This window comes from Armatimonadota bacterium, from assembly GCA_031081675.1.
GTDB classification, from domain to species: Bacteria; Sysuimicrobiota; Sysuimicrobiia; order Sysuimicrobiales; family Kaftiobacteriaceae; genus Calidihabitans; species Calidihabitans tengchongensis.
Genome location: JAVHLZ010000006.1, coordinates 69087 through 110257, shown reverse-complemented (window position 1 = coordinate 110257; position 41171 = coordinate 69087). Strand labels below are relative to the sequence as shown.

38 protein-coding genes and 2 tRNA genes are annotated in these 41171 nt (G+C 72.0%); 32 read left to right on the top strand and 8 right to left on the bottom strand.

The annotated features are described in order from the left end of the window. Positions 1 to 154 precede the first annotated feature (154 nt). From RB150_03865 to RB150_03810, 12 genes are all read left to right on the top strand, one after another. Positions 155 to 784 (top strand): ArsR family transcriptional regulator, encoded by a 630-nt coding sequence (locus RB150_03865; protein MDQ7819677.1) that lies wholly within the window; start codon positions 155 to 157, stop codon positions 782 to 784. 5 nt (positions 785 to 789) lie between these two features. Continuing rightward, positions 790 to 1515: a cytochrome c oxidase subunit II gene (locus RB150_03860; protein MDQ7819676.1), complete on the top strand. Its 726-nt coding sequence runs from the start codon at positions 790 to 792 to the stop codon at positions 1513 to 1515. 46 nt (positions 1516 to 1561) lie between these two features. Further along, positions 1562 to 3391 carry a cbb3-type cytochrome c oxidase subunit I gene (locus tag RB150_03855; protein ID MDQ7819675.1) on the top strand — a complete coding sequence of 610 codons (1830 nt, stop codon included), beginning with the start codon at positions 1562 to 1564 and terminating at the stop codon, positions 3389 to 3391. Continuing rightward, positions 3381 to 3584 carry a cytochrome C oxidase subunit IV family protein gene (locus RB150_03850; protein MDQ7819674.1) on the top strand — a complete coding sequence of 68 codons (204 nt, stop codon included), beginning with the start codon at positions 3381 to 3383 and terminating at the stop codon, positions 3582 to 3584. Before RB150_03855 ends, RB150_03850 begins: the two co-directional genes overlap by 11 nt. A gap of 2 nt (positions 3585 to 3586) precedes the next feature. Continuing rightward, positions 3587 to 4153 (top strand): cytochrome c oxidase subunit 3, encoded by a 567-nt coding sequence (locus RB150_03845; GenBank protein MDQ7819673.1) that lies wholly within the window; start codon positions 3587 to 3589, stop codon positions 4151 to 4153. Between the two features lie 173 nt (positions 4154 to 4326). After that, positions 4327 to 4782, top strand: a complete 456-nt coding sequence (locus RB150_03840) for a hypothetical protein (protein MDQ7819672.1) — start codon at positions 4327 to 4329, stop codon at positions 4780 to 4782. Between the two features lie 5 nt (positions 4783 to 4787). Beyond that, positions 4788 to 5246, top strand: a complete 459-nt coding sequence (locus tag RB150_03835; protein ID MDQ7819671.1) for a hypothetical protein — start codon at positions 4788 to 4790, stop codon at positions 5244 to 5246. A 48-nt stretch (positions 5247 to 5294) separates the two neighbouring features. Then, entirely contained in the window at positions 5295 to 5753 is a 459-nt protein-coding gene (locus RB150_03830) for a cupredoxin domain-containing protein (GenBank protein MDQ7819670.1), read from the top strand. Positions 5754 to 5763: 10 nt separating this feature from the next. Next, positions 5764 to 6207 carry a hypothetical protein gene (locus RB150_03825; GenBank protein ID MDQ7819669.1) on the top strand — a complete coding sequence of 148 codons (444 nt, stop codon included), beginning with the start codon at positions 5764 to 5766 and terminating at the stop codon, positions 6205 to 6207. After that, positions 6208 to 7140, top strand: a complete 933-nt coding sequence (locus RB150_03820) for a 4Fe-4S dicluster domain-containing protein (protein MDQ7819668.1) — start codon at positions 6208 to 6210, stop codon at positions 7138 to 7140. Then, positions 7137 to 8687 carry an NrfD/PsrC family molybdoenzyme membrane anchor subunit gene (gene nrfD / locus RB150_03815; GenBank protein ID MDQ7819667.1) on the top strand — a complete coding sequence of 517 codons (1551 nt, stop codon included), beginning with the start codon at positions 7137 to 7139 and terminating at the stop codon, positions 8685 to 8687. Before RB150_03820 ends, nrfD begins: the two co-directional genes overlap by 4 nt. Then, positions 8671 to 9186 carry a hypothetical protein gene (locus RB150_03810; protein ID MDQ7819666.1) on the top strand — a complete coding sequence of 172 codons (516 nt, stop codon included), beginning with the start codon at positions 8671 to 8673 and terminating at the stop codon, positions 9184 to 9186. Before nrfD ends, RB150_03810 begins: the two co-directional genes overlap by 17 nt. Before the next feature lie 53 nt (positions 9187 to 9239). Here the strand turns inward: RB150_03810 and RB150_03805 are convergent, their stop codons facing one another. From RB150_03805 to RB150_03795, 3 genes are all read right to left on the bottom strand, one after another. Continuing rightward, complete coding sequence (locus RB150_03805) at positions 9240 to 9890, bottom strand: response regulator transcription factor (protein MDQ7819665.1); 651 nt, start codon at positions 9888 to 9890, stop codon at positions 9240 to 9242. Further along, positions 9880 to 11613, bottom strand: a complete 1734-nt coding sequence (locus RB150_03800; protein MDQ7819664.1) for a GAF domain-containing sensor histidine kinase — start codon at positions 11611 to 11613, stop codon at positions 9880 to 9882. Before RB150_03800 ends, RB150_03805 begins: the two co-directional genes overlap by 11 nt. Before the next feature lie 75 nt (positions 11614 to 11688). Continuing rightward, positions 11689 to 11892, bottom strand: a complete 204-nt coding sequence (locus tag RB150_03795; protein ID MDQ7819663.1) for a hypothetical protein — start codon at positions 11890 to 11892, stop codon at positions 11689 to 11691. 184 nt (positions 11893 to 12076) lie between these two features. Here RB150_03795 and RB150_03790 point away from each other — a divergent pair, with 184 nt between their 5' ends. The 8 genes from RB150_03790 to RB150_03755 all read left to right on the top strand — a co-directional run bounded on the left by RB150_03790 (position 12077) and on the right by RB150_03755 (position 19916). Then, complete coding sequence (locus RB150_03790) at positions 12077 to 12751, top strand: response regulator transcription factor (GenBank protein ID MDQ7819662.1); 675 nt, start codon at positions 12077 to 12079, stop codon at positions 12749 to 12751. Positions 12752 to 12856: 105 nt separating this feature from the next. After that, on the top strand, positions 12857 to 13828 hold the full coding sequence (gene pfkA, locus RB150_03785; protein MDQ7819661.1) for a 6-phosphofructokinase: 972 nt from the start codon (positions 12857 to 12859) through the stop codon (positions 13826 to 13828). Between the two features lie 8 nt (positions 13829 to 13836). Next, entirely contained in the window at positions 13837 to 14841 is a 1005-nt protein-coding gene (locus tag RB150_03780; protein MDQ7819660.1) for a tagatose 1,6-diphosphate aldolase, read from the top strand. After that, on the top strand, positions 14838 to 14981 hold the full coding sequence (locus RB150_03775; GenBank protein MDQ7819659.1) for a hypothetical protein: 144 nt from the start codon (positions 14838 to 14840) through the stop codon (positions 14979 to 14981). The genes RB150_03780 and RB150_03775 overlap by 4 nt, the downstream gene beginning before the upstream one ends. A 68-nt stretch (positions 14982 to 15049) precedes the next feature. Then, positions 15050 to 16213: an FAD-binding oxidoreductase gene (locus RB150_03770; GenBank protein MDQ7819658.1), complete on the top strand. Its 1164-nt coding sequence runs from the start codon at positions 15050 to 15052 to the stop codon at positions 16211 to 16213. A gap of 133 nt (positions 16214 to 16346) precedes the next feature. After that, positions 16347 to 17528 (top strand): putative sulfate/molybdate transporter, encoded by a 1182-nt coding sequence (locus RB150_03765; GenBank protein MDQ7819657.1) that lies wholly within the window; start codon positions 16347 to 16349, stop codon positions 17526 to 17528. A 7-nt stretch (positions 17529 to 17535) separates the two neighbouring features. Beyond that, positions 17536 to 18618 (top strand): class II aldolase/adducin family protein, encoded by a 1083-nt coding sequence (locus RB150_03760; GenBank protein MDQ7819656.1) that lies wholly within the window; start codon positions 17536 to 17538, stop codon positions 18616 to 18618. Between the two features lie 74 nt (positions 18619 to 18692). Then, complete coding sequence (locus RB150_03755; protein MDQ7819655.1) at positions 18693 to 19916, top strand: alcohol dehydrogenase catalytic domain-containing protein; 1224 nt, start codon at positions 18693 to 18695, stop codon at positions 19914 to 19916. A gap of 49 nt (positions 19917 to 19965) precedes the next feature. On the opposite strand, the gene RB150_03750 is transcribed toward RB150_03755, so the two are convergent. From RB150_03750 to RB150_03740, 3 genes are read right to left on the bottom strand one after another with little or no spacing between them, the layout of a single operon-like run. Continuing rightward, entirely contained in the window at positions 19966 to 21249 is a 1284-nt protein-coding gene (locus RB150_03750; protein ID MDQ7819654.1) for a Glu/Leu/Phe/Val dehydrogenase, read from the bottom strand. 2 nt (positions 21250 to 21251) lie between these two features. Beyond that, positions 21252 to 22208 (bottom strand): GNAT family N-acetyltransferase, encoded by a 957-nt coding sequence (locus tag RB150_03745; protein ID MDQ7819653.1) that lies wholly within the window; start codon positions 22206 to 22208, stop codon positions 21252 to 21254. A 44-nt stretch (positions 22209 to 22252) separates the two neighbouring features. After that, the gene (locus RB150_03740; GenBank protein ID MDQ7819652.1) at positions 22253 to 23386 is read right to left on the bottom strand and encodes a VIT1/CCC1 transporter family protein; all 1134 of its coding nucleotides are present in this window, start codon (positions 23384 to 23386) and stop codon (positions 22253 to 22255) included. Positions 23387 to 23469: 83 nt separating this feature from the next. Between RB150_03740 and RB150_03735 the strand changes: the two genes are divergently transcribed. The 12 genes from RB150_03735 to RB150_03680 all read left to right on the top strand — a co-directional run bounded on the left by RB150_03735 (position 23470) and on the right by RB150_03680 (position 37186). Beyond that, positions 23470 to 23556 (top strand) — tRNA-Tyr (locus RB150_03735). 129 nt (positions 23557 to 23685) lie between these two features. Then, a tRNA-Gly gene (locus RB150_03730) sits at positions 23686 to 23759 on the top strand. Between the two features lie 77 nt (positions 23760 to 23836). After that, a complete protein-coding gene (locus RB150_03725) occupies positions 23837 to 24391 on the top strand; it encodes a hypothetical protein (GenBank protein MDQ7819651.1) in 555 nt (184 codons plus the stop codon). 107 nt (positions 24392 to 24498) lie between these two features. Beyond that, positions 24499 to 25365, top strand: coding sequence for a bifunctional methylenetetrahydrofolate dehydrogenase/methenyltetrahydrofolate cyclohydrolase FolD (gene folD / locus RB150_03720; protein ID MDQ7819650.1), 867 nt, complete (start codon positions 24499 to 24501; stop codon positions 25363 to 25365). Positions 25366 to 25613: 248 nt separating this feature from the next. Further along, positions 25614 to 26957: a folylpolyglutamate synthase/dihydrofolate synthase family protein gene (locus RB150_03715; protein ID MDQ7819649.1), complete on the top strand. Its 1344-nt coding sequence runs from the start codon at positions 25614 to 25616 to the stop codon at positions 26955 to 26957. A 59-nt stretch (positions 26958 to 27016) separates the two neighbouring features. Then, positions 27017 to 28657: a lysine--tRNA ligase gene (lysS, locus tag RB150_03710; GenBank protein ID MDQ7819648.1), complete on the top strand. Its 1641-nt coding sequence runs from the start codon at positions 27017 to 27019 to the stop codon at positions 28655 to 28657. Further along, a complete protein-coding gene (locus tag RB150_03705; protein ID MDQ7819647.1) occupies positions 28654 to 29610 on the top strand; it encodes a D-2-hydroxyacid dehydrogenase in 957 nt (318 codons plus the stop codon). The genes lysS and RB150_03705 overlap by 4 nt, the downstream gene beginning before the upstream one ends. Before the next feature lie 96 nt (positions 29611 to 29706). Continuing rightward, entirely contained in the window at positions 29707 to 31788 is a 2082-nt protein-coding gene (gene fusA / locus RB150_03700; protein MDQ7819646.1) for an elongation factor G, read from the top strand. A gap of 213 nt (positions 31789 to 32001) precedes the next feature. Next, a complete protein-coding gene (gene dnaG, locus RB150_03695) occupies positions 32002 to 33810 on the top strand; it encodes a DNA primase (GenBank protein ID MDQ7819645.1) in 1809 nt (602 codons plus the stop codon). A gap of 5 nt (positions 33811 to 33815) precedes the next feature. Beyond that, on the top strand, positions 33816 to 34922 hold the full coding sequence (gene rpoD / locus RB150_03690) for an RNA polymerase sigma factor RpoD (protein MDQ7819644.1): 1107 nt from the start codon (positions 33816 to 33818) through the stop codon (positions 34920 to 34922). Positions 34923 to 35109: 187 nt separating this feature from the next. Next, on the top strand, positions 35110 to 36363 hold the full coding sequence (locus RB150_03685) for an adenosylhomocysteinase (protein ID MDQ7819643.1): 1254 nt from the start codon (positions 35110 to 35112) through the stop codon (positions 36361 to 36363). Between the two features lie 115 nt (positions 36364 to 36478). After that, entirely contained in the window at positions 36479 to 37186 is a 708-nt protein-coding gene (locus RB150_03680) for a ComF family protein (protein ID MDQ7819642.1), read from the top strand. Between the two features lie 111 nt (positions 37187 to 37297). Here the strand turns inward: RB150_03680 and RB150_03675 are convergent, their stop codons facing one another. Together RB150_03675 and RB150_03670 are read right to left on the bottom strand one after the other, a co-directional pair. Then, entirely contained in the window at positions 37298 to 39580 is a 2283-nt protein-coding gene (locus tag RB150_03675) for a S8 family serine peptidase (GenBank protein MDQ7819641.1), read from the bottom strand. A 187-nt stretch (positions 39581 to 39767) separates the two neighbouring features. Next, a complete protein-coding gene (locus RB150_03670) occupies positions 39768 to 40730 on the bottom strand; it encodes a dihydrodipicolinate reductase (protein ID MDQ7819640.1) in 963 nt (320 codons plus the stop codon). Positions 40731 to 41171: the final 441 nt, after the last annotated feature.

Here is a 41171-nt window from a genome sequence, read left to right as displayed (position 1 = left end):
TCTCAACAACTGAAAAATACAGCCTTCGCCCGATTGGCCCCGGGCCTGACAGCCGGCTAACGTCTTTGGCAGTATTCGTTGAAACCGTTGAAACGATATGACGGCTGTCCCGTCCGCCAACCGCCCGCGACCCCGCGCCCGTGTTCTCCGGGCGGTGGCTGCCAAAGACGACATCCTCCGGCGCCTGCCGTCCGCCGGCGGCCGTACCGTCCGCGAACTGGCCACGGCGGTCGGGCTGTCGCCGTCCGCCCTGCGCCAGCACCTGGCGTCCCTGGAACGGGAGGGCCTGGTCGAGAAGATGGCCGTCCGGGGCCGCCCCGGACGGCCGGCGTTCGCCTACCGCCGCGCCGAACCCTCCGCGGGCCCGGCCGATCCGTCCAGATTTCTGGGCGTGCTGTTGCGCGTGGTGGAGTCCCTGGGGCCGGACCGCGCCGCGGAGGTCGTGGACGGCGTGGTGGGGGCGCTGGAGAGCGAGTACCGGGCCATCGAGCAGATCCCCGACCCCGGCGCCCGCATCCGCGCGGCCGTTTCCGTGCTCTTCGACGGCGAGGGGCGCTCGCAGGTCCGCATCGCCCCCGACGGCTACGAGGTGAGCCTGCGGCGCTGTCCGTTGCTGCCGGCGGCCCGGGAGTCCCCGGCGTGCTGTGAGATCGCCCGGCGCCTGCTGGCCCGGCTGTCCCGCGCCGAGGTGGAACAGCGGGAGTCCCTGCTGCGGGGCGATCCCCGCTGCCTGTTCCTCCTGCGGGTGCCGGCCGCGGGCGGCCGGATGGCGAAGGCGGGGTGAGGCCGGTGGCGCGGCACGCGGGCGCGGTGGCCGTGCTGTGGGGCGTCCTGACCGTCCTGGGCCTGCTGGCGGCGGGACGCGCCCACCTGCTGCCGGTGGCGGCCGCCCGGGAGGCCCGCATCATCGACGACGCCTTCCGCTTTCTCCTCCTGCTGGCGGTCCCGGTGTTCACGTTCGTGCTGGCCGCCCTCGCGTACTCGGTGGTGGCGTTCCGCGGCCGCGGGGAACCTCCCGACGACGGCCCCCCGCTGCGGGGGCGCTCGGCGGTGCCGTGGATCTGGCTGGCGGTCACGGGCGGCCTGGCCGTCTACGTCATCTTCAACCCCGGCCTGCGGGGTCTGGCCGAGCTGCGCGCCGATCGCCATGCGGACCTGGTGGTGCGGGTGGAGGGTTCCCGGTGGGTGTGGCGGTTCGTCTATCCCGACGCGGGCGTCACCAGCCGGGAGCTGGTCCTGCCGGTGGGCCGGCGAGTGCGGTTCGAGGTGACTGCCGCCGACGTGGTCCACTCGTTCTGGATCCCGGCGTTCCGGGTGAAGGTGGACGCGGTGCCCGGCATGGTGACGACGGTGTACGTGACGCCCACCCGGGTCGGCGACCGGGCCGCCGACGTGAACTTCCGGGTCCAGTGCGCCGAGCTGTGCGGCCTGGGCCACCACCTGATGGCCTCGCCGGTCCGGGTGGTGGACCCGGAGGCGTTTCGCGAGTGGGCGGAGAGCGCCCGGTCCCCGTAGGCGGCGGAGGCGGGGGCAGGGGGCACGAGGTGAGCGGGCTGTGCGCATGATCGCGCGCGGGATCGGGTGGGGGCTGGTCGGTTTCGCGCTGGGCGCCGGGGCGACGCTGGCGGCCGGGTGGGCCGTGGGGCGCCCCCCGCGGGCCGAGGTCTGGGTGACCGTCGGCTACGTGATCGGGCTGGCCGGCTGGCTGCTGGGCGTCGGTCTGTGGGAGGCCTGGGCCCGGGGGTGGGTGGGGCTGCCGGTGCGCCACGAGCCCGACCACACGTGGCGGCGCTACGTCCGGTTCACCACCGACCACAAGGTGATCGGGGTGCAGTACCTGGTCACCTTCGTGGCGCTGTTCGTGGTGGCGGGCGCGATGGCGCTGGTGATGCGGGTGGAGCTGGCCGCCCCCGGGCCGACGGTGATGGGAGCCGCCGCCTACACCCACCTGATGAGCCTGCACGGCATCATCATGATCGCCGTGGCGGTGGCCACCCTCCTGGGCGGCTTCGGCAACTACCTGGTGCCGCTGATGATCGGCGCCGAGGACATGGCCTTCCCCCGGCTCAACGCCCTCAGTTACTGGCTGGTGCCGCCGGTGGCGGTGCTGCTGGTGGCCACGCCCTTGGCCGGCGGATTCGACACCGGGTGGACGGCCTACCCGCCCCTCAGCGTGGTCAACGCCAGCGGCCAGGTCCTGTTCAACCTGGCGGTGATCACCTTCGGGCTGTCCTCCATCCTGGGCGGGATCAATTTCCTGGCCACCATCGTGGGGCTGCGGGCTCCCGGCATGTCCTGGCGGCGGCTGCCGATCTTCGTGTGGTCGGTGTTCGCCGCGTCGCTGATCAGCGTCACCGCCACCCAGTACCTGGCGGCGGCGCTGCTGATGGTCCTGCTGGACCGGGAGGCGGGGATGGCGTTCTTCGCCCCGGCCCGGGGAGGCATGCCCCTCCTGTACCAGCACATCTTCTGGTTCTACTCCCACCCGGCGGTCTACATCATGATCCTGCCCGCCTTCGGCGTCGCCCTGGAGGTGCTGACCCACTTCTCCCGCAAGCCCCTGTACGCCTACCCCTGGGTGGTGGGAGGGTTCCTGGGCATCGTGGGGCTGAGCTTCGTGGTGTGGGCGCACCACCTCTACACCAGCGGCATGCGGGAGTCGCTGCTGGGCCCCTTCATGGCCACCACCGAGCTCATCTCCATCCCCACGGGGCTCGTGTTCCTGGCCGCCCTGGGGACCCTGTGGATGGGCCGGCTGTGGCTGCGCACCCCGATGCTCTTCGCCCTGGGGTTCCTGTTCAACTTCCTGATCGGGGGCGTGACCGGCATCTTCAACGCCGACGTCCCCACCGATCTGCACCTGCAGGACACCTACTTCGTGGTCGGCCACTTCCACTACACCATCGTGGGCGGGATGATCTTCGCCCTCTTCAGCGGCCTGTACTACTGGTTCCCCAAGGTGACCGGGCGGATGTATGACGAGCGGCTGGGCCGGGTGCACTTCGGGTGGATGTTCCTGGCCTACAACGCCACGTTCCTGCCCATGTTCTGGGCGGGCGTGCACGGGATGAACCGGCGCATCGCCGACTACCCGGCGTCCCTGGCCGGGGTGAACCTGTGGATTTCGGTCATGGCGGGCCTGCTGGGGGCCAGCATCCTGGTGTTCCTGTTCAACGTGGTGCGCAGCTGGCTTCGCGGGCCTCGGGCCGCGGCCAACCCCTGGGGGGCGCGGACGCTGGAGTGGCAGGTGCCGTCGCCTCCCCCCGAAGGCAACTTCCCCCACCCGCCCCAGGTGGTGGGGGATCCCTACGGCTACGGGGTGCCGGGGGCCGTGCACGCTGTGATGGCCGCCGCCGGCGGATCCGGGGAGGGGAGGGCCCATGGACTCTGAACTGGCCGCGCGCCTGCGGGTGGGCACGCGGGTGCTGGGCGCCCTGCTGGCGCTCACCGTCCTGGAGGTGCCCGTGGCGTTCCGGGTGCCGCATCCGCTGCCGTGGCTGGTGCTGCTGAACCTGGCCGACGCCGCGCTCATCGTGTGGTACTTCATGCACGTCGCCGATCTGTGGCGCCCCGGGGAGGAGTGACCGTGGCCACCCGCGTCGCCGCCCGCCCCCGCTACAGCCGGCTGTATCTCCGGCGGCTGGGCCTGTGGCTGTTCCTGCTGTCCGAGGGGTTCCTGTTTTCCGCCCTGCTGGCCGCCCGCTACTACCTGCTGGGCCTGGAGCGGCCCGAGGGCCTCAACCAGCCCCTGGGGCTGGCCATCACCGCCGTGCTGCTGGCCAGCAGCCTCACCGCCTACCGCGCCGAAGCGGCCATCGCCCGGGGGCACCGGTCCCTGTTCGCGCGCAACACCCTGGCCACGGTCGGCCTGGGCCTGCTGTTCCTGGCAGGGGTGGGGGTGGAGTGGGCGCAGGCCTTTGCCCACTTTCCCCCCGGCCGGCGGGTGGGGACCATCTTCTTCACCCTGACGGGCATGCACGCCCTGCACGTCGCCAGCGGGGTCGCGTTGCTGGCTGGCGTGTACCTGCACGGGCGCCGGGGTCGGTACGGCCCCCACGACTACTGGCCGGTGGAGGGGGCCGTCAAGTACTGGCACTTCGTGGACGTGGTGTGGGTGTTCATCTACCCCACTTTGTACCTGGTCACCGGCTGAGCTCCCCCCGCCCGCGCGCGCGCGTCCCGGCCACCCCGTCCGCCGTCCCGCCGCCCCTTCCGCCCGAGCGTGACCTGCCCGAACGGGTAGGGGTGCTGACTACCCGGACGGGCGTTGTGCCGTCCTCCGCCGCGAGCGTACCCTGACGGTGGGTTGGGGTGCGGAGGTGGCATATGGCGGGTCGCACCGACGGGATCGCCTACTTCGCCCTCGTGGTGGCAGTCGTCGCCCTGGCCACCAGCCTGCTGGCCTACGGCCGGAGTCCCCGGCTGGAGGGGGCTGCGGCGCCGCGTCCGGCCGCCACCCTGCCGCTGTCCATGGTGGTGGCCACGTTCACCGGCCAGGGCATGGTGGCCCACCGCTGGTACCCCACCATGCTGGTGGCGCGGGTGGGAGACACCGTCGACCTGGCCGTGGCGAACCCCGACGCCTTTGCCCACCAGCTGGAGATCACCGGCTACGGTCTGCGGACCCGGCGGCTGGCTCCCGGCGCCAGCGACGACCTGCGGTTCGTGGCCGACCGGCCCGGGGTGTTCGTGTACCGGTGCGCCCTGCCCCACAATCCCGCGACCCGGGACTGCACGCCCGACCACGAGCAGATGCGCGGCTACCTGATCGTCACCGAGTGACGGATATGGAGGGGGCGCGGTCGGTGGTGGCGGGGGTCTCCCTGGCGATCTCCCTGGTCGCCCTGGGAATCAGCGCCCTGACCCTGCTGGCGTCCCCGCCGGCGGGCGGCTCCCCGCCGGCGCGCGTGGACCTGGAGCTGCTGATCACCGGGCGGGGGGCCATCGGCGGGCCGGCCGAAAGCCACCTGTTCGATCCCCAGCTGCTGGTCGTGCGGCGGGGCGACACGGTGCGGCTGCGGGTCCTCAACCTGTCCCACTTCCGCCACGGCCTGGAGTTTGCCGGGCTGGGCGTGCGCACCGGCGCCCTGCACGGGGGGGCGGCCGAGGTCGTGGAGTTCGCGGCCGACCGGCCCGGCATCTTCGAGTATCGCTGTTACCTGCCCCACGATCCGGCCACCGGGACCTGCGCCCCGGATCACGACCGGATGGTGGGGCACCTGGTGGTGGTGGAAGGGCGACGCTGACGCGATCGCAGTCCACGACGAGACCGATGGAGGTGAGGAGGGATGCGGATGAGGACGGTCGTGATCCTGGGGATCGCTCTGGCCCTGGCGGCCATCGGCCCCGCGGCGGGAGCCCCCAAGGCCCAGAAGGTCACCGTCGTGCTCAACGAGATGAGCTTCACGCCCTCTCGGGTGACGGTGACCGCGGGCACGCCGGTGGAGCTGGTCCTGGTGAACCGCGGCAAGCAGAAGCACGAGTTCATGGTGTACAGCCTGCCCCGGGCGGGGCTGGCCGGTGAAGAGCTGGAGGAGTGGGCCAAGGAGAACACCTACTTCAAGGGCGTCGAGGTGACCGTGGAGACTGCAGGGGTGGAAATTGAGGCGGAGGCCCTGATGGAGGTGGAGCTGGCGCCGGGGCGGTCGGTGACGCTGGAGTTCACCCCGCAGCGCAAGGGGACGTTCGAGATCGGGTGCCACGTGGAAGGCCACTACGAGGCCGGCATGAAGGGCACCTTTGTCGTCCGATAGGAGGCGCGCCGTGAACGGCCGGGGGCTGGCGCTGTCGGCGGTGATCGTCGCGGCCGTCGTGGCCGGGGCGTCCGGGTACGTGGTGCTGCGGTCCGCGCGCCCTCCTGTCTCGGCGGCACCCCCGGTCGTGCCCGAAGTGCGCCAGTTCGACCTGTGGCTGCACGTCCTGGAGGCGGGGGAGACCGCCGTGCGGCACTGGGTCCCGCCGGTTGTGGTGGTGAATGCGGGGGACACGGTCATCCTGCGGCTCCACAACGGGGATCCGGAGGCCGCCCACGGCTTTGTGGTGGCGGCCCTGAACGTGGTGGTCCCCCCGATCCCTCCGGGGGAGACGGCGACGGTGCGGTTTGTGGCGCAGCGGCCCGGCATCTACCACTACGGCTGCGCCGCCGCCGGGTGCGCGCCGGACCACGCCGGCCAGATCGGTCAGCTGGTGGTGCTGGGAGGCCGGTAGGTGCGCCTGACGCGACGCTCGTTCCTCACGTCCCTCGCGGCGGTGGCGGCCGCCCTGTCGGGCTCCCGGGCGGTGGCCCCGCTGGCCCGGTGGCGCCGCGGCGTGAAGGGCGCGGTGCCCGCGCTGGTGGCCCGGCCGGAGGGGGTCCACAGCCTGGCACACCTGGAGGCTGTGCCCGCAGGCGGAGGCGTGGCCCTGGCCTTCGCCGCGAAGCCACCGCGGGCGGAGCCGGCGGCGGCCTCGGGACGCCGGTGGGTGATGGTGATCGACCTGGCGCGCTGCGACGGGTGCCGGGAGTGCACCCGCGCCTGCCAGGCGATGCACTTCCTCCCCGGCGGCCAGGAGTGGATCCGGGTGTACGAGATGCGCGATCACGAGCTGGGCGCGCCCTACTGGCTGCCCCGCCCGTGCATGCAGTGCGACAATCCGCCGTGCGTGAAGGTGTGCCCCGTGTCGGCCACCTGGAAGCGGGAGGACGGGATCGTCATGCAGGACACCTCCCGCTGCATCGGCTGCCGGTTCTGCATGGCCGCCTGCCCGTACCAGGCCCGCAGCTTCAACTGGGTGGACCCGGAGGTCCCCGGCATGCCCGACGAGCCCTACGCGATGGAGTGGAACCGGGTGCACCGCCGCGGGACCACGGAAAAGTGCATCTTCTGCCCGGCCCTGCTCGCCGAGGGCCGGCTGCCGGCGTGCGCGGCCGCGTGCCCCATGGGCGCCATCTACTTCGGCGACCAGGGAGAGGACGCCGTCACCAACTCCCAGGGGGAGACCGTGCGCCTGTCGGAGCTGGTGGCCGCCAACGCCGGCTACCGCCTGCTGGAGGAGCTGGGGACCGAGCCCCGGGTCTACTACCTGCCGCCCCGGCGCCCCCTGTATCCGCCTCCGCCCCCCGCCACCGAGCCGGCCTCGGCCGGGGAGGCCCGACGATGATGCGCCGCCGGGATCTCTTCTCGCCCCGGGAGCTCCGCGTGCTGGCCTCCCTGCACGGGGGCGGGCCGGGCTTTTACGCCCTCATGGGCGTTCTGGTCGGGGTGGCGCTCTGGGGGCTCATCGCCTACGGCGTCCAGCTGCGCTACGGCCTGGGCGTGACCGGGCTGCGGGACAACGTCATGTGGGGCGTCTACATCACCAACTTCGTGTTCTTCATCGGGGTCAGCCACGTCGGCGCGCTGATGTCGGCCATCCTGCGCCTCACCGGAGCCGAGTGGCGGCGGCCGATCACCCGCATGGCCGAGGCCATCACCTTCGCGTCGCTGCTCATGGGGGGCCTGATGCCCCTGGTGGATATGGGCCGGCCGGACCGGCTCCTCAACCTGGTGCTGCACGGGCGGCTGCAGTCGCCCATCCTGTGGGACATCCTGTCCATCACCACCTACCTCACCGGCAGCACGCTGTTCCTGTACGTGCCCATGATCCCCGACATCGCCCTGCTCCGGGACCGGTTCGCGGCGGGGCCGGCGTGGCGGCGGAGGCTGTACACCGCCCTGGCCCTGGGGTGGCGCGGCACCGAGGTCCAGCGCCGCCACCTGGAGGCGGCCATGGGCATCCTGGCCGTCCTCATCATCCCCATCGCGGTGTCGGTCCACACGGTGGTGTCCTGGATCATGGCCATGACCCTGCGGGCGGGGTGGAACAGCACCATCTTCGGTCCGTACTTCGTCTCCGGGGCGCTGTTCAGCGGGGCGGCGGCCGTGGTCACCGCCATGGCCGCCTTCCGGTGGGCCTACCGCCTGGAGGAGTACATCACCGAAGACCACTTCCGCCGGATGGGCTACCTGGTGATCGCCCTGGGCCTGATCTACGCCTACTTCACCTTCAACGAGTACTGGGTCCCGGCGTTCAAGATGGCCTCCCATGAGCGCGGCTACCTGGCGGCGGTGCTGAGCGGGCCGTTTGCCCGGCTGTTCTGGTTCACCCAGGTGGGCGGGCTGCTGCTCCCGGTGCTGCTGCTGACCCTGCCCCGGGCGTCCCTGGTCCCCCGCCTGGCCCGGGTTCCCCTGCTTCAGCCCCGGCCGGCCCTGGCGGCGGCGGCGGCGTCGGGGGTGCTGGCGATCGCGGCCTACGCTCCGCCGTCGCCGGTGGCGGCGACGCTGGACGCCGGTGTGCTGCGGGCGGTTGCCGCCGGGACGCTCGCGGTGGCATCGCTGTGGGTGCTGGTGGCCCTGCTGCCCCTCTGCCGCGCCCGCCCGATCGCCACGGCGACTGTGGCGTCCGTGCTGGTCAACGTGGGCGCGTGGTGGAAGCGGTACGTGATCATCGTCCCCACGCTCCAGTCGCCGTTCCTGCCGATCCAGCGGGCGCCCCAGGGGTGGGGGGTGTACACGCCCACCTGGGTGGAGTGGTCGATTACCTTCGGAGCCGTGGCCGGCTTCCTGCTGATCTACATCGTGTTCAGCAAGCTGTTCCCCATCGTCTCCCTGTGGGAGACCCGGGAGACCGAGCAGGGCGGGGAGGTGGCCCATGCGCTGGCCCGTTAGTGCGGCGGCCGCGGTGGTGGGGATCCTCCTCCTGTCCTCGGGGGCGGCCGCCGGCGTCGCCCTCTCCCTGGAGTCGGGGCCCGGAGGGCGGCCGCAGGTCGCGGCGGTGGTGACGGACGATTCCGGGGAGCCCGTGGAAGGCGCCACCGTGGCCTTCCGGGCCCGCACCGCCTTCGGCTGGCTTCCCCTGGGAGAGGTGACCACCGACGCGTCCGGGAGAGCGGTCCTGGCGCTGCCGTCCGGGCGCCCGTACCCGGAGATCGAGGCGGAGGTGTCCGAGCCTCCGCAGCGGGCGGCCCTGACCCTCGCGGAGCGCCCCGCGTGGCGCCCCGCGGTCCGGCCCGGCCGGCAGGTCCTGCAGGCCCTCAGCCCCCAGCCGGGCCTCATCAGCCCGTACCCCGTCCCGCCCCTGGCCCTGCTGGGGGCCCTCCTGGGCGGCATCTGGGCGACGTACGGCTACATCGTCTTTCTGCTCACCCGGATCGCCACCGGCCGCTGACCCGCGGAGGCTCCCCGCCCCTGGCGGGGATGACGGGCCCCGCGCGAGGGGCCTCAGGGTTCAATGAGGCCCTTGCGGATGGCGTAGCGGACCAGTTCGGTGCGGTCGTGCAGGCCCAGCTTCTCCAGGATGTGGGCCCGGTGCGTCTGCACCGTCTTGATGCTGATGAACAGGCGCTCGGCGATCTGCTGGTTGGACAGCCCCTGGGCGATGAGGGTGAGGATCTCCTTCTCCCGCTCGGTCAGTCCGTCGTAGCGGTCCCGCTCCTCCCCGGCCTCGACCCGCTTGAGGTAGTCCTCCACCACCTTGCGGGCGACCGAGGGATACAGGAACGCTTCTCCCCGGGCGGCCGAGCGGACCGCCTGGACCAGGTCGGAGGCGGCCGCGCGCTTGAGCACGTAGCCCGAGGCCCCCGCCCGCAGCAGCTGGAAGACGTAGGACTCGTCCTCGTGCATGGTCAGGGCCAGCACCGCGACGCCCGGATGGCGCTCTTTGACTTTGTGGGTGGCCTCGATGCCGCCCATGCCCGGCATGCTGATGTCCATGATCACCACGTCGGGCCGCAGGCGCTCCACCAGCTCCAGGGCCTGCTGGCCGTCCCCCGCCTCGCCCACCACCTCGATGTCCTGTTCCCGCTCGAGGATCATGCGGACGCCCTCGCGGACGATGGCGTGGTCGTCGGCGATCAGAACCTTAATGGCCATCGGATGGGACCTCCACGGGGATGACGGCCTCGATGCGGGTGCCCGCCTGAGGCCGGGACGTGATCTTCCACGTCCCCCCCAGCAGTTCCGTCCGCTCCTGCATGCCCATCAGCCCCAGCCCCCGGCCGTCCCGCGCCCGGGGCAGAGCCTGGGGGTCAAACCCGCGGCCGTCGTCGGTCACCGACAGGCGCACCTGGCCGTCGGCCAGCGCCACGGTGACCCAGGCCCGGCGGGCGTCGGCGTGCTTGAGCACGTTGGTCAGGGCTTCCTGGACGATGCGGAAGACGGCCGTCTCGATGTGGTGGGGCATGCGCTCGTCCAACCCGGCCAGGGTCAGGTCCACCTGCAGCCCCTGGGGCTCCACGTGCTCCTTCACGTACCACCGGATGGCCGCCGCCAGCCCCAGGTCGTCCAGGATGGTGGGGCGCAGGTCGTAGATCATCTTCCGCAGCTCCCGCAGGGTATCCTCGGCGATGCCCCGCAGGCGGCTCAGCCGCTGCTGCTCCGGCGGCGCGGCCGAGCGCTCGGCCACCTCCAGGTTGAGGATGAGGGCGGTCAGGGCCTGGCCCGCCTCATCGTGGAGCTCCCGGGCGATGCGGCGCCGCTCCTCCTCCTGGGCGGTGATGAGTTTCTGCAGCAGCTCGCCCCGCATCGCCTCCTTGGCCCGCACTTCCTCGTACAGCCGGGCGCGTTCCGCCGCCAGCCCGATCTGGTCGCCGATGGCCGACAGGGTGGCCAGCTCCCGGCTGGTCAGGGCGCGCCGCCGGGGCAGGAGCAGGTTCATCACGCCCATGGTGCCTCCGGCGGTGCGCAGGGGAACCGTGACGTGGCGGGGCGCGTCCCACCCCGCCTGCTCCAGCCTCTCGCAGTGCACGATGGTGACCGCGTCGGCCAGCTGTTCGTTGCGGAGCATCTCCAGGCAGCGGCAGTCCCCCTCCATGGCGGCCATGTCGGAGGCGGCCAGTTCCAGGGGGAGGTTCTTGGTGGCGGCGATGGCAAACCCGCCATCGCGGCGCAGGTAGATCCACCCGCTGCTCAGCCGCATCAGGTCCACCAGCAGGTCCAGCGCCCGGCTCACGGCGCTGTGGACGTCCAGGGAGCGGTTCAGGGACTCGGCGATGGCGCTCATGGTCACCAGGTCCCGGGTGCGCTGGAGGGCCAGCAGGACGATGCCGATGCTGAACAGCAGGGTGAACAGCCCCGAAAAACCCGCCCCCACGCCGGCCAGGACCGGGTGCGGTCGCAGCAGGGGGTAGACCAGCGCCAGCATCCCGGTCAGCAGCAGCCCCCAGAACAGCAGCCGGGCGCTGGTGGTCTGCAGGCCCCGCTCCTGGCCGTACAGCAGGCCGGCGCTGCCCGCAAACGCGGCCCCGCCCAGCACCGACGCCACCACCGCGGCGGCGGTCCAGGACGCCTCCGCCAGAACCGCGGAGGCAGCGATGCCCACCACGGCCAGGATCGTGACCCGCCGGTCGGGGCGGAAGCTCTGCACCATGGCCCACGCCGACGCCAGGAACAGAGCGTGCCGGATGGCGACCAGAGTGCTGGAGGGGGTGAGGGTGAGAAGGGTTTCGGCCACCACGTGGGAGGCGAACAGGGCATAGGCGACGGCCCACCACCCGATCTGCCGCTCACGGCCCTCCAGATAGCGCAGGAGCAGAAAGAGGGTCAGGGCCAGGTGGATGCCGACGCCGACCGCCAGCGCACCCGTCAAAACCGTCACATCTCCTATCGTACACAGCCCGCGGGGGGTTGTCTTCGGGCGCCCGGGCAGGGGCAGAGGGGAGCGGAAGGCCGCTCAGCCGGCCCGCCGCAGCGGGGGGTGGATGTCGGGCAGTGGAGGCGTGCGCGGAAGGGCCCGGCGGTCCAGGACGGCGGTGAGGGGATACCCGCACCGGGGGCAGGCGCCTCCCGGAGAGGGGACAAAGATGGCCCCGCAGTGGGGACAGATGGCCAGGTCCGGAGACGGAGAGTGCCGCACGCGACTGCCGGAGACGCCCATGGGCACCACCCATCATATTGTACTGTAGGGCGCCCGGGCTGGGCCCATCGGTCGGCCGCCCGAGGGGCCTCTCGGGCACCGATGCCATAATCCGGCCGGCACCTGATGGCCCCGGACCGGATCCCGCCATATGTTGCAGGTACGGGCAGTCACCCTGCGGGACACGGCCGGCGAGGTGAGGAAGATGGCCAAGGCGGCGCAGTCGGTGTCCACCATCCGGATCCTGATCGCCGACGACCACGCCATCGTCCGCGAAGGAATCCGCATGATCCTGGAGGCCGAACCGGACTTTGAGGTGGTGGGCGAGGCCACCACCGGCCGGGAAGCGGTGGAGCTGGTGCGGCGGGTGCGTCCCCACGTGGTGGTCATGGACATCAGCATGCCCCAGATGAACGGCGTGGAGGCCACCCGGGAGATCCGCCGGATCAGCCCCGACACCGCCGTGCTCATCCTGACCATGCACGAGGACGAGTCCTACGTCTTCCAGCTGCTGCAGCTGGGGGCGTCGGGGTACGTGCTCAAGCGTGCGGCCGCCTCCGATCTGGTGGAGGCGGTGCGGGCCGCCGCCCGGGGGGAGGCGTTCCTGTATCCCTCGGTGGCCCGGAGCGTGGTGCAGGACTACCTGGAGCGGGTGCGCTCCGGGGAAGGGCGGGACCGCTACGACGGCCTGACCGAGCGGGAGCGGGAGATCCTGGTCCTGCTGGCGGAGGGCCTGACCAACCAGCAGATCGCCGAGCGCCTGTTCATCAGCGTCAAGACCGTGCAGACCCACCGGGCCCACATCATGGAGAAGCTCGACCTCCACGACCGGGCCCTCCTGGTCCGCTACGCCATCCGCAAAGGGCTGATCCAACCCTGACCCACGCGGTCCCCGCGATCTGCGCGATCCCCGCGGAAGGAGCCGAAATGCAGGAGTGCGGAGATCGCGCAGATTGCGCAGATCCCCTGGTATGATGGAAACGCGATGCCGCGGGTGGGCGTGCTGACCAGCGGGGGAGACGCGCCGGGCATGAACGCCGCCATCCGGGCCGTGGTGCGGACGGCGGTGGTGGCCGGGTGGGAGGTCGTGGGCATCCGCCACGGCTACGCCGGCCTCATCGCGGGCGAGGTGGTGCCCCTCACCGCCCGCGATGTGGGGGGGATCATCCAGCTGGGCGGCACCATCCTGCACTCGGCGCGTTGCCCCGAGTTCCAGACCCCCGAGGGACGACGGCGGGCCCTGGCGACCCTGGAGGAACACCGGATCGACGCCCTGGTGGTCATCGGCGGCAGCGGCTCCCAGTGCGGCGCCTGTGAGCTGTCGCGGGCCGGAGTGCGGGTCGTGGGCGTGGCATCCACCATCGACAATGACGTCTACGGCGCCGACATCACCATCGGCGTGGACACCGCGCTGAACATCGCCCTGGAGGCGGTGGACCGGCTCAAGACCACCGCGTCCGCCCTGCAGCGGGCCTTCCTGGTGGAGGTGATGGGCCGGCAGTGCGGGTACCTGGCCCTGATGACGGCTCTGGCCGGGGGCGCCGAGTCGGTGGTGATCCCCGAAGTCGAGATCCACCCTGAGCAGATTGTGGAGGACCTCCGCCTGGCGGCGCAGCGGGGCAAGGCTCACGCGCTGGTGGTGGTGGCCGAGGGGGCCGCCTACAACGCCGAGCGCCTGATCCGGTATTTCCACGAGCACCGGGAGCGGCTGGGATACGAGTTGCGGGCCACCATCCTGGGCCACGTGCAGCGGGGCGGGGCGCCCACCGCCTTTGACCGCCTGCTGGCGACCCGCACCGGGGCAGCCGCCGTGGACCTGCTGGTGGAGGGGACAGACGGGGTCATGGTCGGTCTCCGCCGGGGAGAAATCGACACGACGCCCCTGGCGGAGGTGGCGGCCAACAAGAAGACGCTGGACCTGCGGTTGCTGAGCCTGATCCGGACTCTGGCCACGTAGGAGGTCCCGTGGAACCGCTGACCGTCGGCAAGGTGCGCGGCCTCCAGCAGATCTCCGATCCGGGCGGCATCTTCGCCATCTGCGCCATGGATCACCGGGGGTCCCTGCAGAGGCTGCTGAACCCGCAGTCCCCCGACCGGGTGGAGGCTCGGGCCCTGGTGGAGGTCAAGCTGGACCTGGCGGAAGCCCTGGCGCCGGTGTCCACCGCAGTGCTGCTGGACCCGCTGTACGGCGCGGCCCAGGCCATCGCCGGCGGCGTTCTGCCGGGCCGGACGGGGTTGCTGGTGAGCCTGGAGGAGACCGGGTACGAAGAGCTCCCCCAGGGCAGGATGACCCGGCTGCTGGAGGGGTGGAGCGTCGAGAAGATCCGGCGCATGGGCGCTGCGGGGGCGAAGCTCCTGCTGTACTACCGGCCGGACCTGACCGACGCCGCCGCCCACCAGCGGGACGTGGTCCTCCGGGTTGCCGAGGACTGCCGCCGGTGGGACCTGCCGTTCGTCCTGGAACCGATCGTGTACCCCGCTGCCGGCGAGGACCCCGAGACGTTCGCCGCGCACCGGGCGGACCTGGTGGCGCGCACCGCGCGTGAGCTGGGCGGGCTGGGAGTGGATGTGCTGAAGGTCCAGTTCCCGGGCGACCTCCGGCGCGCGCGGGATGCGGGGGCGCTGCTGGAGGCGTGCCGTCGGCTGGACGCCGCCTCGCCGGTGCCCTGGGTCCTGCTCAGCGGCGGGGTCGGGTACGACGAGTTCGTCACCCAGGTGGAGGTGGCGTGCCGCGCGGGGGCGTCGGGTTTCCTGGGGGGCCGGGCGGTGTGGGAGGAAGCCCTGCGGATCGCCGACCGCGCCGAGCGCCGCCGGTGGCTGCACACGGCGGGGGCGGAGCGCATGCGGCGGCTGCACGAGATCGCGGGCGAGCACGGCCAGCCCTGGTGGCGCAAGCGAGGGCTGGCGCCGACGGGCCTGGCGGCAGTCTCGGAATCGTGGTACCGGGAGTACGGGGGAGGCGCGTCATGATGCGGTGGGTGCGGTACGCGGTGGCGGTGGTGCTGGCGGCGGTCGGGACCGCGGCGATCGTCCTGGTGGCATATGTCGCCTACCTGGTCGGCCTGTGGTCGAGGTCCGCCCGCCGCGACCACGCGCCGTCGGTGAGATAAAGGGAAAAGGGAAAAAGGCAAAGGGGAGGACAACCGGGCGCCGGCGGGCGGCGCGGAGGGGGACGGCCATGGCGACGGCGGACGCGGTGGTTGTGGGCGGGGGCGTGACCGGGACGAGCGCAGCTTTCCAGCTGGCCCGGCGGGGGCGGCGGGTGATCCTGGTGGAGCGCGGCACCGTGGGCAGCGGCCCCACCGGCCGAACCGCCGGCATCATCCGCCTGCACTACTCCTACGAACCCCTGATCCTCCTGGCCGCCCGCAGCCGGGAGGTCTTCGCCCGCTTCGAGGATGTCACCGGCGCGACGTGCGACTTCACGCGCTGCGGATTTCTGCTGCTGGCCCCCGACCGGGAGATGGACGGGTTGCGGGAGATCGTCGCCATGCAGCGCCGCCTGGGCATCGAGGCCGAGGTCCTCTCCCCGGACGAGGTGGCGGCCCGGTTCCCGCAGCTGGCCACCGACGATGTGGCCGGCGCGGCCTGGGAGCCGGGCTCCGGGTTCGCCGACGGCTATGCCACCGCGGCCGGGTTCGCGGCGGCGGCGCGCCGGTCGGGAGCGGACGTGTGGGAAGGGGTGACGGTCCGGGCGCTGCGGATCGAGGGCGGGCGGGTGCGCGGGGTGGAGACCACCCGGGGCCCGGTGGATGCCGCGGCGGTCCTCGTGGCCGCCGGGCCGTGGACGCCGGATCTGCTGCGCGCCGCCGGGGTGGACATCCCCATCCAGAGCTCCCGCCAGCAGGTGGTCCACTTGGCGCCGCCCCCCGGATGGCGGCTCCCGGTGGTGGTGGAGGATATGGTCCTGGGCCTGTACGCCCGTCCGGAGGCCGGGGACACCGTGCTGGCGGGCGTCCTGGAGGAGGAAGCCGAGCAGATCGTGCAGCCGGACGCTTTCGCTCCGGGCGTGGACTTCGAGTTCGTCGAGCGCATCGGGCGGCTGTGGGCCCGCCGCTTTCCCACCGCCCGGTCGGCCCAGGTGCGGGGGGGCTTCGCCAGCCTCTACGACATCACCCCGGACTGGCAGCCGGTGCTGGGGCCCGTGCCGGGAGTGGAGGGTCTGTTCGTCGCGGCGGGGTTCTCCGGCCACGGGTTCAAGCTGAGCCCGGCCGTGGGCGAGGCGCTGGCCGCGGTGATGGTGGGGGAGCAGCCGCCGGTGGATGTCTCCGTGTTCCGCCTCAGCCGGTTCGCCGAGGGGCGGCTCATCCGCGGCCGCCACGCCCAGGGAATACTGGGATAATCTGCGCGATCTGCCCAATCTGCGCGATCTGCGCCATGTCTCCCCTTCGGATTGCGGAGATCGCGCAGATTGCGTAGATCGGGCAGGTCTGGGCCGGCAGGTTTCCCCGTCGGGCGGGGGAATCGAGTAAGACGTGGGCTGGCGCCGCATCCGCTTCGACCGCAACGAGGTCGCCGGTGCCTTCGGCGACATCGGGACCGATTTCCCGCTGCTGGCGGGGATGATCCTGTCGGCCGGGCTGGACCCTGCCTCCGTCCTCGCCATGTTCGGCCTCATGCAGGTCGCCACCGGCCTGCTGTACGGCCTGCCCATGCCGGTCCAGCCCCTGAAGGCCATGGCCGTGATCGTCATCACCCAGAAGCTGGCTCCGGCGGTCCTCTACGGCGGGGGGCTGGCGGTGGGTCTGGCGATGCTGGTCCTGGCCGCCACCGGCGCCGTGGAGTGGGTGGCCCGGCTGGTTCCCCGGGCCGTGGTGCGGGGCATCCAGTTCGGGCTGGGGCTGCAGCTGGCGTCGCTGGCCCTGGGCCGCTACGTCGCCGCCGACGGCCCGGCGGGGTACGTACTGGCCGCGGTGGCGTTCGCGCTGACCGTGGCCCTGCTCGGCCACCGGCGCTGGCCCCCGGCATTGCTGGTCATCGGCCTGGGGGTGGGATACGCGCTGATCAGGGGCGCCGACGCCTGGCAGATCCTGTCCGGCGTCTCCGTCCGCCTGCCCGCGCCGGTGGTGCCCTCGGCCCGGGACATCGCCACCGGCTTTGTGGTCCTGGCTCTGCCGCAGCTGCCGTTGTCCCTGGCCAACTCGGTCCTGGCCACCCGCCAGGTGGTGGCCGACTTCTTCCCCGACCACCCCCTGACCGTCCGTCGGATCGCGCTCACCTACGCCGCCATGAACCTGATCAACCCGTGGGGAGGCGGGGTGCCCACCTGCCATGGCTCGGGCGGCCTGGCCGGCCACTACGCCTTCGGTGCCCGCACCGGCGGCTCGGTCGTCATCTATGGGGCCCTGTACCTGGCGCTGGGCGTGTTCTGGAGCCGGGGATTTGCCGACGTCCTCCGGCTGTTCCCGCTTCCGGTGCTGGGGGTGATCCTGACCTTCGAGGCGCTGGCCCTGATGCGCCTGCTGCGGGACCTGCGCGATCCGCTCGACTTGTCGACGGCCCTGCTGGTCAGCCTGGCGGTCCTGGGTCTGCCCTACGGCTACGTGATCGGGCTGGTGGTCGGCACCGTGCTGGTCCGGCTGCGGCGGCCGCGGTGGGAGGGAGGAGAAGTCGGCTCCGAACCCGGGAGGAGCGCGGGCCCGGAGGTGGGTATCTAATACCCTGATGCTGTTCACCTGTGTGGGCGACTACGGCGATCCGGCGCTGGCGCGGATGGCGGCGGGGTTGCGCGCCGCCTTCGAGCGCCGGGGGCACGTCTACACCGACGACCCCGAGGCGGCGGACCTGCGGCTGGTCTTCAACTTCATCGCCGTGGACCGGCCGCGGCCCTACCGGCGCCGCGCCAAGGCCATCTTCGTGGTGTCGGTGGCGGTCACCGACCAGCGGCCGGACAACGTGCTGCGCCAGGCGTACCCGCTGCTGGTGCGGTCGCTGGCCAACTTGTGCATCTACCTGGTGCGGGATCGGGAGGCGCTGCACACCTACTTCGTCACCCTGGAACAGGGCTACTACCCCATCCCCGATCTGGCCGGGGACGACTACTTCGACTACATCTACGAGCGCCTGCACCCGCTGGCGTCGTCCCAGCTGGTGATCGACAACGAGTTCCACCCGGACCTGGAGCCCGGGCTGTGGGAGGGCGATGACCTGACCCGCCAGCTCAGCGAGGCCGGGCGGCGGCTGGACGCCCTCAACCTGCTGCCCGCCCCCTTCCCCATCCACGAGCTGCTGGACGAGCGCGACCTGCGCCACATCGAGCGCCTGTACGGCATCGGCGGGCTGTCGTACGGCAACCTGAGCGTGCGCAAGGACGCCCGGCGTTTCTGGATGAGCGCCAGCGGGGTGGACAAGGCCAACATGAAGGTCATCGGCCGGGACATCCTGCTGGTCAAAGGCTACGACCCCCAGCGGCATGTGATGCTGCTGTCGGTCCCGCCCCACGTGAAGCCCCGGCGGGTGTCGGTGGACGCCATCGAGCACTGGATGATCTACACCGAGCACCCCTCGGTGGGCGCCATCGTCCACGTGCACGCCTGGATGGAAGACGTCACCTCCACCACCATCAACTACCCGTGCGGGACCCTCCAGCTCGCCCGCGCGGTGGCCGAGGTGGTCCGCCAGGCGCCGGACCCGGCGCGGGCGGTGGTGGGCCTGAAAAACCACGGCCTCACCATCACCGGGCCCACCCTGGACGACATCTTCACCCGCCTGGAGCGCGGCTTCATCCGCCAGGTCCCCATGTCGTAGATGAGCGGCCGCGGCCTGCGCCCCGCGCCCGACCCCCCGGCGCCTCCCGCCGGACCCGCTCACCGCACCCCCTGATGCGCGCCCTGGTGTTCCATCCCACCATCGCCCGGTTTGTCCTCACCCGCGCCCTCTGCGCCATCCGCCGCTCGGCCGCGTGGGGGCCATGGGCGCCCCTGCGCTACCGGGAGGTGCCCGAACCTCGGCTGCCGGGGGAGGAGTGGGTGCGGGTGCGGGTGCGCCTGGGCGGCATCTGCGGCAGCGACCTGCACACCATCCACCTGGACAGCAGCCCCGCCCTGTCGGCCGTCACGTCGTTTCCGTTCGTCCTGGGCCACGAGAACGTGGGCACGGTGGCGGAGGTGGGCCGGCGGGTTGAGGGCCTGGCGGTCGGGCAGCGGGTGACGGTGGAGCCGGCGCTGCCGTGCGCCGCCCGGGACCTCCCGCCCTGCCCGTACTGCGCCGCCGGCCGCTACAACCTGTGCGTACGGGTAGCCGACGGCCACCTCAGCCCGGGGCTGATGATCGGCGCCTGCCGGGACACCGGCGGCAGCTGGAGCGCGGGATTTGTGGCCCACCGATCGCAGGTCTTTCCCGTCCCCGACGGGCTGACCGATGAAGACGCGCTGATGGCGGAGCCGGCGGCGTGCGCGGTTCACCCCCTGCTGGCCTCCCCTCCGTCAGACCGCGACACGGTGCTGGTCATCGGCGGGGGGATCATCGGCCAGTGCGCCATCGCCGCCCTCCGCGCCCTGGGCAGCGCGGCCCGGATCGTGGCCCTGGTCAAGCATGCCTACCAGGGGGAGGCCGCCCGCCGTCTGGGCGCTGATCGGGTGGTGCGCCTGGGCCCCGGCGACGCCCACTATCCGGAGGTGGCCGACCTGGTGGGCGGCGTGCTGCGGCGTCCCATGCTGGGCAAGCGGGTCCTGCTGGGCGGCGCCGACCTGACCGTGGAGTGTGTGGGCAGCGCCCGCAGCCTCGACGACGCCTTCCGGCTGACCCGGCCCGGCGGCACGGTGGTCCTGCTGGGCCTGGCCGCAGTCCCGGCGGGGGTGGACTGGACGCCTGTGTGGTGGAAGGAACTGCGCGTGACCGGCAGCTACATCTACGGCGTGGAAACGTGGCAGGGGCGGCGGGTGCGCACCCTCCCGCTGGTTCTGGAGTGGATGGCGGCGGGCCGGATGCGGCTGGGCCACCTGGTGACCCACCACTTTCCCCTGGAGGAGTACCGGGCGGCCCTGCGGGCGGCGTCGGGCAAGGCCCGATCCCGGGCGTTCAAGGTGGCGTTCGCGCCCCGGTAGCCTGGGCACGTGCGGGCGCAGCCGACGGCGCCGGGCCGCGCGGGAGGGGTTACGGGTAGAGGCCGCGGGCCAGCAGGGCGTCGGCGACCCGCCCGATGGCGTAGATCAGGGCGGCGGTGCGCAGGTCCACGCCCCGTTCCCGGGCCAGCAGTTCGACTCCGTGGAACGCCTGGACCATGACCTGCTCCAGCCGCCGGGTGATCTCGTCTGCGCTCCAGAAGAACGACTGCAGATCCTGGACCCACTCGAAGTAGGAGACCGTCACCCCGCCGGCATTGGCCAGGATGTCGGGGACCACCAGCACGCCCCGGTCGTCCAGGATCTGGTCGGCCTCGGGGGTGGTGGGGCCGTTGGCGGCCTCCACGATCATCCGGGCCTGGACCCGGGCGGCATTGCGGGCGGTGATCTGGCCCTCGACCGCGGCCGGCACCAGGATCTCGCAGGGCAGTTCCAGCAGCTGCTCGTTGGTGACGGTCCGGGCGCGGGGAAACCCCTGGACGCGGCCCGTGCGGCGCACGTGCTCGGCGACCTCCCACGGGTTCAGCCCGGCCGGGTTGTAGATGCCCCCGAACACGTCGCTCACGGCCACCACCCGGCACCCCAGGTCGTGGAGCAGGCAGGCGGCCACCGAGCCCACGTTGCCGAACCCCTGCACTACCACCCGGCTGCCGGCCAGGGGCAGGCCCGCCAGCGCGGCCGCCTCCCGCGCAACGATGGCGACGCCCCGGCCGGTGGCGTCCCGCCGCCCGGCGGAGCCGCCGATGCTCAGCGGCTTGCCGGTCACCACCGCCGGCACCGAGTGCCCCCGGTGCATGCTGAAGGTGTCCATGATCCAGGCCATGACCTGCTCGTTGGTGCCCACGTCGGGGGCGGGGATGTCGGCGTCAGGACCCATCAGGACGCTGATCTCGGTGGCGTAGCGCCGGGTCAGGCGTTCGAGCTCGCTCCGGGACAGGGCCGCCGGGTCGCAGGCCACGCCTCCCTTGGCCCCTCCGTAGGGCAGGTGCATCAGGGCGCACTTCCAGGTCATCAGCATGGCCAGCGCCCGCACCTCGGCCAGGTCCACCTGGGGGCTGTAGCGGATGCCGCCCTTGGTGGGCCCCAGGACCGTGCTGTGGTGCACCCGGTAGCCGGTGAAGACCTGTACCGAGCCGTCGTCCATGCGCACGGGAAAGGCGACAGCCAGTTCGCGGTTGGGCGTGACCAGGTAGTCGCGGATGCCCCGGGGCAGGGCCAGGTGATCGGCGGCGCGGTGGAACTGGCGCAGGGCGGCGTCCCAGGGGTCCTCGGTCCGGGTCGCGGGCGGAGCGGACGGTTGGGGGGCGGACGCCACGGTCAGTCCTCCCGGCGCTCGAAGGTGATCCACGCCGGCTGGCGCACGAATCCCAGCAGGGTGTTGACGCGCAGCATGGGCGCGTTCAGCGAGTCGTTCCAGGTGCGGATCTCCCGGTATCCCTGCCGCCGCGCGTAGTCAATCACCCGCAGCTTCAGGGCCAGCGCGATCCCCCGGCCCCGGTACGCCCGGCGGACGCCGGTGAGCCCCTGGTAGAGCACGTCGGGCAGCCGCTGGCTGCGGAGGACGACGCTTTCCCCCACGCACCGCTCTCCGTCCAGGGCCAGGATGTGGCCGTCGGGCAGGTAGTCGGGATTGTCCAGCAGGCGCTGGCGGTACTCCTCCCGCGTCGGCGGGGTGTAGGGCTCGGGCTGGGGGATGTCGGCGGCGACGGTGGTGTGCAGGTCGTACAGGGTGGCCAGCCAGTCCGGGTCGCGCTCCCGCAGCTCGGCGGCGGTGATCAGCCTGATCTCCCCGGTGCGGGCCGCCCGTGACGAGAGCGGCGCCGGGTCAAAGGACGCCACCAGGAGGCGCGACTCCCATGCCCGACGGATCTCGCGGAAGCCCCGGTCCTGCACGAACCGCAGGCTGCGGGCGAAGGTCTCCCGCACGCCGGCCCATAGCACGGCCGGCCGCAGGGGCTGCATCGCCTCCACCAGTGCTCCGTACAGTCTCTTGCCGATGCCCAGCCCCTGGCGGTCCGGGCGGACGACGATCTCCACCCACAGCTTCCGGGGGTGGTACATGCTGCTGACGTGGTGGTACTCGGCCATGCCGACTATCCCGCTGCCGTCCTCCGCCACCAGGCGGTGCAGGCGCAGGCGGACCCCGTCGTATCGGGCGTCTTCGTGGCGCCACTCGGCCTCCGACCACGGATAGTCGGCGTACACGGCGGAGGCGACGGCCACGGCCGCCGGATAGTCCCGGTCCTCGAAGGGTCGGATCGCCGGGGAGGTCACGGATGATACCTTCGCACACCCGCCGGGGGAGGCGCAACCCCCACTTACAGCAGTCGGGCCACCTGCTCGCCCGCCACGAAGCCTACGGCGGCGATCCCCAGCCCCACGAGGAACATGTCCAGACCGCTGCGCAAGGCGCTGCGGCCCGTGAAGACGCTGCGGGCCGCGCCCACCAGGAAGTGGGACAGCATGCTGACGGCAAAGGACGTCCAGGTGGCCGCCGCGCCGTCCAGGACCAGGAACGGGATCACGGGGATGAGGGCCCCCACGGCGGTGGCCATGCCCGTGATCCCTCCTTCCCGCAGGGGGGAGAAGGCCGTCTGCCCGATGCCCAGCTCCATCTGGACCTGTTCCTGCAGGGCCCGGTCGGGATGGCGCATGACCTCCCGGGCCGCCAGCGCCGCCGCTTCGGGGGTCATCCCCCGGGCCTGGTACAGGATGGCCAGTTCGGCCTCTTCGAGGTCCGGCATCACCCGCAGTTCTTCCCGTTCCATGGCGATCTCGTGGGCGTAGACCTCGCGCTCGCTCGTGGCGGCCAGGTAGCTGCTGCTTCCCATGGAAAGGGCGTCGGCGATGAGCCCGGCCACCCCGGAGACGATGATCAGGTGGGCCGGGGCGTTCGCCCCCAGGACGCCCATCACCAGGCCGAAGTTCGCCGTCAGCCCGTCGTTGAAGCCGTAAACGGCGTTGCGCAGGAAGCCCCCGGAGGCGATGCGATGCCAGGGCTCTCCCGGTGCGCCGCCCGCCATCCCCGCCAGGCGGGCGGCGTGCTCCGCCGACTCCCGGGCCAGGCGGGCGGCGGCGGCGGCCGCGTCCGGGTGCCGGTAGCGGGCGGCACCCCGGAGGTACCCGCGGGTCTCTCGGCCCTCTTCGGCCAGCAGCAGGCCCGCCAGGGCCGCCCACCCCGCGGCGCGACCCAGCAGGGCCGTCAGGCGCGCCCGCAGGCTGGGGCGGTGAGCCGGCAGGGAGACCCCGGCGGCCCGCAGGAGGTCCGCCCACCGCGCTGCGTGCTGCTCCTCCACCTCCGCCAGTTCCGCGAACAGGCGAGCCTGCCGGGGATCGCGCGCGGCGGCGGCCAGGCGCCGGTACAGGAAGGCGGCGTCGCCTTCATCCTGCCAGTGGTCTCGCCACGCGGCGACCTCGGACCGAGAAGGAGAGGGCGGATGGGACGTGCTCACACGTATGAGTGTTCTCCGGACTAGGCCGGGCGCCTGCGCGTCTTGTGGGAGGGCGGAGAGCCGCCATATAATGCTAGTCGGTCGGGCGGGTACCGAAGCGGCCAAACGGGGCTGACTGTAGATCAGCTGGCGGAATGCCTTCGGAGGTTCGAATCCTTCCCCGCCCACCACGGTGGAGGGAAAAGGGAAACGGTGGAGGGAAAAGGGAAGAAGGACGAGGGAAGAAGGAAGAGGGAAAGTGCCAGCCAGGAGAGTGGTTGTCCCCTTTTCCCTCTTCCCTTTTCCTTCTTCCCTCGAGCGCGGGGATAGCTCAATGGTAGAGCTCCGGCCTTCCAAGCCGGTGATGCGGGTTCGATTCCCGTTCCCCGCTCCACGGTCCGCTGCCGCGGCCGCTCCCGTCACCTGTTCGTGACCACGCGGCGGTACGGATCTGTCGTGGGTGACCTTCTCGTGAGGCGGGTCATCGCAGCCCTCCTGGTCGGCGGTGTCCTGCTGGGGCCGGGGCCGCTGTCGGCCCAGGAGCCCATCCGGGTGGCGGTGGTCGAGTTTGCCGACGACAGCGTGGACGGCTTCCGCATCGGCGCCTCCCGCATGCACGCCGAGTTTGCCGAGCTGCTGGCCCGCTCCGGGGGCGGCCGACTGCAGGTGGTGCCCGTGGCCCAGGTCGAGTCGGCGCTGCGGGCGCGGGGGGTGGGGCCGGAGGATCTCTCCCGGCCGTTTGGGGGATCCGCGCTGGCCGCTGCGGTGGGAGCCCGGTGGCTGGTGAGGGGACGGTGGACGGTCCTGGAGGTGGACCGCCCCGAGGTGCCGCCGGTCCCCGACGACCTGATCCGTCCCGTGCTGGTGCACGCCGCCCTGGAAGTCCAGGTTCTGGACGTGACCGAGCGGCGCCTGGTGATGCGGGACCTGGTGTCCACCACCACCGTGGCGACAGGGATCCACAGCCTGCGGGACGCGGCGCGCGAAGTGCTACGCCGGGCCGCGGCCCGGGTCGCCGGCCTGTAGGCGGGCACCCGCGGGAGCGCAGTCCTGGCCGCGAGGGGAGCGCCGGCCGCATCCGCCGGCGCGCCGATCCCAGGAGTCCGGTGGCCGAGGTGAGAAGCCTACTTCCCGTGGCGGCGACCATCCTCGACGGCAGGGCTCTGGCCGCGCAGATCGAAGCCGAGGTGGCCGCCCAGGCGCAGGCGCTGACCTCCCGCTACGGGGTGTCTCCGGCCTTGGCGGCCATCCTGGTGGGCGACGACCCGGCCTCCCACCTGTACGTGCGGCGCAAGGCCGAAGCCTGCGGCCGCGCGGGGATGCGGTCGGAGACGTTCCACCTGCCGGCCGACGCCTCCCAGGAAGAGGTCCTGGCCCTCATCGACCAGCTCAACGCCCGGGCCGACATCCATGGCATCCTCCCCCAGCAGCCGATGCCCGCCCACATCGACCCCCGGGCGGTGTTCGACCGGATCCACCCCGCCAAGGACGTGGACGGGTTGGGACCGGCGAACATGGCGGCGCTGCTGGTGGGCCGGCCGCACCTGGTGCCCTGTACCCCGGCGGGGGTGATGCGGCTGCTGGCCCACGCGGGGATCGACCCGGCCGGCCGCGAGGCGGTGGTGGTGGGCCGCAGCATCATCGTGGGGCGCCCCATGGCCCTGCTGCTCCTCAACGCCCACGCCACCGTCACCTGGTGCCACACCCGGACCCGGGACCTGGCCGCTCACACCCGGCGGGCCGACATCCTGGTGGTGGCCGCCGGCCGCCCCGGCCTGATCACGGGCCCCATGATCAAGCCGGGGGCGGTAGTGATCGACGTCGGGATTTCCCGGAAAGACGGCAAGCTGGTAGGGGATGTGGAGTTTGCCTCGGCCGTTGAGGTGGCCGGGTGGATCACCCCGGTGCCGGGCGGTGTCGGCCCCATGACCATCGCCATGCTGCTGCACAACACCGTGCGGGCGGCCGAGCAGCAGCTCCGGGCGGGCCGCATCGTCTGAGAACCCGGGCGCGGGATCGCCCGCCGCGCGGCGTCGGGGCGCTCCCGAGAGCCCGGCGCCGACCGCGCGGGTGGGCGTCACCCGGCGGAAGAGCACCGCCGGAAAATTTGGGGTCAGACCCCCACGATCGCAGGTTCCCGCAGAGGCGTGTCGCATGAATGGGGGACATCGCGGAATTTTGGGGTCAGACCCCTTCCTGTCGCAGAAGCGGGGGTAGGTCGCATCCGCACCGAAGATGGAGAGGCGCGGTGACATACGCTGAGGCTGTGGCGTACATCGACGGGCTGCTGGGCCGGCCGCGGCCGGCGGGCGGGCCCCCGACCGCCAAGATCCTCCGGACGGCGGACCTGCTCTCCCGCCTGGGGGATCCGCACCACCGCGTCCCGACGGTCCTGGTGGCCGGCACCAAAGGCAAGGGTTCCACGGCGGCCATGCTGGCTGCGATGATGCGCGCCTGCGGATCGCGGGTGGGCCTGTACACCAAGCCGCACCTGGTGGATTACCGGGAGAGGATCCAGGTGGACGGCGAGATGATCGCCCCGGACGCGCTGGCCGCCCTGGTGGAGCGGGTGCGCCCCCACGTGGAGGCGATGGCCGCCCATCCGCTGGGCCTGCCCACCTACTTTGAGGTCTCCGTGGCTCTGGCCTTCCTTCACTTCGCGGATGCGGGGGTGGACCTGGCGGTGGTGGAGGTCGGGCTGGGAGGGCGCCTGGACGCCACCAACGTCAGCGACCCCGTCCTGGCGGTCCTCACGCCGGTCAGCTACGACCACATGGAGGTGCTGGGGAGCACCCTGGACGCCATCGCCCGGGAGAAGGCCGGCATCGTCCGCCGCAACGGGGTGGTGGTGAGCGCTCCCCAGGCCCCCGAGCCTCTGGCCGCCATCATCGACGTGTGCACCCGCCACCGGGCCCGGCTGCGGCTGGTAGCCGAGGAGATGCGCTGGCAGGTCCTGGACAGCACCCCCTACCGCCAGACCGTCGCCCTGGCGGGTCCGGCCGCCGACTATGGCGCGATCCAGCTCCCCCTGGTGGGCGCCCACCAGGCCGCCAATTTGGCCACCGCGGTGGCCTCCGCCGAGGTCCTGTCCTGCCGGGGATATCGGTTCGATCCGCAGGCGGCGGGCCCGGCCCTGGCGGCGCTGCGCTGGCCGGGACGGATCGAGGTCGTTGCCGAGCGTCCCTACGTGGTGGTGGACGTGGCCCACAACCCGGCGTCCCTCGCGGCGCTGCGGCAGACCCTGGAGGCCGTCTTTCCCGGCCGACGGGTCATCCTGGTCTACGGCATGGTGGCCACCCATGACCACCGCATGTGCACCGGCCTGATCGCGCCCCTGGCGGCGGCCGCCGTGGTCACCGTCCCCCGGCATGTCCGGCCTCTGCCGGCGGAGGTCCTGGCCGCCGAGGTGGCCCGGTACGTCTCCCGGGTGGACGTGGTCCCCGACCGCCACGAGGCTGTCCGCCGGGCCCGGGACCTGGCCGGCCCGGAGGATGTGGTGGTGGTGACCGGGTCGTTCTTCCTGGTGGGAGACGCCCGCGCGGATCTGTTCCGGGAGGTCTCGCCTGCGGCGCGAAGTCCGGGACAGGCCTGATCGGTCAGGCCGCGGACGGGTACCTGTACACTGGAGAGGGAACGGGACCGCCTGTGTGGGTGGACGCGATCGTCGACGACATCCTGCGCACCCGCCCGGCCGACGCCTACGTGGTTAACGACGCCAAGAGCCCGTCGGGGCCCATCCACGTCGGGTCGCTGCGGGGCGTGATCCTGCACGACTGCGTCGCCCGCGGCCTGCGGGACCGCGGCCGGTCGGTCCGCTTTCTGTACGGATTTGACGACTACGACCCCCTGGACGCGGTGCCCGCCGGCGCGCCTCCGGAGTGGGCCCGCCACCTGGGCCGGCCGCTGGCCGACGTGCCGTCTCCGGCCGGAGACGGCATCAGCTTCGCCCGCCACTACGGCCAGGCGTTTGCGGAGGTCTTCACCCGCCTGGGAGTCCATCCGGAGGTGTACTGGACCAGCGAGTGGTATCGCGCCGGGAAGTTCAACGACGCCATCCGGATCGCCCTGGACCGGGCCGACGACCTCATCCAGATCGACCGGGAGATCAGCGGGAGCAGCCGGGCCGAGCGCCACCCGGTGCAGGTCCTGTGCGAGCGCTGCGGCCGCATCGGCACCACCGTCGTCATCGGGTGGGACGGGCGGGAGGTCGCCTACGAGTGCCGGCCCGACAAGGTGGCGTGGGCGCAGGGGTGTGGCCACCGGGGGCGGCGGTCGCCCTTCGACGGCGGCAGCAAGCTGCAGTACAAGGTGGAGTGGGCCGCCAAGTGGTGGATCCTGCAGGTGTCCGTGGAGGGCGCCGGCAAGGACCACATGACCCGCGGCGGCAGCCACGACGTGGCCAGCGCCATCTGCGAGCGCATCTTCGGCTGCCGGCCCCCGTACCCGATCCCCTACGAGTGGTTCCTGGTGGGCGGCCGGAAGATGAGCAGCAGCAGGGGGGTGGGGATGCCCGCCCAGGAGCTGGTGAAGATCCTGCGCCCCGAGCTGGCGCGTTTCCTGATGGTGCGGCCCCACCACCGCCAGCAGATCAACTTCGACCCCGGCGGGGACACCATCCCGCGCCTGTACGACGAATACGACCGCGCCGCGGCCGCCTACTACCAGGAGGTGACGCCCCGCACTCCGGCGGAGGCGGACCTGCTGCGCGACCACGCCCGGACCTTCTACTACGCCCAGCCCGACCGCCCGCCCCCCCGGTGCTTCCGGATGCGGTTCAGCAAGGTGGCCTACCTGACCCAGATGCCCACCGTGGACCTGATGGCGGCCGCCGAGGCCGACAAAGGCGCGCCCCTGACCGAGGCCGACCGGGAGGAACTGCGCCGCAGGGTGGAGGACGCGCGCCGGTGGCTGCAGACCTATGCCCCCGACCACTACCGCTTCCAGGTCCAGCCCACGCTGCCGGCGGTGGACCTGGACGCCTCCCAGCGGGAGTTCCTGGCCCGGCTGGCGGCGGCCATCGCCGAGCGGCCCCGGTGGTCCGGCGAGGACCTGCACGCCCGCATCCACGCCCTCAAGCAGGACCTGGGCCTGCCCGCCCCGCGGGCGTTTTCCGCGATCTACCTGGCGTTTCTGGGCAAACCCTCCGGCCCTCAGGCCGGGTGGCTCCTGGCGTCCCTGGACCGGGAATTCGTCCTGCGGCGGCTGGCGGAGGCATCCCGGCCGTCCTCGGCGGCGGGCGCGCCGTCGGCCGCCCGCCCCGACCCGCCCGGGGGGAGGTCCGCTCCGCCATGACCGAGCACCCCGTCCACGTGCTGGTCTTTGCCCGGCTGGAGGCGCATCACCTGGAGCAGATCCGTGCGGTGGACCCCCGGGTGCGCGTGTCCACCGTCACCGACCGCACCGCGGGCCTGGAGCTGGCCGCCGACGCCGACGTCATGGTGGGGTGGGACATCCCCCGGGAGGTGGTGCAGAGGGCGAGCCGGCTGCGGTGGATCCACTCCACCGCCGCCGGGGTGGACCAGCTGCTCCATCCGGAGGTGTGCGAGCGGGACATCGTCGTCACCAGCAGCAGCGGCATCCACCCGCCGCTGGTGGAGCACGTCTTCGCCTTCATGCTGGCCCTGTCCCGGCGGCTGCATGTGGCGGTCAGGCTGCAGCTGCAGAAGCGGTGGGACCGCCGGCGCATGGTGGGCGACGAGCTGGCGGGGCGGACGCTGGGCATCCTGGGCCTGGGCACCATCGGGCGGGAGATCGCCGCCCGGGCGCGGGCATTCGACATGCGGGTGGTGGGAACCAAGCGCACGCCGGCGCCGGTGCCGGGGGTGGAGCGGGTCCTCCCCCCCGAGGGGCTGCCGGAGGTCCTGCGGGAGGCGGACGTGGTGGTCGTCACCCTGCCCCTGACCCCGCAGACCCGGGGCCTGCTGGGTGAGGCGGAGTTCCGCATGATGAAGCCCTCGGCCCTCTTCATCAACGTGGGCCGGGGCGCGGTGGTCCGCGAGGACGCCCTGGTGCGGGCCCTGCGGGAGGGGTGGATCGCCGCGGCCGCGCTGGACGTCTTCGAGCACGAGCCCCTGCCGGCCGACAGCCCGTTGTACGATCTGGAGAATGTCATTCTCACCCCCCATGTGTCGGGGACATCGCCCCGGTACATGGACCGGGCAGTGCCCCTGTTCTGCGAGAACCTGCGCCGCTTCTTGACGGGACAGCCGCTGCTGAACCTGGTAGATAAGGAACGGGGCTACTGAAAGGCGAATGACAGGGAGTGGGCCCCTCGCCTCCCTCCGGGACCGACCGAGCCCGGCGGGCGCGGGGGACCGCAGGACGCCAGGGAGGGGTGGCGCGTGAAGCCGTATCCGCCGGACCGCATCCGCAACGTGGCCGTGGTCGGCCATGGGGGCACCGGAAAGACGTCGCTGGTGGAGGCCATGCTCTTCGTGGCCCGGGCCATCGACCGCCTGGGCCGGGTGGACGACGGCACCGCCACCACGGACTTCGACCCCGAAGAGCAGCGCCGCCGCCACACCATCAACGCCGCCCTGGCGCCGCTGGAGTGGCAGCAGTGCAAGGTCAACCTCATCGACGCTCCCGGCTACCCGGACTTCGTGGGCGAGGTGGTGGCCGCCCTGCGCGTGGCCGACGGCGCCCTGGTGGTGGTGGACGCCGTGGCGGGGGTGCAGGTGCAGACCGAGGTGGCCTGGCTGTACGCCGACCGGGCGGGGGTCAGCCGGCTGGTGGTGGTCAACCGGCTGGACCGGGAGAACGCCAGCTTCGATCGGGCCGTGGACTCCCTGCGCCGGCGCTTTGGCTCCCGGGTGGCGCCGGTGCAGATTCCCATCGGCGCGGAGAGCGCGCTGTCGGGCGTGGTGGACCTGGTGGAGATGAAGGCATACACCTTCGCCACGGGGGCGGTGAGCGCGGGCGAGGTGCCTGCGGAACTGGCCGAAGCCGCCCGGGCGGCCCGGGAGAAGCTGATGGAGGCGGCCGCCGACGCCGACGACGCCCTGATGGAGCGCTACCTGGAGGCCGGCGAGCTCACCCAGGAGGAGCTGGTCCGGGGCCTGCACGCCGGCGTGCGGGCCGGCCGCGTGGTCCCGGTCCTGTGCGCGGCGGGGACGAAGCTGGTGGGCGTGCAGCCCCTGCTGGACGCGGTGGTGGCGCTGCTGCCGTCTCCCGCCGAGCGGGAGGTGGTCGGCACCGACCCCCGCACCCAGCAGCCGGTGCGCCTCGCGCCGGCCGCCGACGCGCCGCTGGCCGCGCTGGTGTTCAAGACGGTCGCCGACCCGTACGTGGGCCGGCTGTCTTACTTCCGGGTGTACTCGGGGGTGCTGCGCTCGGACTCCCAGGTCTTCAACGCGACCCGCGGCAAGCCCGAGCGGGTCGGCCAGGTGTATTACCTGCGCGGCAAGCACCAGGAGTCTGCGGGGGAGGTGGGGCCGGGCGACCTGGGCGCGGTGGCCAAGCTGGCCGAGACGGCCACGGGCGACACCCTGTGCGGGCGCGACCACCCGGTGGTGCTGCCGCCCGTCGAATTCCCCGAGCCGGCCATCGCCATGGCGGTGGAGCCCAAGAGCAAGGGCGACGAGGATAAACTGGGCACGGCGCTGGCGCGGCTGGCCGAGGAGGACCCGACGGTGCGCGTGCACCGGGACAGCGAGATGAAGCAGACGCTGATCATGGGGATGGGGGAGTCTCACCTGGAGATCCTCGCCGACCGCCTGCGCCGCAAGTTCGGGGTGGACGTGACCCTGCGGCTGCCCCGGGTGCCCTACCGGGAGACGATCCGGGGCCGGGCGCGGGCCCAGGGGCGGTATGTGAAGCAGACCGGGGGCCGCGGCCAGTACGGGGTGTGCTTCCTGGAGATCGAGCCCCTGCCCCGGGGCAGCGGGTTCGAGTTCGTGGACAAGATCTTCGGCGGCGCCATCCCCAACCAGTTCATCCCGTCGGTGGAGAAGGGCGTGCGCAAGGCCCTGGAGGAGGGAGTGCTGGCCGGCTATCCCGTGGTGGACGTGCGGGTGACCCTGGTGGACGGCAAGTACCACGAGGTGGACAGTTCGGACATCGCCTTCCAGATCGCCGGCTCTCTGGCGTTCAAGGATGCCGCCACCCAGGCGGGCCTGGTCCTGCTGGAACCGATCATGACCCTGGAGGTCCGCGTGCCCGAGGAACAGATGGGTGACGTGATCGGCGACCTCAACGCCAAGCGCGGGCGCATCCTGGGCATGGAGCCCCAGGGTGACGGGACCACGGTGGTGCGGGCCCAGGTCCCCCAGGCGGAGGTCCTGCGGTACGCCTCGGACCTGCGGTCCATGACCGGCGGCCGGGGGACGTTCACCATGACGTTCTCCCACTACGAGGAGGTGCCGCCCCACGTGGCCGAGCGGGTGATCGCCGAGGCCAGGCAGCAGCGCGCCGAGGCGCGCTGAGGGCGCGGCGCGAGGGGGCGGGGGAGCGGGGCAACGCTGGGGCAGTGACCGGGGACGCGCGAAGCCCTCACGTCGGGCGGGAAGAGGGGGAAGGTCGGGGGCGTTCGGCAGGAGAGGACGGCGGCGGCAGGGAAGGGTAATCCACAGGCGTACAGGGCGGAGGGCCTTATCTCCCGCGAGATAGGCCCTTTTGCATTGTCGCCGCGGAGGCTCATGCGCGGGTATCTGTCGGCCGATATACGGGACGAGATCCGTCGACGGGTGGATCTGGTGGAACTGGCCAGCGCCCACGTGTCGTTGAAGAAGGCGGGGCGCCACTACAAGGGCCTGTGCCCCTTCCACCAGGAGAAGACCCCGTCCTTCCACGTGGACCGTGAGCGGGGCCTGTGGCACTGTTTCGGCTGCTCCCGGGGCGGAGACATCTTCGATTTTGTCATGGAGATCGGCCACCTGTCCTTTGCGGAGGCGGTGGAGACCCTGGCCCGCCGCGCCGGGGTCCGCCTGGAGCGCACGCCCGAGGAGCGGCGGCAGGCCACCGAGCGGGACCGGCTGTTCCGGGCCCTGGAGGCAGCCGCGGGTTTCTTCACCGAACAGCTGCGCCACCCCGAGCGCGGCCGGGCCGCCCGGGAGTACCTGGGCCGCCGGGGAGTGGACGACGCCACCGCCGACCGGTTCCGGCTGGGCTACGCGCCCCCCGAGTGGGACGGCCTCCTGCGGGCGCTGGGGGCTCGCGGCTACGACGCGGCCCTGCTGGCTGCCGGCGGGCTGGTAGTCCCCCGGGAGAGGGGGGACGGGTACTTCGACATGTTCCGCCACCGGCTGATGTTCCCCATCCTGGACCTGCAGGACCGGCCGGTGGCATTCGGGGGGCGGGCCCTGGACGACGCCCAGCCCAAGTATCTGAACTCGCGGGAGACCGCCGTCTTCAGCAAGGGGCGCACCGTCTACGCCCTGAACTGGGCGCGGGAGGACATCCGGCGGAAGGACGAGGTGCTGGTGGTGGAAGGCAACATGGACGTTCTGACCTGCCACCAGTTCGGCTTTCGGCACGCCGTGGCCACCCTGGGCACGGCGCTGACCGCCGACCAGGTCGCCGTGCTGCGCCGCTTCGCGTCCCGCGCGGTGCTGGTGTACGACGCCGACGCCGCGGGGCGGGCGGCCATGGAGCGGGCCCACAGCGTGTTCGAGGAGGCCGACATGCCGGTGCGGGTGGTCGTCCTGCCCTCCGGCGACCCCGACGAGTTCCTGCGCACGGCGGGGCCGGAGAAGTTCGCGGCCCTGCTGGAGACGGCGGTGCCGATCTTTGACTACCAGGTGGCCCAGGCCGCCTCGCGGCACGACCTGCAGACCATCGAAGGGCGGGTGCGGCTGGTGGACGACCTGCTGCCGTCCCTGGCCGCCGTGCGCCACCCCATCCGCCAGGCCGAGTACATCCGCAGCCTGGCCCAGCGCTTCGGGCTGGCCGAAGACGCCATCCGCCAGCGCCTGAAGGTCCGGCGCGCAGGCGGGGCGACCGCGGGCGAGGTCCTGGAGGCCCCGCCGCCCGAGCGGGCGCGCCATCAGGCCGAGCGGCTGCTGGTGCACCTGATGGTGCACGACCCCCAGGTGCGGGAGCAGGTGGGGGCGGCGCTGGGACCCGGCGAGTTCCGGGATCCCGGCCACCGGGCCCTGGCGGAGGTCCTGCTGGCGGCCGGGGCCGCCGGCGCCGAGACCCTGATCGACCGGTTGGGCGATGGGGAGGCCCAGCGGCTGCTGGTGCAGCTGGTGTTCGAGCCGCCCCCGGTGGTGGAGCGGGAGGCGGCGCGGGTCGTGCGGGACGCCATCGACTACATCGTCCGCCGCGAGCCCGCCGCCCGGGCGCGCCAGGAGCTGGCCCGTCGGATCCACCAGGCTCAGGCCGCCGGCGATGTGGAGCAGGTCCGGCGCCTGCAGCTGGAGTATGTTAAACTAGTTAGTCCGTCTCCATCCGGCCCCTCCGGTGGGGAGGACGCGGCGGGGAGGACTCTCCCGGAAAGGGGGTGAGGGACGTGCCGAAAAAGAAGGCCGCCTCCGCGGCGCCGGCCGAGGAGGCCAAGGTGCCGCCGGAACTCAAGGCTCTGGTGGAGCTGGGCCGCAAGAAGGGCTATGTGACCCACGACGACATCCTCGAACAGCTGCCCGACGCCGACCAGAACGTGGAGCTCATCGACCGGGTCTACTCGGTCCTCAGCGAGCAGGGGATCGAGGTGGTGGAGGACGCCCGGGACGCCGAGCAACAGGCCAAAGCGCGCGCCGCCGAGGAGGAAGAGCGGGAGGCCGAGGGCGTCGCCATCGACGACCCGGTCCGCATGTACCTGAAGGAAATCGGCAAGGTCCCTCTGCTCACCCCCGAACAGGAGGTGGACCTGGCCCAGCGGATGGAGAAAGGCGACGAGGAGGCCAAGCGCCGGCTCATCGAGGCGAACCTGCGCCTGGTGGTCAGCATCGCCAAGAAGTACGTGGGGCGGGGGATGCTGTTTCTGGACCTGATCCAGGAAGGCAACCTGGGGCTCATCCGCGCCGTGGAGAAGTTCGACTGGCGCAAGGGTTACAAGTTCAGCACCTACGCCACCTGGTGGATCCGCCAGGCCATTACCCGGGCCCTGGCCGACCAGGCCCGCACCATCCGCATTCCGGTGCACATGGTGGAGACCATCAACAAGCTGATCCGCGTCTCCCGCACCCTGCTGCAGGAGCTGGGGCGGGAGCCCACCGCCGAGGAGATCGCCGAGGCGATGAAGCTGCCGGTGGAGCGGGTACGGGAGATCCTCAAGATCGCCCAGGAGCCCATTTCCCTGGAGACCCCCATCGGCGAAGAGGAGGACAGCCACCTGGGCGACTTCATCGAGGACCAGGACGCCCTGGCCCCGGCCGAGGCGGCGTCGTTCACCATGCTCAAGGAACAGCTGGAGGACGTCCTGGGCACCCTGACCCCCCGGGAGCGCAAGGTCCTCAAGTTGCGCTTCGGGCTGGACGACGGCCGTCCGCGCACCCTGGAAGAGGTGGGCCGGGAGTTCGGGGTCACCCGCGAGCGCATCCGGCAGATCGAGGCCAAGGCCCTGCGCAAGCTGCGCCACCCCAGCCGCAGCAAGCGGTTGAAGGATTTCATCGAGTGACGGCCGCGGCCCTGCCGGCCGGTGCCGGTCCGTGCCACTCATACCGTTCTCTCTCCCCAACAGGGGGAGACGGCGAGGGTGAGGCGCTTACATTATCCCCTCTCCCCCCGAGAGGGGGAGAGGGCGAGGCGCTCATATTACCCCCTCTCCCCCGACAGGGGGAGAGGGCGAGGGTGAGGGGGTCGGCGTGGACTACGAGATCAGGGACCCAGCCCTGGCGTCGCAGGGCCGCCTGCGCATCGAGTGGGCGGAGTCCCAGATGCCGGTGGTGCTGCGCATCCGCGAGCGGTTTGCCCGCGAGCGGCCCCTGCAGGGGGTGCGCGTCGGCGCCTGCCTGCACGTCACCACCGAGACCGCCGCCCTGGTGCGCACCCTGGCGGCGGGAGGCGCGCAGGTGCGCCTGTGCGCCAGCAACCCTCTGTCGACCCAGGACGACGCGGCGGCGGCGCTGGCCGAGGAAGGCATCGCCGTCTTCGCCATCAAGGGGGAGGACCGGGACACCTACTACCGCCACATCCACCGGGTGCTGGACGGCCGCCCGCAGATCACCCTGGACGACGGGGCCGACCTGGTCTCCACGGTGCACGGCGAGCGCCGCGACCTGCTGGACGGGATCATCGGCGGCACCGAGGAGACGACCACCGGCGTGCTGCGGCTGCGGGCCATGGCCAGAGACGGTGCCCTGCGCTGCCCCATCGTGGCGGTCAACGACGCCAGGACCAAGCACCTGTTCGACAACCGCTACGGCACCGGGCAGTCCACCATCGACGGTCTGCTGCGGGCGACCAACGTGCTGCTGGCCGGCCGGACGGTGGTGGTGGCCGGCTACGGGTCGTGCGGGCGCGGGGTGGCCCTGCGTGCGCGGGGGATGGGGGCGCGGGTGGTCGTCACCGAGGTGTCCCCCCTGCACGCCCTGGAGGCCGCCATGGACGGCTACCAGGTGATGCCCATGGCCCAGGCGGCCCGGGAAGGCGACGTCTTCGTCACCGTCACCGGGAACCGGTCGGTGATCCGCCGGGAGCACTTCGAGGTGATGCGTGACGGCGCCATCCTGGCCAACAGCGGCCACTTCGACGTGGAGATTGACGTCCCGGCGCTGGCGGCCCTGGCCGAGCAGACGCGGGAGGTGCGGCCGTACGTGCGGGAGTACCGGCTGGCCGACGGGCGGCGGCTGTACCTGCTGGCCGAGGGCCGGCTGGTGAACCTGGCGGCCGCCGAGGGGCACCCGGCCGCGGTGATGGACATGAGTTTTGCCAACCAGGCGCTGGCGGTGGAGTACCTGGTCAGGGAAGGCCGGAGCCTCGTCCCCGGGGTGTACCCTGTGCCGGAGGACATTGACCAGACCGTGGCCCGCCTGAAGCTGGACGCCCTGGGCATCCGCATCGACGAGCTCACCCCCGAGCAGCGCCGCTACCTGGAGTCCTGGCGGGAGGGAACCTGAAAGAGGTGCCCCCTCGCCCCTCCCTCTCCCCCAGGGGAGAGGGTGCGGGCGAGGGGTCCGTGGTTGGCCCACCCGGGCCAGTGTCCTCGCCGTCGGCGCGTGCTACCGTCGGGCCGTGGCGCTGCTGCGCGGCCTGCTGGACCTGCTGTTCCCGGCCGTGTGCTCGGTGTGCCGGGAGGCCGGCGAGTATCCCCTGTGCTCCCGCTGCCGCGCGGCGTTCCGCCTCATCCGCCCCCCGGTGTGCCAGCGCTGCGGCCGGCCCCTGCGGGGGCCGCCCGACCTGGTCTTCACCTGCATCCCCTGCCGTCACCGGCGGACCTATTTCCGCTGCGCCCGGGCGAGGGGGATCTACGACGGTCCCCTGCGGGACGCCGTCTGCGCCCTGAAGTTCGGCCGCTGCCGGGCGATGGCCCGTCCCCTGGGGGAGATGGTGGCGGAGGTGGTGGGCTCCGACCCCCGCATGGAAGCCGACGTGGTGGTCCCGGTGCCCCTGCACCGCAGGCGGCTGCGGGAGAGGGGGTTCAACCAGGCGGAGCTGCTGGCCGTGGAGGCCGGACGCCTGCTGGGGCTTCCCGTGCGCTCCTCGGCGTTGACGCGCGTCCGCGAGTCTCCCCCGCAGGTGGGTCTGGGACGGGACGAGCGCCGGGCGAACGTGCGCGGGGCGTTTGCGGCTGGCGACGGTGTGGCCGGAGTGCGGGTCCTGCTGGTCGACGACGTCCTGTCCACCGGGTCCACCGCCGTCGCGTGCGCCCGGGCGCTGCGGGCCGCCGGAGCGGTGGATGTGGTGGTCGGGGTCGTGGCGATGGCGGTGCTGGACTTCTGAAAGCGGGCTCTGGTCTGTGTCCTACCTGGTGGCAACAGGGTCAGGCCCGGGGCACAAAAAGCCGGAGGCCGGCGCGGTCCCGGCCTCCGGCCATCGCATAGGAGTTGGCACCTACGGCCGTCCCTGGCGGTCGATGCGGACCCAGTAGGGAATCCTCTGAATCACCGAACCCGCGCTGACCACGATGTCACCCTCGTAGTCCCCCGTGGGGACCGAGGTGGCTGCGGTGAGGGTGACGGTGAAGGTCTTCGTCGTCCCCGGATCCAGGGTTAGCGACTTCGTGCTGAGCGTGACGGAGACGCCCGCAGTGGTCACCGCCGGGTCAATGCTGAAGTTGTAGGTCTGACCCGTCTTCGTGACGTTGGCCACCGTGACCGTCCGTGACACGGAGATCGGCGCCGAGCCCCGATGCAAGCCGAAGCTGACCGACGCCGGGGCGAATGCACCCGCTGCGTTCATGGCGGCCGCCAGGTCCACCCGCCCGCCGCCGCGGGTGAGGACCCCCGTAGCACGTGTACCGAGCACGTGGTCGAAGACCGGCCGCTTGGCGGTGGTGACGATGGCCGCCTTGACGATGTCGGGGTACGGCAGCGGCGGGCTCGCGCCGAACAGCCCGCGGAAGAACTGCAGCAGCACGGCGGCCGATCCGGCCAGGTGGGGGGTGGCCATGCTGGTCCCCTGGAAGAACGCGAACTCCTGGTTGAAGACCGACGACAGCACGTTCACGCCGGGAGCGGTGGCGTCGGGCTTGATCAGGAAGGTGAACGGCGCCGGCCCGCGGCTGCTGAAGCCGGCGATGATGTCCGCGTTGGGGGTGATGAACTCCTGCATGGCCGTGCCGTCGATGGACACCGTTCCCGTACCGCTGTCCTGCGTCTTCATAAATGCTCCATCGCTCTTCGACACCATGGCGGCCGGGATCTCGGGGAAGGGGCTGGTGCCGTCGTGTCCCATGGCCACCGGGTCGCCGGCCACGTTGTTCACCACCAGCACGCCGATGGCGCCGGCGGCCTGGGCGTTACGGATCTTCGTGGTGAAGGTGCACACACCTCGGTCGATGAGGGCGATCTTGCCCGTGAGGTCCGTGGAGATCGCCGTGCAGCCGTTGGCGGGTGAGGTCACCGTGTAGGGGGCCGTGACCTTGCCGAAGTTCTTGAAGTCGCCCAGGGCTGCGCCGAAAGTCTTTCCGGCCACCGTCACCGGAATTCCCACGAAGTGGGGGTTGGTGCTGGCCCCTGCCGTCAGCGCCTTTTCGGCGCTGCCGGGGGACGTGATGGTGGCGTCCCCGGGACCCGAGTTGCCCGCGGCCACCGCCGCGATCACCCCCGCGTCCACGGTGGCGTTGGTGGCTTCCGCCAGCAGGTCGTGCGGCCCCTGCACCCCTCCGCCCAGGCTCATGTTCACCACGTCCATGCCGTCCTCCACCGCCGCTTCCAGGGCCGAAGCGATGTCGTGGCTGAACGCGGATCCCCCGAAGGCGACATATCCGGCGCCAAAGCCCGGGAAGACGTTGTAGTCGCCCAACAGGGCGCGGGGCGCGATGCCGCTGAGGTTGCGGATCAGGACCTCTGTGCCGGCCACGGTGCCGTCCGTCCCGTGGTTACCGGCGGCCGTGCCGGCCACGTGGGTCCCGTGGTCGAAGACGATCAGGTCCTTAGGCCGGACGTGAGCGCCGGGCGCCACGCCGGAGAAGAAGACGCGGCAGATGAACACCTTGTTGCTAGTGTTCTTGTCGCCCGGTTTGGTCAGCTTAACCTGGGGCAGCGCATCGGCGCACGCGTCGATCTGGTTTACCTTGGGGTAGCCCCTGTCGCTCAGGAAGGGGTTGGTGATGTCAATGCCCGTGTCGATGATGCCGATCTTGACCCCTTCTCCGGCCTTGCCTGCTCCGCCCAGCCGCCGCCACAGGTCGGGGGCATTGATGAGGCCCGGGCTGATGTTCATGGCCGGCCGGACTAAGGTGGCGGGGAAGACGGCGACTGCTCCCGGACCCGCGGCCAGGGTCTGCGGGTTTTCCCCGTTCAGCTTGACCGCCAGGCCGTTAAAGACGCTGGCGAACTCCCGCGCCACTGCCGCCCGGGGAGCCCTGTCCTGGAGGTACGCCTTGTAATTCTGACGCTTTCCGGCCAGGTAGTCCTTGTACTTTTTGACGGCGTCCGAGTTGGGGTCCAGTTTGCGCCCGGGGAGAGGCTTGGTCCTGGCGTAGCCCGGGATCCCACCTTCGTACGAGGCTACCGGCGGGTCGGCCAGTTTGACGATGACGTAGTCCGCCTGGGGCTGCGCCGCCGCAGGCGCGTCGGTGGCGCGACCGCCGGCTCCGGCCGGCAGGACGGAGGCCGCGGCCAGCGAGGCGGCGACGAGGAGAATCGCGATTCTGCGGAGGTTGCTGCTCACAGAGATTCACCCCCTACGACTGGATGTTGAACGGGCCAGATCCGCGCGGCGGTGGAGGGGTCCGACAGATCAGGGAAGACGCATGCAATGGATTCGCCGGTCCCGGCTGACCTCCTCTGGGTTCCTGCCGGGGCCGGAACCGGGGCGGCGACGATCGTGCGGAAGTTTGATGGAAGTTCGCGGATGTCTACCGGCGGAAGGGCGCGGGAGGCAGCTGGGTCGGGACCAGCAGACCCGATGGGGCACTTAACGCACGGGGGATGGCGTTGACCACCAGCGCCGAGGTGGCGGCGTCGCCGTGGAGGCCTCCGGGGATTTCCACGGAGGTGGAGGGCTCGCCGTGGATGCGGATGGCGTCGCGAGGACGCGGCGCGCTCCGCGCCATGAGGAGGTCCAGCGTGATGAGCTCCCGGCCGGCGACGGTGGCCCGCAGGACCTGGTGGAGGCCCTGCACGATGCCCTCGGGGTCCAGGACGGGTTCGACTGATTCGTCCAGCGCGTCCAGGGCCCAGCCGAGGGCGTCGGCGATCAGTGACGCCGACTCGGCCAGGCCGACGTGACCCAGGCGGCCTTCGGCCACACCCCGGCGGAATTCGCCCGGAGTCAGTCCCACGCCGGCCTTGCGCCGCAGGGGCTCCCGCCGCACGTCCAGGTCCACCACGCGTTCGACGGTGACCGACCGCACCTCCCGGCAGGGCAGGGCCAGGACGACCGGGAGCACGTCCATGACAAACCCCGGATTGACGCCCGTGCCGACGACCACCGCGCCGCGGCTGCGGGCCAGGGCGTCCAGCTCGGCCGACTCCCTCGGGTACCGGCGCCAGGGAAATGCCAGCTCCTCGCAGGTGGAGATCACCGAGAGCCCCGCGTCCACCAGGGGCAGGATCTGCGGGAGGACCTCAGGCAGGCGGGAGCGGGTGGAGTGCAGGACCACGTCGGCGCCGGCGGCCAGCAGGTCCGCGGCATCCCCGGCGACCCGGATGTCCGCCGGAGCCCCGGGCACCAGTGCCGATGCCGGCCGGCCGACCTTGGCGGGGTCGATGTCCACGGCGCCGATCAGGACGTGGCCGCGGGCGACGGCCAATTCGGCGATGCCGGCTCCGATGGGTCCCAGGCCGTACTGAATGAACCGGACGCGTCGCACGCCCATGATTGTAGCAGCCGAGAGGAGGAAGTGAGGGGGTTCGCGCCGCGAACGGCCGTTTTTACCCGGGGGAGCGCGTCTCACCCGGAGTTGGGGGTCTGACCCCAAAATTCGCGAATTTTGGGGTCTGACCCCAAAATTCCTGACTGTTCCCGAATGTGAGGGTCGGACCCCGAAATTCGCGGATACAGGGATCTGGCACCAAAGTCCGAGGCAGAGGGAGGGGAGGCCCCCCGGGCCTCCCCTCCAGTGGCCTGGCCGGACCGCCTTCGGCGACCGCGAGGTGCGTGGACCGGGCTACTTCCCGGTCACCGCGCGGTAGACGTTGATCCGGCCAAAGCCGTACCACATATCCTTGCCGGGCTTGCCCAGGTCGTCGGCGGTCTGCTTGAGGATCGCGACGATCTGGTCCCCGGTCAGGGCGCCTCCGTACACCGAGTCCACCAG

Bases quoted from the DNA above. Each gene is read 5' to 3' on its own strand.
- RB150_03855 (MDQ7819675.1), top strand. From the start codon at position 1,562: ATGATCGCGCGCGGGATCGGGTGGGGGCTGGTCGGTTTCGCGCTGGGC.
- RB150_03850 (MDQ7819674.1), top strand. From the start codon at position 3,381: ATGGACTCTGAACTGGCCGCGCGCCTGCGGGTGGGCACGCGGGTGCTG.
- RB150_03840 (MDQ7819672.1), top strand. From the start codon at position 4,327: ATGGCGGGTCGCACCGACGGGATCGCCTACTTCGCCCTCGTGGTGGCA.
- RB150_03835 (MDQ7819671.1), top strand. From the start codon at position 4,788: ATGGAGGGGGCGCGGTCGGTGGTGGCGGGGGTCTCCCTGGCGATCTCC.
- RB150_03830 (MDQ7819670.1), top strand. From the start codon at position 5,295: ATGAGGACGGTCGTGATCCTGGGGATCGCTCTGGCCCTGGCGGCCATC.
- nrfD (MDQ7819667.1), top strand. From the start codon at position 7,137: ATGATGCGCCGCCGGGATCTCTTCTCGCCCCGGGAGCTCCGCGTGCTG.
- RB150_03810 (MDQ7819666.1), top strand. From the start codon at position 8,671: ATGCGCTGGCCCGTTAGTGCGGCGGCCGCGGTGGTGGGGATCCTCCTC.
- RB150_03805 (MDQ7819665.1), bottom strand. From the start codon at position 9,890: ATGGCCATTAAGGTTCTGATCGCCGACGACCACGCCATCGTCCGCGAG.
- RB150_03795 (MDQ7819663.1), bottom strand. From the start codon at position 11,892: ATGGGCGTCTCCGGCAGTCGCGTGCGGCACTCTCCGTCTCCGGACCTG.
- RB150_03790 (MDQ7819662.1), top strand. From the start codon at position 12,077: ATGGCCAAGGCGGCGCAGTCGGTGTCCACCATCCGGATCCTGATCGCC.
- pfkA (MDQ7819661.1), top strand. From the start codon at position 12,857: ATGCCGCGGGTGGGCGTGCTGACCAGCGGGGGAGACGCGCCGGGCATG.
- RB150_03775 (MDQ7819659.1), top strand. From the start codon at position 14,838: ATGATGCGGTGGGTGCGGTACGCGGTGGCGGTGGTGCTGGCGGCGGTC.
- RB150_03770 (MDQ7819658.1), top strand. From the start codon at position 15,050: ATGGCGACGGCGGACGCGGTGGTTGTGGGCGGGGGCGTGACCGGGACG.
- RB150_03760 (MDQ7819656.1), top strand. From the start codon at position 17,536: ATGCTGTTCACCTGTGTGGGCGACTACGGCGATCCGGCGCTGGCGCGG.
- RB150_03755 (MDQ7819655.1), top strand. From the start codon at position 18,693: ATGCGCGCCCTGGTGTTCCATCCCACCATCGCCCGGTTTGTCCTCACC.
- RB150_03705 (MDQ7819647.1), top strand. From the start codon at position 28,654: ATGACCGAGCACCCCGTCCACGTGCTGGTCTTTGCCCGGCTGGAGGCG.
- dnaG (MDQ7819645.1), top strand. From the start codon at position 32,002: ATGCGCGGGTATCTGTCGGCCGATATACGGGACGAGATCCGTCGACGG.
- RB150_03670 (MDQ7819640.1), bottom strand. From the start codon at position 40,730: ATGGGCGTGCGACGCGTCCGGTTCATTCAGTACGGCCTGGGACCCATC.